Below are 53710 nucleotides of genomic sequence, written 5' to 3' on the forward strand. Positions count from 1 at the left end.
ATTTTGACATTAAAATACCCCCTAATCCATGTCCGGATTTAGGGGGTCACTACAATTTATGAGTGCTCTTTAAGCTTATCTTCTAGATGTGGTTGTACTAATACTGTTAACAATGCTTAGTACTTCTGAATTCGAATTAAAGTAGGATAGATTTGTTATATTTCCGTCTTTATCCAAGTACATCAACATTGGCACATAATTAGAATTTACTAGATTGAACATGGTTCTACCATTTGTATAAAAATATGGTTGCATTTGACTCAATCCCAGTCTAGATAGAGTGTTAATTACTTCCCCTGAGGAATTTGTAGTCATTGCTTCGATCATATTAAACTGTGATTTATCAATGTTCACCAAGTATCTCCAAGAACCTTGGCATCCACCACAGGAAGGGTAACCAAAGGCTATAACCGTAGGTCTTCGTCCATCGGTTATGGAACTGATGGTCTTTGAATAACCATTTAAATCGGTTAAAGAGTAATTATTGACATTGGTACCATATACATTTCTCAGTTTTCCACCTAAATCGTTGGAACTTATATGTCTAAATTCTTCATTAGCTTCCCTTTGAGAATAGGTTAGGGAATTATCCGGTGTAGGTGGATAATCTGGATCTGGTTTTGGTGGATTTGGATCCGGTCTTGGATCAGGATCCGGTGTTGGAGCTGGATTATCAGGACTTTTATTTCCAACGTTAAAGGATGAACTCACAGATGATTCATCATAATCAGACCCATTGTAGGAAACTACAACGTTGTACTTTCCTAAAGTCGCTTGCCTAGCGGTATAAATTGTAAAAGCACATTGGCCATTGCTGTCGGTCATTCTATCGTAGTAGAATTCTCTGCCATTAGGATTTGTTACAGTGTACCTAACAGTCGCCCTTGAGACAGGATTGTCCTTATAGTCCTTAAGGGTTACAGTAGCAAGGACTTTTCCTCCTTGTTCCACAGTGTCTTGGTCCAATTGTAAATCCATTTTCAGTGCCTTTTCATTTACTTGTTCATCAATATTGATTTCTTCACCAAATGTCTTTTTATAGAAATTCAATAGACCTTTAGCATCTAAGGCACCACTTATATTTACCAATCTACCATTTTCATCTAAAAGAACTGTATTAGGTGTTGTTAAGAAATCCAACCTTGATCCCCATATAGTATCTACAGCATCATAGTAGATATGGTCTTTGAATTTAGGGTCAATATTTTGATCTTTGATTACAGTATCCGTAAAATCGATAGTAGATTTAACATCTTCTTCGACAGAAGTTACCACTTCAATAAAGTTGTACTCTTCATGGGCCAAAAGGCTCATAGCCTTCCACATATCAACACATGGACCACAGCCTGGGTATCCAAATACTATTACAGTCTTTTTACCTGGTTCAACTAGGTCAGCTATTTGTCTAGTTTTAAGTTTATTGTCCTTTACCTCGTATTTAAGGATGTTTTTACCATAATTTTCAACTAAGGATTCATATTCGAAGTCCGTCTTCTTAAGGTGACTGAATTGTCCCTTTGAATTTCTTTCATTGAAGCTTAAAAACTTATTTCCATCAGAACTTCCCACAGTAAATAATGCTAAACCCTTAGCAGGCTTATAGTCCTTGTGGGAGGCTGTTGCTACAATTTTAAATTGTCCATTGGAATTGAAAGGAAGGTTAAACTTCCAATCCTTCTTTCCATAGTCATCCATAGTCAAGGTAGTATTTGCTATTTTATTTCCCTTAGAGTCAAAGACTTCTAGTGAACTACTACCCTTTCTTATTCCGTTATTTTCAAGGTCAGTTAAGTTGACTGATACTAAAACGCTATTAGCAGGTCTATAGGAACTCTTATCTGTAACAACTTCCAAGTCTAAAGTCTTATCGTATTCCGGCATGATAGAAGGTCTTGACTCCCTTAACCACTTAGTCATACCACCATTCATCCAGTAAATTTTTGTAAAGCCCATTTCCTTTAACATCTGAGCAGTTGCTCCAGATCTTACTTGGGTCCTACAGTAAATAAGATAGGTTTTATTAGGATCTAACTTAGTTAAGAATTCTTTGAAATCATCTTTATAGTAATCATATTGTGTTGCCCCTTCAATATGGGATTCCAAAAATTCTGCATTGGTTCTAACATCCAGTAAAACGAAATTAGAATTTTTCTTATTTTCTTCAATAATCCTTTGGCCTTCGTCGGTTTCTACCATCTTGTAGAAGTTTTCTCCATCAGGATTAGAAGGTTCAAAACTATCTTCGCCAACAGTTATAGACAAAGTCTTAACAACGTCTTCATAGCCATATTTAGTCGCAGTAACTTTAAGAGTATAAGTTCCTGCATTTAATTTATTATATGGAATAAAGGTCAATTCTCCAGAAGCAAAAGTGGTTAGACCTCTGTTTTCTACTTCTTTGTCATTGGAATCCATAAGGGAGAAAGTTACATAAGAACCTGTCATAGCATTGTTTTTACTATCTGTTAGTTTCGCCTTAAAGGTAGGCTTTTCTCCTACATTATAATTTTTCTTATCACAGCTAATTTCAAGATTTATTACATCCTTAGTCTCTGTAGATTCAAAATTTACGCTAAACTGTTTTTTCACCGCGCCATAGTAATAGTGTTGGCCAATTACAGTTATGGTATATTCTCCAGGTTTCATATCTTGATTTGGCTGAATATACATATTTGCTCTACCGTAATAATCCGTTGTCTTAGACAGATCTACACTGAAATTATCAGGACCCTTTACATCTATTTGTAGAGGCATTCCTGAAATATATCTACCGTCATTGGCGGTGGCATTGAAGTAGATATTTGCCTTTTCTCCGTATTTATAACTATCCTTGTCCAATTTATAAGTCAATTTAAAGTCTTCGGGCATAGCCGACTTTTTAACTTTAAACTCACCTGTGGCAATAGAATCTCTATAACCATTTCTTTTACTTATGATTTTAATCTTATATACGCCTTCTGCTCCAGTTTTACCAGGAGTGTAATTATAAGTTCCAGAAGCGTAGTATCCAGAATTAAAATTAGCTTTATGAGTGTACCCATCAGGGGTTTCTATTAGGATATCCACATCCGCATAGGTAATTCTATAGTTGCCATAAAGGGTTTGAATATTTAATTTGACATATTCCGTATTGAATATTTCTGTCTTATCCAAAGTTAACTTGGTTTCAAAGGTAGGCCTAGAGTCCTTAACCTCAAAGGATAAGGTGGTTTGGGTAGGCTCAAAAGTACCACCGGATGCCATTACTGAAACATTGTAGGTTCCAATTTCAGAAAGTTTAGAGTAGTCTAGTGTATAGGTGGCATTCCCATAGTAGTCAGTATATTTGTTGTCTATATACTTTCTTCCTGAAGGAGTTTCAACGGTTGTAGTAATAGTAGCGTATCGCAAGTTGTAATTTGAGCTGTTTTTTACATTTGATGTAATAGAGACACCTCTACCTAAAGTTACCACTTCTTCAGAAACCGTACTTGTCAAATACATTTTATTAGGAGAATTATCCCTTTTAGCCACATTGACATTTACATATCCCTTTACACCAGATCCATCCGTTGCACTTGCAGTAATAGTGGTGGTTCCAGCAGATTTTGCAATTACCTTACCATTATCTACATTTGCTACAGCTGGGTTAGAACTGGACCAATTAAGATTTCTATTGGTTGCATTATAAGGTGATACCGTAGCGGTAATAGTAAAGTTTTCTCCCTCATTAAGGCTTTTCTCCCTTGGGCTAAGGGATATTTCTCTAACTTTTATATCTGTTGGCGAAAAGGATTTAACAGTCACATTGACCGAAGTAAATTTATTTGAACCGTCAGTTGCACGTAAAGTGATGGTAGTTGAACCTTCTCTTAAAGCTTTGATATTTCCTGATCTATCAACAGATGCTACTGAAGGATTACTTGATGTAAAGTTTAGGTTCTTATTTTTTGCTTCTCTAGGAAGTACTTCATAGTCAAGTTTTTCAGTATCTCCAATATTAAGAGTTATATTTTGATTATTAACCCTTATTTCCCTAACTTTAACGTCTTCAACCGGTGGAACATAACCTGCAGCAGGCTTTGTAAATGCCTTAACGCATACATTTGAACCAGAGTTTCTCCTAGCTATGTCTTGCCAATTTGAACCGTCAAAGGAAATATAGGACTGTCCATAATTTGAATTGGCTCTAGATGAATAGCCGTAATGTCTTGACTCCACAGGTATAGGATAGTTATAGCCTGGAGTGGTCAACTTTATAATCGGGGAAAAATACGCTCCAGCAGGTATTGTCTGTGGATTGAACTTAACTGTGTAATATCCAGCATAGGCTAACGACCCTGAAGCTACCCTAACCCTGTTGTTAAAACCGCTATTTCCGCCGAAGTTGGTGTTAATATACACTTCATAGGAGGCGTTATTTGAAGGTACAAAGAATCCCACTTCATCTATTTTTTGGTTTGACTTAACAGGTCCAAATACATTGGCGAACCATCCTGTGTTTCCACTACCCATACTTTGAGTCATTCCTAGGGGATCGTGGTACCAAATGGTCTTTTGAGGTTCTTTGTTCTTAAGTACAAAGATGGCATTTCCCTTTGAACAGTGGTTGTCATAATAGGATACATAGTAGTAACCACCCGCATTACCCCAGTGTGGACCCCAGCTGTTCTTTACTATCCATGCGCCATCACCAGGAGGTGTGATTCCAAAGTTGTATCTACTATAGCTGTCGTCCCATCCAACGATTGTAACAGCGTGGTTTTGGTAGGCATTACTATTATTATAATGTGCCATATTTCTAAAATTGGTGTAATATTCATTTCCATTGATAGTGGTATAAGCTGCACCATAGTCCATGATTGCCCTCTTCAATCTATCCCTATCATTGGTATTTCTAACATCAGGAATATATAGAACCTCTTTCAATTCCATACTGGTAGGAAGATTTAGAGGAGATCTAAAGTCATAGGGACTATAAGGATCTAAAGCTTCGTCTACAGGGCCAGACCATCTAGCTAGATAAGCTGCAGCTACGGCGGAAGTACCACCTTGGTCTGGTGCCCAGTCAAAACCATGAGTATTTCTTAAATGCTTTTCAGAAAAATCGTGTAAAGTCGGCATAAGTACGGACTCTGCCGATCCATAAGTCGCAAAAGCCCAGCAAGAACCGTTAGGTCCCTGATTTTTAACTGGAGTTACCCTGTTATAATTCCTTAAGTCATACCTTGAAGGTAGGGCAGAAGGGGCCTTTTGCCTTGGAAATTTATCGATAGAATCAATCAATTGATAGTTGGTGTTCACTTTAAATGGATCTTGCATCAAACCAAAATTTTTATTGCTTCCAGAATTGGAAACTTTATTGAAATCAGGGTTTTTAGGAGCTTCTCCAATTTCTAAGTTCTCAACTATTTCATTTGGGTTAGGACTTACTTCCAATTTGTCCTCGTTTTCAACTTCTTCAGCGCCATTAGGTAGTGGGCTGATTTCAAGATTCGGTTCTTCATTTTTTGCTTCTGTTTCAACTAAATCCTCTGGATTTAGCTCCAAAGTGGTGGCATTAGAAGTAGACACCGGTGCCACTAGGATTTGAAACAACATCAAAAATGAAAGTAAAAACGACGTTAATTTCTTCATATTCCTCTCCTTTTTATTAAATTTTTTTGAAAGCGTTTTATGGAATATCGACCTCCTTAGTTCCTAGTCCTTAAAATAATAGCCCAATTATTAAAAAAACTAAGAAATACTTGCAATGTAGATATATCACAATTCAAATAAAAATACAATAGCATGCATATTAAATTTTAAGATTTAATTAAGAAAGTCAATAAGATTGTCATTACCTTTATGATTATTTCAATAGTTTAATAAGAATTACGATAATGTAATAAAGAAATGGGTTGAAATTATATTTATTAAAATTTCTTAATAGTTTTACAAGGGTAAATAAAAGCAGCAAATGTTGAAAAATACGCATTTAAAATTAATTTAACAAAAATTTAATCAAGATTTGTGTTTAATACTTAAAATAAGCTTAAACAAACCAAAAAACTATGATATTATTACTACCATCAGGATATTTTTTAAAGTTATTTTAAGTTTTATCTTCGCATGTATAATATCTGTCCTAAGCTGTATATACATGCAAAGGCCTTTTTGGATTTTAACTTTTAAATTTGCTGAGATTTTTTAATTGGATAACATTTCTAATTTTTTCCAAATCCATTGGGTTGAAGTTTGGAATTGTTTTCAAAATATAGTAGGAGGATAGTTTTGATATGAAGAAGAAATTAATAGCTTTGTTACTATCTTTTAGTATCATGGGCTCAAGTTTCGTTTCCTATGCTAATGAAGTTGAAACGACGGAAGCTACGGAAGAACCGAAGCTTGAAATCAGTCAATCTGAAGAGACAGAGCAAGCTGAAGAGTTAGAAATTTCTGAAATCTTAGAGGATGCGCCTGCTGAAACAGAAAAACTCGAACTAGCTCCAATAGATCCAGAATTTACCAACAAAGAGTCTGGAATTAAAGCATCTCCTTTGGAAATAAAGGATGCAGAAGTTAGAACTAGAGTTAGATCTGTGTATCCATCTAGATTTGATTTGAGAAAGGAAGGAAGAGTGACTCCTGTAAGAAGTCAGGGGAAAAATGGTTCCTGTTGGGCATTTGCCACATATGGTGCAATGGAGTCATATTTGAAGTTTTTCGGCGAGTTTGACTTTAGTGAAAAACATATGAGAAATACCCACGGATTCGACTGGGGCATTGATGATGGAGGCAATAGAGAGATTGCTGCTGCCTATCTATCAAGAGGTTCTGGACCTGTATCTGAAGGGGCTGACCCTTATGATCCTCGTTCTTCCGACTCTCCTGAAAATGTAGATAGGATGTTGGACATAGATCAAATAATATATTTGCCTAATATGGCCAATGCATTTCAAAATGATGATATTAAATGGGCAATTATGAAATATGGTGGAGTTTACACTACCATTAACAGTTCTGAATATTATGAAAATAAAAAATACAATTCCTATTATAATCCAGGAGCTGGAAAAGCAGATCACGCAGTTACTATAGTAGGGTGGGATGATGGATTTTCAAGAAATGCCTTCACTTCCAAGCCTGCAGGTGACGGGGCTTGGATTTGTAAAAATTCCTGGGGTAAAAATTTCTTGGATAATGGATACTACTATGTATCTTATTATGACGCCCACTGTGGTAAATCAAATGCGGTTTTCGTACCAAAGGGATTGGACAAGGAAGCAAATATATACCAATATGACCCATTAGGAGCAACTAGATCTGTTGGTTATGGTGGAGAGGGTTATATGGCAAATGTCTTCACTTCCACAAGGGACGAGTACTTAAAAGAAGTTGGACTATTCAATGTAAGTGCAAGGACAAAGTATACAATCTATGCGGTTCAAAATATTTCCAAGACTTCGGAACTTGGAGAAAACAAAGTAGAGATAGCTTCTGGAGTTTTGAAATATCCAGGATATTATAATATTAAAACCGATAAGATAAATATAAAAGAGGGCGAAACTTTTGGAATAGTTGTCTATATGGACTCCACATCCAATGGATATAGATTCCCGTTGCCGGTGGAGGCAAAGATCAACAGTTTCTCTTCTAAAGCTTTCGCTGAAGAGGGACAATCCTATGTTTCCGCAAATGGTGAAAGTTGGACAGATCTAACTAGACAATTGCCAGATGCAAACTTCTGTATTAAAGCGATTACAAGTACAGCGGCTAATCCATATCCAGATATTAAGCCTGCACCAGGTCCAACACCTGAGCCGGATCCAGATCCAATACCAGATCCTGAAGTACCAGATGATGGTACAGTGAAAATAGAACATATAGAATTGGCAGAGGGTAACCTAGGTTACATCGATGTTACAAAGAAAGGTCAACTGACCGCTTTGATAGGACCTAGTAGTGCTACAGAAGAAGTGGAATTTGTATCTTCAAAGCCAGAAATATGTGTTGTGGATAAGGAAAAGGGAATAGTTTATCCGAGAGATCCTGGAAATGTAAATATCATAGCCAGATCAAAGTCTCGAATGGTTTCAGCAGTGTTTAATTTACAAGTGGTACCTGCAGGACTCAAGGTTACTGGAAGGACAGAAGTTCCTATCATTGGAGCAAATGACTATGTACCACCAGAGCCAGATTCAAAGGATCCATCAACCCCTAAAGAGCCTGATACCAATGGGCCGTCTATTAGACCGGGAGAGGATGTTATTGCACCGGATGATGGTAAACCAAGGGGAATCTATTTTAATCTTAGATCCAAGAGAATCTTTGTGGATGAGAAGTTTAATTTAAACGAGAATATTAGTATCTATCCTAGCAATGCCGATAGAAATTTAAAATTCTACTCATCTGACAAAAATATTGCATCTATTGATGAAAATGGTGTTTTGACTGCTCACAAACTAGGTGACGTTGTCATTACGGCTAAGTCAGACAATGGACTTAGTTCAACTTTAGAGATTAAGGTCGTTACAAATCCTGAACTTGGAGACATTGTAATAGAATCTTTGACAAATACAGGAAGAAGTGGTGGAATATTCTCAATCAATATGAGGGTTAAAAATGGAAATTCACCATATAATGGTCCTGCTAATATAAAAGTTACAAGTGATGATAGAACTCAAATTAGAACTGTATATTTTCATGAAGGTTTTGCAACTGTAAAGTTTAATGGATGTCACTTTGGAGTTTGGAGAAAGGACTTTGAAGCTACACTTACAGTTAAGGATAAATCTCAAACTATTAAATTCGGATTCAATTAAGCCATTAAATAGTTTAACTATTTAAAATATAAATGGGGAGGAAAGTCATGAGTAAAAAAGTGCTATCAGCTATATTAGCACTAGTTATGGTAGTTACTTCGGTTGCTCCTGCTTATGCCTCAACCGGTCTTATAGAGGATACTTCTGAACCGGAAGAAAAATTGGAGTATAGTTCAAATGAATTTGAAATAGCTCCTCTTCCTGAAGATGAAGAAAAACCGGAAGAAGATAAGCTTGAGTTATCACCACTACCGAAGGATGAAAATTCAGAAGAAATTGTAGATGAAGAACCTAAGTTGGAAGTTGCTGAGATGAGAAGTGACTTACAACAAGCCGTAAGAGCTGTACGAGGTATAGAACCTGAAAACGAAAAGGAAAAAGAGGTTTTAACTAAGTACAACGAAGCTGTATATGAACTTGACACACAGATCAACCTATATGAGAGTTCATTAAACAAGCCGGAAGGGGCAGTTCAAGGTATAGAAGAGATCATTGACGTTCAAACTATACCTGCAAGAATCCAATTGATGATAAGAATCGGTAGGGCTATAAGATTTGGAACTACTGATCTATCCAACAAGGTAGTTGCAGCTCATACAAAGCTTACTGAATATATCCTAGTGGGAATATTGTATGTACTAAATCCATTTGCTTCAAATGATCAAATCATGGAATATATCAATTCATGGGAACCACTAGAACAAGAATTGTTATCATTCCCAGATTTACAACCTCATGATATCGCCACAATCTATAAAAAGGCTGGCGTGTCTAGGGAAGTTCGTGAAGCAAATAAGGTTAGAAGATCTGCTATGAGAGGGTATAAGAATTTCTCAGCAAAATACCTACAAAAGGTAATCGCAGATACCAATAGGATGATATTTAGAATAACAGTTACCTGTGGTGAATTGGATGAACAAGTAGAAGTTTTACATGAAGCTATGGAGAGAATCACCGGTCCAAAGATTAGAGTTGAGAGAATAGAGTTCATGGAAGGGACTACTGGATATATTCACGTTGACGAAAGAACCAGAATAAGACCAGTTGTATTCCCTGATGAAGTTAAGAACAAGGATGTTATCCTATATTCTTCTAACTCCTATGTTGCTAGGGTAAGCGGTGGAGAAATTGTTCCAATAAAACCTGGATCTGTAAAGATCATGGCTGTGTCCTTAGACAATGCTGTTAAAAAGTCTTTTGACCTTATTATCACAGAACCAGGAGCTGTTTTAACAGGTGTACCTAAGCTTATTTCAACAGGACATAATGCAGTGGATCCAAACTATTCCGATGGAGAAAATAGTACTATAAAACCACTTCCTGTAGCAAAGATGGAGAAGGTTATAACTTCTATAAACTTTAATGTTAGAGATATTAAAATCAATTTAGATGAAAGTTATAGTTTGAAAGAAGTTACTCTACCTCTTCCAACAGATGCTGTAAATAAGACTTTGGAATATGCTGTGGAAGATGAATCCATTGCAAAGGTATCATCCGAGGGTATAGTTACTCCGCTAAAGGCTGGTACTACAAAATTGGTTGCTCAATCAGAAACTGGTGCAATCAACGGAATAAACCTTACAATAGTGGATGAAAACCAAACTGATGAATATGAAATCAATTCTGTTGAACTTACAGATAAAGTAGCAGGAGTGTTTAGAGTAAAGATAAATGCTAGCAAAAATAATACACCTTATACCGGACCTGCAAAACTATCTATTTCAAGTGAAGACAGAAGTATTGACAAAGATTTTTATTTTGAAAGAGGAAGTGCTGAAGTTAAATTTACAGGCTTTGACTTTGGAGTTTGGAGAAAAGACTTTAAAGGAACTGTAAAAGTTGGTAATGTTGAAAAACAATTTGAACAAACTACTAATTAGGAGGAAATCTAAATGAAAAAGTTAATATCAGGTGCATTGGCATTAGCTATGGCATTTGGAGCAGTAGCACCTACAATTACATTGGCAAATGAAGTAAAAGAAGAAAACGAAGTTGCCGTAGAAGAAAAGTTGGAAGTTTCTGAAAAAAAAGTTGGAATAAATGGAATCATAGATGACGCTGAAGAAGAAACAGCTGTTCTTGAAATTGCTGAATATGATGAATTCAAGAGACAATTACAAGGTTATAGAGATGAAGTTGACCATTTAGAAACTCATAATGAAACTCAAGAAAAGATGAAGGCAGAATTCGATGAAAAGACTCTTGAAATCGAAGGTAATATCGACAAGATGTCCGTTGGAGCAGTTGGATTTGCAGATATCTATGACCTACAATCAATTCCTCAAAGACTTATGTTAGTAGGTAGACTTGGAGTGGCTATAAGATTTGCAACAACTGAATTGAGATATAAGGTAGATGCTGCTCATACTGAAATAGCTGAATATATCTTCCAAGGTCTTGTAATTGCAGCAAGTCCTTTCCATACTATTGAAGATATGAAGACTCATATGGCAGAATTTGAAGTGCTTAAACAAAAATTGTTAGGATACCCTGACATAGGTTTACATGATGCAGCAAATCTTTATGTTAGATCTGACCTAGACACTTTACTTCATAAAGCAAGATTTGCAAAATACAACGATTTAAAGGATAAGTCAACAGATGTTATAAAAGATTTGGACAGAGAAATTGCAAGAATTACAAATGAAAGATTGAAACCACAAAGAACTGTGGCTGAAATCTACCAATTGACTGATGAATTAAATCAAGCTATGATGATTGCTATCAACAGTCAAGACTTCAGAGCTAAGAACTATGAAATCGAAGAAGTTAAGAGACTTCGTGCAGAAGCTAGAAGAGCTAAGAGGCATGGTGACAGAAGAATGGAACTTGCAGAAGCTATAGATAGAACTAACGAAGAAATGTTAAAGACTAGACCTTCTCAACCAGTTTTAAGAGATCTAATCGCAAACTTCAACGCTCTATTATACAATCACAAATAATTGAATAATGAAGTTGTAAGAAATCGCTAAAGTTTATTTTGGCGATTTTTTAATAAAATAAAAACTTATAAGCCTTCTTTATAATATTGGTGATAAGGTGATAGAGGAAAATTGAGGATAAGCTTAAAATGAAAATCATTATTAAATAATCCGGCGAATATTTACATAAAATAAAACAATTTAATAATTACAAGGGTTTACCTATATATATTAGGGGTTTATAAAGAATAGATTTAACATAGCCTTCCAACTTTTAAACATACATTTTACATCTTTCCAAAGTGAAATTAATAGATAGCCGATAAGATGGAATTGTACAAAAAATGCGAGGAGGTATTATATGAAGATACTTAAAAAATCCATGGCTGCACTTTTAGCTATGGCTATGATACTTGGGAGTTTAATTCCAGGGCTAAACCTAAACACTCAAGTGTCAGCTGCTGGTAGAAAGAGGGTTGAAATCTCTAACCCTTATAGTACTGTAGATTGGGATAAATTTGATCAATATAAGGCAAATTTCCATTCCCATACTACTGAATCAGATGGTGTCAATGAACCTTATGAAATGATCGAAGAGCATTATGCACAAGGATATGATATTGTTGCTATCACAGATCATGATCATAAGTCAACAACCATTGATAGAACCGATACTAATAAAACATATGTTTCCGCTGAAAGAAAAGCTGAAATGGAAGCTGGTGCTGGTAGAAATGGAAGAAAAATAGTATTCATTCCATATTGTAACGAACATTCTGTCCACGATCATCTAAACTCTTTTTGGACGAACACACCAGTAAATAATACAGGAGCTATATTGGAAGGTTCAATCGATAAGGCTCAAGGTTTAGGTGGTATAACACATATCAACCATCCAGGTAGATATACTGGTGGAGATAATACTGCCAATAAAGGAGCAGATGGAGAAGCTGCTTCAAATGATCCTAAACATATCAACAAGTACTTAGATTTATTTAACAAATATGACTCTCTAGTTGGAATGGAAATCATCAACAAAAAGGATGGAGATTCTTATTCCGACAGAATTCTATGGGACAACTTACTTAAAGAGTCAATGCCAAAAAGACCTATTTGGGGTTTTTCAAATGATGACAATCATTCAATAGCAAAGACAGGATTTAGTTACAATATGATGCTGCTTCCAGAAAATAACGAAGAAAATATTCGTTATTCCATGGAAAATGGTACTTTTTATGCTGTAGCTAAGGTATGTCATAGGGAATTGGGAGATGATTTTGAAGCTAAGGGTGAAACTCCTAAAATTACAAACATCTCCGTTGACAAGTCAAAAAGTTCAATAACTATCGATGCTGAAAATTACAACACCATTCAATGGATTGCCGATGGTAAAGTAATTGGCGAAGGTAATAGTATTGACTTACTTGAAAATGTAGATAAGATTAATGGATATGTAAGAGCCAATATTATGGGTGATGGTGGAATTGCTTTCACACAACCTTTTGGTCTTAAAGTTGTAGAAGAAAATGGTCCAATCATAAACCCATATAGTGACGTGGACTGGAATACATTTAATCAATACAAGGCAAACTTCCACTCCCATACTAATGAGTCTGATGGTGGTAATTCACCAAAACAAATGATAGAACATCATTACGATTTAGGTTATGACGTTATTGCCATGACTGACCATAACCATCTTTTCACTGCTATTGATAGAACTGACAGAGAGAAAGAATATGTTACTTCTGAGAGAAGAGCTGAAATGGAAGCTGGTGTTGATAGAGAGGGAAGAGGAATTTACTTTATAGAAAATTCTGAAGAACAATCTAGACATGACCATGTGAACACCTTCTGGACTGAATATACAAACCCAGAAAAGGGAGCCAATATGGAAGAGTCCATTAAACAAGCTCATGAATTAGGTGGAATTTCTCATATTAATCACCCTGGAAGATACACTGGTGGAGTTTATGATCAAGATGATGGTTCCTATGGAAAAATGGTTTCAAGTACTCCTGCAACAATTTCAAAGTATATGAATCTATTTAACAAATATGATTCCCTTGTTGGAATGGAAATCATCAACAAGAAAGACGGAGACTCCTTCTCCGATAGAATCCTTTGGGATAATCTACTTTCAGTTTCCATGCCAAATAGACCTATTTGGGGATTCTCAAACGACGACAACCATTCCATGGATGCAACTGGCTTTAGTTACAATATGCTATTGATGCCAGAAAATACTCCTGAAGAAACTAGATATGCAATGGAAAGTGGTAACTTCTATGCTGTAGCTAAGGTTTCTAGAAGAGAACTTGGAAGAGATTTTAAAGCAGAGGGACCTACTCCAACAATTACAAATATTTCTGTAGATCAAGGAAACTTAAGCATTAGCATTGATGCTGAAAACACTGATAAAATCCAATGGATAGCAGATGGTGAAGTAATTGCAGAAGGAAAGACATTAAATATCAATGACCACAAGGGACAAATTTTCAACTATGTAAGAGCAAACCTAATTGGTAAGGGTGGAATTGCCTTTACTCAACCATTTGGTACTAATATCGACTCAATAAAACCTGTTGAATTTGTTGAACTATTCCTTGATTCAGACGATTATGAATTAGATTCTTCTTTAGATGAAAAGGCAACTTTAGACGTTTTCGGAAGAGATACTAAGTTTGAAGAAGTATCTATAGATTTAAAAGATGTTAAATTCCATGTTGAAGATGAAACAGTTGTAAAGGTAGATGAAAAAGGTGAAGTTACAATTGTTACTAAACCTGAAGATAAATCTTCTACTAAGATATATGCAACTGCAACCATAGATGGAAAAGAATATAAGTCAAATACAATTGAAATAACTTTAAAAACTCCTTACGAACTTCCGAACGGAGCAGATATATACGCAATCAACAATGGAAATGATGACGTTGAAGAAAATTTAGATACTGGTAGTATGTATATGGATTCTTCTGACCTAGAAATTGCATATGATGGCGATGTAAGACAGGAAATAGGTCTAAGATTCAACGACATCAAAATTCCTGCTGGAAAGAAATTAAAGGAAGCTTTTGTACAATTTGCAACAGATGAGACTAAATCTTCTAAAAATGTTGATCCATTCAATGTTAAAATATCCGGGGAATTGACAGCTAATTCTAAGGAATTCATCGAAGAAGACAAGAATGTTTCTTCTAGAACCCATACTAAAGCAGAAGTAGTTTGGAAGGACATTCCTAAGTGGACAATGGAAGGAGAAGCTGGTAAAGCTCAAAGAACTCCAGACCTAAGTTCAATAATTAAAGAAATAATTGGACAAAAGGATTTTAAATCTGGTAATAGTCTATCCATCTTCCTTTCTGGAGAAGGGGTTAGATGCGCCGATGCATTTGAAGATAAAAATTCTATTCCTGCAAAATTAGTACTTGTATTTGAAGAGGAAGAGACAACAAAGCCTTCAAAGCCTAACTATCCAGGAGTTCCAAAGGATCCTACAAATCCAACAGATTCTACTAAACCTACTGCACCATCAGATGTGAAAGTTGAAACTGATAGAATCAAGGGACAAGATAGATATGAAACTGCTATTGAAATAAGTAAAAAGACTTTCAAAAAAGCGGACAATGTTATATTGGCATCTGGTGGAGATTATCCTGATGCGTTGACTGCTTCTGTATTAGCGGGAATGAAAAATGCTCCTGTACTTTTAGTTAACGAAAGCTCTCTAAAATCCGTTGTTAAGGAATTAGAAAGATTAGAAGCTAAAAACATCACTGTAGTTGGTGGTAAGGATTCAGTTGCAAAGGATATTGAAAACACATTAACTGGTTCCTACAAAGTAGATAGGGTATTTGGACAGGATAGATATGAAACAGCTAAGAAGGTTTATGACCTAGTACTATCCCTTGGTGGAAATAAGGAACAAGTAATAGTTGCCGATGGTAGAAACTATCCTGACGCCCTTGCAGCTGGTAGCTTTGGTGCGAAGAGTAAAACACCTATTATTCTAGCTAAAGGTGATATCATTCCATCAATGTCCAACCTTCCTAAAAAGGCAATAATCGTTGGTGGAAAGACTTCTGTAGGAAAAGCTGTTGAAAATCTATTTGATAAGACTGAGAGAATTGCTGGTAAGGACAGATATGAAACTTCTGTACTATTAGCTAAGAGGTTCTTCCCAGAATCAAAAACTATAATCCTTGCAAGCGGACAAGTATATGCTGACGCATTAACTGCTTCAGTCCTTGGGAGTACAAATGATTATCCAATAATTCTTACTAGAAGAGATTATTTAGAAAAATCCGTAAAGGATTATATCGCTGAAGAAAAAATAGAAAAGATATTGATTGTTGGTGGGAAATCCACAATATCAACTTTTCTTGGAAAGTAAATAAATAGCTTTTTAGATTAAAGTAACCCCAAAATCCATAAGATTTGGATTGAGGGGTTTCTTTTTGTTTCTAGTTATTTAAATAATTTTTACTTTATCCTTAGCAGCAACAGCTTCCGCCGCTGCAACTACCTTCATCATCTTGGGAAATGCTAGGAGAAGTTCCGCAGCCTTCAAATGGACCGTAGTGTACATCTCGATTTCCATAGATTGTAAAATATTTTGAAAATCTTGTGTTTTCAACCATAGCACAGGTATTGCCACAGACGGACATAGGCAATCCCTTTTCAAAGGTATGGTGGTCATCTAATTTTAAAGAGAACTCAGAGCCAATTATTCCACCGTTGTAAATTGCAAATTGACCATATTGCTCGCATATATCTTCAATTAAATCCGGTAATTTAAAAGCTCTAACAGTTCTTGATGAAAATTTGATATTTCCTATTAACCTTTCAATTTCAAAGTTATTAATTGGAGCTGGAGTAGAAGACATATATCTAAAATCCTTCCAACCCACTTTGTTTAAAAGTCTTCGAAAGTCCTCTATATACATTGCGCCACCAAGGCATTCGCCCCTCAATATTTTGTTATTTGAAATATCCTCAGGAACTCTTCTATCTGCAAATATATCAGAAAAGTATAGCTCTCCACCATTTTTCAAAACTCTCCATATCTCTTTAAAGACATCTTCTTTATTTGGAGAGAGGTTTATTACACAATTGGAAACAACCACGTCAACGGACCCATCTTCAATACCAAGACTTTTTAAATCCTCAATAAAACCCTTTTTGAATTCTACATTGGATTTAGAGAAACCAAACTTTTCTGCCATGGAATCTCGGTGTTTCTCAGCTATTGCCAATTGGTCCTCGTTCATATCCACTCCAATAACCTTTCCCTTTTCTCCTACTAACTTAGATAGGGTATAGACGTCAAGACCAGTACCACAACCTAAATCCAGTACTGTGCAGCCGGTTAATTCGAGGGGAATAGGAGATCCACAACCATAGAAGTGCGTTATGATTTCAGGGTCGATTTGGTTTCTAATCTCCTGAATATGAGGAGGAAAGTTCTCTAATGCACAGGAACAAATAGATGTTTTCATCTTTCCTTCTTCATTTACAGTGATATTACTATAGTAATCCTTAACTTCTTTTCTTACGTCTGACATATGTCCTTCCTTTCTGAAATTCTTAAATGTGGTGTAATTTACAGTTATAAAAATATATTAACTTCAGGGATAGAAATTTACTACCCTTTGCTTATTATGATACCCTATAAAACTAACAATATACAAATGGTTTGTTTAAACTAGTACATGCAATTTTTGCTTTATCCTTTATGTCTCGGGTATAAATATTAAAACGTTGAAAGGGAGGAAGCCATGATACTAAAATTTTTTAGAAATACAATATTGATTTTTGTTATATCCTTTGTGTTTTTTTATATATTGGCAAAAATGTATGGAGATCTGAATTTGTTTTTCTTATTCTATGGGTTTATATATGCGCCCCTTGGAGGGGTTATTCTTACTTTCATAGAATCGAAGTTTAAATTATCAAAGCCTATATTATTTCTAATATCTATTGTAGTAACGGTACTGGCTTTTCTTATAACGATGCTATGGGTATTTAGCTTATAAAGTAATGATTATGGAGTGAAAAAATGGAACAAATTGAGAGAATTAAAGAGATGGAAAGAATAATGAATAGACATGAAGAGGTTTTAAAGAAATTTAATGAGACCCTTAAGGACTTTAAAGAAAGTCAAAGTGACTATAATAGATTAGTGGACTATTATTCTTCAAGTGACTATTTAAAGGACTATGACTGGTCAAATGAGCCGGATTTTCCAAAGGATATAAAATGTGGTGTCCTATCTGAAGATGGAATATACAATATTATTGGTGATAATTACAGTACTGCAATAGAAATGATGGAAACGGCTCTTGAAATAATTAAGAGGCATTGATATGAGAAGAAAAGTTTCATGTTTCTAGTAACTAAGTTATGATATTTTGAAAGTAGGCGTGGTAAATTGAGTTATGACTTAAACTATTTATATAATCTAATTTTGCTTTTTTTCCTATACTCATTTTTAGGTTGGTGTATGGAAGTTACACTTATGTTTATAAATTACCATAGATTTATTAATCGAGGATTCTTAATTGGACCCTACTGTCCAATCTATGGTTCGGGAGTGGTTTTAGTTACAGTATTAAATGATCTACTGGCTCCGGTGGAGTCCTCCTATGGTACGAGTTTTTTAATAGCTTTTATCTTTTGTGGGATTTTAGAATATTTAACGTCCTATTTCTTTGAAAAGAGATTTCATGCCCGTTGGTGGGACTACACCCATAAACCGATGAATTTAAATGGAAGGGTTTGGATAGGTAATTTAATATTGTTCGGCTTAGGAGGAATGATAATAACTAGAATTTTCAACCCCTATTTCTTTAAGTTGATATCCAAGCATTCTACTTCTTTTGTAAAAATTTTGATTTTCATACTCTTAATCATAATTGGAGTCGATTATATAATATCTCATTTTATTATGAGGATTTTAAAGCTTAGCGTCGAAGACAGTAGAGCTGACAATAGCGAGGAGATAGCAAAGGAAGTAAGGCAACTTCTAGAAAATAAATCTCTGCTTCATAAACGTATTTTAGATGCCTATCCAAATGTAGAATTTAGAACGGCTAGAGTTAAAGCCAGGTTGGAAAAAATTAAAAAGAATACCGAGTACTTAAGGGAACAGGCAGAGGAAAAATTAGATGAAATAAATGAGAAGGTAAAAAAGAAGAGAGAGATTGCTTCTAAAAATTTAATAACAACTAGAAGACTTCAAAGAAATATAATTGAAAATCAAGAAGAATTAATAAAATATCTTTTGGAAGGGGAAATTTCAGAAGAGAGAAAAGAAGAACTTGTTAATAAAATTGCTGAGGATAAGTCCATATTAGACAAGAGGGATATTTTTTAGGTATTTTCTTAACTAATTAACTTATTAGTGTTACCATTAAGGAGAATTATCTTAGAAAATGGTGTTAATTATGTTTGTTAATAAGAAAATACAGATGTCAGAATCCATTATACTCAATTTAATACTAGCTCTATCGGGAGGTGCAATGGATGCCTACTCCTATCTTGCCAGAGGGAAGGTGTTTGCCAATGCCCAGACGGGAAATATTCTATTATTGGGGATAAATTTAGCATCAGCAAACTTTAATAGGGCACTGAAGTTTTTTCTACCGATTACTGCATTCGTTTTAGGAATATTTACTGCTAATATAATCAGGTATATATGTAGAGAAAGGGCTTTTCACTGGAGACAGATTGCAGTTTTCATGGAAATTCTTCTATTGGCCATTGTCCCCTTTATATCTAAGGAGAATAATGCAATTTCCAATGGCCTAATATCCTTAGCTTGTGGAATTCAGGTGCAAAGCTTTCAATCGATTTATGGTAATTCCATAGCAACCACAATGTGTATAGGAAACTTGAGAAAGTGCATGGACAATTTAAGTAAATTTATTTATTCCAGAAAGCATCTCTATTTAAAACAGTCCGCCGTCTATTTTTTAGTGATACTCTTTTTTATGATAGGAGCCATTGTTGAAGGTTATTTGATTAAGGTCTTAAAGCTTAAAGCAATAGTCTTTTCCATTATATTATTAGTGATATCCTTTATTCTAATGCATAGACCGATCATTAATTTAAAAGAAAGTAGGAGGTAGTCTGGATTTAAAATCGAAAATTTAATCTTTTAATGATATGTTAATCCTCATTTAATTGAAGTTCCTCTCGTATTTGACGATATTTAATTATTGGGGAGTCACCAGGAATTAGATTTTCACCAATTTTAAGGCCAGACTTTTTAGGTACTTGAGTTACTACAACTCGCTTATCCTGCCTTTCCACTATTTTGTTGGCAATTTTTCCAAAGAAGGCAATCAAACTATCGATTGGCTTTATCTTTGTAATCCTATTATAAAATCTGATGTAAAGCAATGTGTTTTCCTCGTCTACTGGAACAAAGTATATTAGAATTTTTATCTTATCGGTAACGTTGTTTAGCCATATATTGGGGAAAATAAAATTGAGATTGGTCTTTTTTATACTAGCATCCTTATTACTTAGAGGTTTTTGTCCCTTATCAACTTCATTGTCTGCTGAGGTCTTCATGATATAGTCGTGAAATTCTACTTTTGGTCCATTGACTAATGTCTTATTTCCTCTACCTATGGTGTTGTGATGGACAAAGGGTAGGTGGACGACATCAAGTTGATTTTCAATTGCCCTAGAGTAATGAGTGTTCCAGTGATCCTTTAATTCACTATAGACAAAGTCCTTTTCAATATAGTCTTCAAAAAAGGGAATGTGCTTTGTAACTTTTTTGCTGTCACCGTACCAAAGAAAGACTATTCCATATTTTTCTTGTACAATATGCTTTTCGATATTAAATCTACTTAGATTACTTTGATTTGAAACACCTAAAGCAGGAATCAGCTTACAATCTCCCTTTGAGTCAAATTCAATTCCATGAAAAGGACATTTTATACAATTTCCCTTAATTACTCCTTTACTAAGGGCTGCGCCTCTGTGGGAGCATCTATCAGTTAAACAGGTAATATTTCCACTTTGGTTCCTAAATAAGACCAAGTTTGAGTTTAATCTTTTCACCCCGATTGGACTATTTTTCTTTACATCCTTAGATGGAAGGATGGCATACCATTTATTTTTTATCATATTTTCACCTCTATGTTGAATTATACACTATTTTCTAGCAATACATAAGAAATTTATATAAATACCAATAGTCGGGTATAAATCAAAATAAGATAGAAAGGAGAGAATTTTGTGAAGGATTTGTTTATTAGTCCAAAGGAAATGGGAAAAGTTGATAGGGACGCCATTGAAGTTGTAGGAATTCCTTCGATTGTCTTGATGGAAAATGCAAAAAGTGCTATAGTGCAGTGGATTATTGAAAATTTACAGGAGGATAATTTTTATGTTTTTGCAGGTCCTGGAAACAATGGAGGAGACGCTTTAGCTGTAGGAAGAGAGCTTTTAATCCAAGGGAAAAATGTTAGAATATTTCTATTAGGAAAACCTGATAAAGGATCTAGTGATTACAAGATAAATTTAGAGATACTTAAAAATTTAAAGGCGGATTTAACTTTAATTGATGAACAGTATGATTTCAATAACCTTTCTTACGAATTAGCCAATAAGGGAGTTATTATCGATGGAATATTTGGAACGGGACTTGAAAGGGAAGTAAAAGGAAACTTTGCAAAGACAATTGGAATTATCAATAGCTCTAATAATTTTGTTTTATCAATCGACATACCTTCAGGACTTAGTGGAGATACAGGAAAAGAGATGGGAATTTGTATAAATGCAGCCATGACTTTAACATTACAATTACCTAAAAAATGTTTTATGGATTATAGTGGAAGATATAAAGTTGTAAAAATAGGAATTTCAGAAATTTCAATTGAGAGAGCATTAAACCAATAGGATAATAATGTTTTAAAATTTTAGAGGGCAGGATTTGACACTCAAGTTTATTGGGTGTCTTTTTTATTGTATTAATTTCAAATGTATCATTAGACAAAAAGTCAAATCTGCATAATGAACATTGTTCATGTTGGTGTTATCATAGCTAATGTATTAAAAAATGAACATTGTTCAAAAATTGGAAAGGAGGAAAAAGTGGGAATTATAGAAGAAAAAAAGAAGAAGAAAGAAATTGATATCATGGACTCTGCAATGACGATATTTAAAGAAAAGGGGATTGAAAAGACATCCATAAGAGATATTATGACTAAATCAGGATATGGACTTGGAACTTTTTATCTTTACTTTAAGGACAAAGATGATTTAAAGGAAAAGGTAGTTTTAGAAAAGGCTATGGAACTGATAATACAGGCTGAAATGAAATGCTTTCAAAAGAATGCTATCGATAGATACATCGCCTTTGTGAACTATATAATGGATTATTTTGTAAGTCATTCCTTTGAATTAGAGCTGATTTCTGAAAATTTAAATTGGGCACTCTTTACAAAAATTGAGAGTGATAAAAGGCTTCAAGAGGCGGATTCAACGCTGCAATTTATCTTAAATAAATATGAAAAATTATTTCCCGTTAGATACAGCCAAGAGCAACAGTTATATATCCTATCTCTAACCTTAGAGATTATGATGTCCACTTGTAAATTGGCGGTTAGGGAAGATTCCATATTGACACTTGAAGAGATGAAACCAGTTTTATTTGGAGTAATAAAAAAGATATTTAGTAATAATGGGAGATAGAATATGAAAAGAGTAACAAAATTTATTTCGCATCACCCCAGGTTGGTCTTGTTTGTGATGACATTGTTGTTGATTCCATCATGGATAGGATATAAGAATACAAATATAAACTACGATATTCTTTCATACTTACCTGGGGATTTAAAATCTACCCAAGGTCAAGAAATATTAGATAATACCTTTAAGAATGCGGCTTCAGGCATGCTAATGGTAAAGGGCACGGATTATGATGCAGAAAAATTAAGAAAAGATATTTTAAAAATTGATGGAGTTGAAGATGTGATTTCAAAGTCTTCAATAACAGGGGATATGGTTCCCAAGGAATTTTTACCAGATGAAATAAAGGATGTTTTTTATTCAGAGGATAGCACTTTGTTGATGGTAAAGTTCAGTGAATCTTCCTCATCCTTTAAAACGATGGCAGCCATAGATGAAATTAGGGCCTTGGAATCAAAGGAAAAATTCCTAAGTGGTCTTAGTGCACTTGTAAAGGATACTAAGGACATAATAGATAAGGAGACGCCTATTTATGTAGGATTGGCAGTAGTTCTTGCTTTAATTGTTCTTAGTCTAACCAACGAATCCACAGTTATACCTTTTGTGTTTCTTTTGACTATAGGATATGCAATTTTATATAACTTTGGAACTAACTTGTTTTTAGGTGAGATATCCTACTTGACCAAGGCCATTGCCGCTGTACTTCAATTGGCGGTTACTATGGACTATTCGATATTTTTGTACCATAGATATGTGGAAGAAAAAAGACTCAATTCAAATAAAAATGATGCTATGGATATAGCTATTCAAAAGACCATTTCTGCTCTTTTTGCTTCATCATTGACTACCTTTGCAGGGTTTATAGTACTTGTATTGATGAAACTAGGGCTTGGGAAAGACATAGGATTGGTTATGAGTAAGGGAGTCTTGCTAGGACTTTTATCTACTATAATCGTCCTTCCACCCATGTTATTAATAGCTGAAAAACTTGTTAATAAATACAATCATAGGGTGTTATTACCTTCTTTTAACAAGACGGCTGATTTTACAATAGCCCACAGAAAGGGACTTTTCATACTATTTTTAGTACTATTCATTCCGGCTATTTACGGTTCTGTAAACACCAAGCTATATTACAATTTAGACCGTTCTCTACCACAAGAGCTAGACTCAATCGTAGCGCTAAATAAGATGAAGAAAGACTTTGATATGGCATCAACTCATTTTATTGTGGTAAAAGACGACCTATCCAATCAGGATTTAAATTCTCTTATTAAGGGGATTGAAGACATTGAAGGAATTAACAATGTGTTAAGTGCAAACTCTCTATCTGGAGTAACTGTTCCAACTACTTTTTTACCCGATAAGTTAAGGAATAACTTTTCTAAGGATGGCTATGAGATGATAATGGTTAATTCAAAATATCAAACTGCTTCTGATGAAGTGAATAGACAGATAGATAAAATGAGAGATGTTATTGAAAAGTATGATAAGGAGGGTTATTTAACAGGAGAAGCGGTTTTAACCTACGATTTAACTGAAATTTCCGACAGGGACTTTAAAATGGTGAATATTGCTTCTATTGCAATAGTCTTTATCATAATTGCCATTGTATTTAAGTCCATAGGAATACCGATTATTTTAATAGCTGCCATTGAACTGGCAATCCAAATCAATATGGGAATTCCATTTTATTTAAATCAAACAATTCCCTTTGTAACTTCAATCATCATTGGGGTTATACAATTGGGTTCCACCATTGACTACTCTATTTTAATGACCAATAGATTTTTGCATGAATATGAATTAAATCATGATGTAAATGTGGCTTTAAGGACTTCTGTAAAGGAAACATCTAAGTCGATTGCAACATCTGCTCTTTCATTCATGGCAGCAACTATTGGTGTTGGGATCTATTCAAAGATGGAAATAGTTTCTACTATATGTATGTTTCTAGCCAGGGGAGCAATAATAAGTATGGTCTCCATCATATTGTTCTTGCCGGCAATAATTAGTATCACCTTTCCCTTTATTAAGAAGACTACAAAGGGAATAGATTAGGAGGAATATAAGATGAGAAAGAGTATAAGAAGAATCTTATCCATGGCTATCCTTTCATCCATGGTTATGACAAATATTTCATATGGGGCAGAATCAATTATCAATAAGAGGGAAACCCTATATATTACTAAGGAAAATGACAAAATAATCGATCAGACGGTGTCTGTTTGGTTAAATTCTGATGAAAAAATAAATGGTGAAGACAGATCAAATTTAAAGGATATTAGGAATTTAAAAACCGATGAAAAGATAGAAACGGTGGATGGGTATATTGACTGGGAAAATCAAGAAAAGGATGTATATTATCAAGGAAAGTCAGAGGAAGCTCTTCCTGTAGATGTAAAGGTTAAGTATATCCTAGAGGGAAAAGAAGTAAATAGTAAGGATTTGAAGGGGAAATCTGGACATCTTGAGATAGTGATTAGTGCAGATAACAATAAACACGAACTTAAAAATATCAATGGAGAACAAAGAGAGATATATTCTCCCTATGTTGTTTTAACTGCCATGACCTTCGATGAGGAAATCGCATCAAATATAGTTTCTAAAGATAGTAAAATTGTAAAAGATGGGAAGAATGAAGTTGTAAGTTCAATTTTAATCCCAGGGATGAAGGAAAATTTTAAAGATAGTCTAGATCAGAAAACTTTGGATAAATTCAAAGACGAAGTCAAAATCCAGATGGATATTAAAGACTTTGAGCCAGTTGAAGTATATACCGTCATCACAAATGAAATATTTCAAGAAGATAAGGGGTTAGAATCACTCGATGAAATGGAAAGGGGAATCCAAGAATTACAGGACAATTCACAAAAACTGGTTGATGCATCCTTTAAACTGAATGATGCACAAAGTCAATTGGATAATGGGATTGGACAATTGAACCAGGGGGTTTCTAAGTTATATGACGGTTCACGAAAATTAAGTACTGGAGCTATTAAGTTACAAACTGCCTTTGGACAAATTCCAAGTAAGATAAAGCCTATAAAAGGCTATATCGAGAAAATGAATGATGGGGGAGCGGTGCTATCAAAGGGTATAGAAGATTACACTAATGGTGTAAATCAAATTAGTAAGAATACGGATCTATTAGATTCAGGTGCAGGGAAGATTTCCAAGGGAACTTCTGACCTGGATCAAGGGATTGGACAATTAAAGACGGCAACTGAAACTATGAAAAAAGGAACTGAACAATTAAACGAAGTTAATACACAAAAGGATCAATTAAAGAACTCTTTGACTAAATTGGGAAATGGTATGGATGCAATTGGTGGAAATATCAATGCCATAACTGAAAAAACAGAAAATTTAGCCGGTGGCGCTTCTCAGTTGTATGAAAACACCAAAAATTTTAATCAAAAATTACATGAATTAAAAGACGCAGCCCAAAATCAAAGTAACCAGGGTATTTCTCTGGAAGAGAATGTTGCAAATTTAGAGCAAAAAGCAAATAGTATCCAAAGTACAATAGACTCTCTATCTGAATTGAATACAGAAGGTGAGCTTAATTCACAAATTGCTGCTTTAAATGAAATAAAAAACGGCCTTTATGGTGAAGCTGATAGATTAAGGGGCAAAGAACTTCCAATAAATAATAGCGATACGTTAATAAATGGATTAGAAGTTATAACCGATAGTAGCGACCAGTTGCTTCTAGCCACATCTGAACTGTCTAAAGGTTCCCAAGCTTTGTATGACGGGCTAAATTCCTCAAAAGAAAAACTTTTAGGAGCCTCTGAAGAGTTGTCCGGTGGTATTGATAAGATAAATTCCTCTTTGGAGGATGATAAATTAACAGATCTTACAAATTCCTTAGAAGAGCTTGATGAGGCTACTGGAAAAATTAAAGAAGGCTCAAGTCAATTAAGAAAAGCCACAGTTAAAAACAAGGAGGGAGTCGATAGGCTTAATACTGCATTGAAACAATTGGACTCAAATTCGCAAAACCTTAAGGAGGGTTCAAATCAATTGGCAAATGGACTTAGAGAATTTAAGAGTAAATCCATAATGTTAGATTCCTTGAAAGATATAAACGAAAGGGCGATTAATCCTATGATCTCTGGTTTAAACTCCTTAAACAATGGAATTGGAGAATTACAATCCTCTACTACAAAATTAAAAGATGGAAGTGAAAAGATTACTAAAGGTTCTAAGGAATTTAGCAATAGGCTTCAGGAATACAAAGAAAAGGGCATCGATGAGTTGGGAAATAAGACCAAGGATGTTACAAAGATAAAAGAGATACTCGATATAATGCAGGATATGGCAAAAAGTAATAGGTCATTGACAGGCACTGAAGATAATTTTAAAACAAGTTCCAGAATAATAGAAAAAATAAAGTAAGGAATAGAAATCAAGAGATTGGTTTAGAAGATTAATGATTTAAAGAGCTGTCAAAAGTGGCAGCTCTTTAATATCCTAGTAATAGTTAAAAAATTATTGGCTTAATAGGTTCAGCACATAATCTAGAGAATCCTCTTTTTCAGAAACGGGTATTTCTGGATAGGTACCATTTAAATTATTTAAGTATCCATCTTCATTTATTCCAACACCATAGGGAAGGGATAAAAGTAGATGGGACTTAGGAAGCTTAACAACCGAATCCACTGGCGCTATTCCATTTCCCTCAGTAAAAGTTCCTACTGTTTTTCCAAAGTTTGTCCTATTGGAAAATTGACATAGGAAATCTCCAGCTTCACCGGTGTCTTCGCTTTGTAGAATATAAATTTCACCCTTGAACTTAGCTGTATTGGTACCATTGTCCCTGACTGTGTAACTTTGATAGTAGGGAAATTGTTCTGCTTGTTGCGACTTCATCATTTGAGAGGAAATCTCTTTTGTATCTGAATAATCGGAATTTACGGTAAATCCTGATAATACATTTATATCTTCAAGTACCTTGGGGAAGTCCTTAGTTCTTTGTAGAATTTTAAATTCCGCAACATTTGTATTTTTGGAAAGGGGTTTAATCAAATTATCCATTACATAAGTAAGGGATTTGCCGGAATTTTTTCTAAGGTCAATGACCAAGTAGGGGTAGGAATTGGATTTTTTAAGAAATTCCAATATTTTCTTACCATCCTCTACTTTATATCTTTGATTGAAATCATCAATTCTAATAACTGCAACCTTATCTCCTATTGTATCGAGGACAAGGTTTGTATTGGTTTTGTTTTCTGTTTCATTTTTAAATTCAGAATATACTTTTTTGGTTTCTTCATCCTTTAATAGAGAATATATGACGGAGTCCTCCCTACTGGAAAAGATATTGTAGAGATCTCTATATTGGTCATAAGTAAGTATAGTAAGTTCAGTATCTTTAAATTCTTTTAGGTAGTTTTGTAAAATAGTCTTGTACTCTGGTAAATTCATATCGGTATTTAGTTTTTTTGCATAAGTTTCTGAGAGTTTTTTCATATCAATTGTGTTAGACTCTTCTAAGTATGGCAGATTTGCATAATTTTTTTCAATAATTGATGAAAGATACTTAAACTCTTCTGAAGCCTCTGCTCCGGAAATAGAAAAACTATTGGTTTTATTAGTTGTCTTTTCCTTTTTCGATTGTAAATTTGGTTGGTATAATGCAAAGGCAACAATAAAAATAGTAATATAGATTACTACTATAAAATTTTTCCTGCTCATAAGTCCTCCTTTCTTCTACTTTATCATAAATAATCCTAAAAACAGGATAATTATTGATAAAAACTGGATAATTAAACTATTGTAAAGGTAATATCACAACAGATTAACCTATTTGTACCCAATTGTTGAAAAATAATTCATAATCCTAGAATAATGAAGCATAAGTTTGTAATCATTACAATAAAATTGACCTTTATTGACTTTAGGGTTACAATAGAGTCGAAGGATAAAGTCAAATGCTTACATTTCAGTGTTTGATAAGTAAATAATTATAGGGGGTAATTATGAATCTAAAGGGAACTAAAACTGCAAACAACCTGATGATTTCTTTTGCAGGAGAGTCACAAGCAAGTATGAGATATAAATACTATGCTAAGGAAGCTAAGAAAGAAGGATATGTTCAAATATCCAATATCTTTGAAGAAACTGCAAGAAATGAAGACCAACATGCTAAAAGATTCTTTAAATTTTTAAATGCAGGTGGATTAAAGGACGAGGCAGTAAAAGTTGAATGGGAATATCCAGTGCTTTTAGGTACAACAGCTGAAAATCTATTGGCTGCTGCTGAAGGAGAAAAAGAAGAGAATACTGTTATGTATCCTGGATTTGCAGATGTAGCTGAAGAAGAGGGCTTTGAAGAAATTGCATATGTTTGGAGAGAGATAGCAGAAGTTGAAGAAGCTCACGAAACAAGATATAGAAAACTATTAAAGAATATTGAAGAAGATAAGGTATTTAAGAAGGACGAAGAAGTATATTGGAAATGTAATAACTGTGGTTATATACATAAGGGAACATCAGCACCAATAGCTTGTCCTGCATGTGACCATCCTCAAGGTCATTTTGAAGTATTTAAAGAAACATATTAAAAAATCAGCTTAAAAGGCTTTTTTAACAATCAGGCACTCAAATTTGAGTGCTTGATTTTTATAAAAATATACAGACAAATTTGATATTATACTTGATTATCTGTTTAATAATAGGGTATTTAATTAATTATAGGCATAGACCTAATCGATATATGAGAAAACTTAGAATCTGATTAAAAAAATCCATAAATTAAAGTTAAAACTATTCTTCTTTAATGGTAGAATATACTTATGGTGAGAATATGAAATTTACAGATGTATTTAAAAACAGGAATTTTTTAATCGGCCTTGGAGTCTTATTTTTAATTATTATTGGAATTGTAATCTTCAATTTAAACAGCTATGAGAAGAATTTTTCTAATCTTCCAATTGAAGGAGACTATTCTAATATTGTAATCAATTCTAAAGGAACATATCTACTAAAGGACAGATATCTCGTAAGATATTCTGGTGATGGTAAGGAGACCTTAAGAATAAATTTACCCTCCCAGGGAGGAAATATCCTTGGAGATGAAAGAACCATTGTGTATTATTCCAATAACAATATCTATTTCTTGGATAAGTCAGGGAAAATAAAGTATAGTGAGGAATTGAAATTTCCTATTGAAACCTGTATTTTGTCTGGGGACAAAGTCCTTGCCATGGGGAAATCCAATTATTCAATATTGGATATTAAGGGAAGGGTTCTTAAAAGCAATGGTGTAAAGGGAAGGATTCTAGTTGGGGACTTAGCTAATGATAGAGCAATTATAACTTCTATTATTAAAAAGAAAGAAGATGACAACCAGGTTAATTCCTTTATTGACATTGTAGATATAGAAACTTTAGGAGAAAAGAAACTGACTTTTCCTAGGGAGATTATATTTTATAATAAGGTTTTAAGGGATGATAAAATACTTACTATTTCCAATAGAGAAGCCAGGGTTATGGAAGATGAAAACATAGTAGGTAAGAAAAAAATAAAGGACTTTAAATCTGCCGGAATTAGAAAGGATAATGTCTATATTTTGGAAGATGACAAGTTTGGGGTTTATGACTCGACTTTGAAAAACCTAAAAAAGATGGAGCTTAAAGGGGATTTTTCCTCTTTAGCAGTTTCAAATGACAGAGTTCTTTTATATAATTCTAAGGGCTTTGCTCAATATAAAGGTGGAGAAATTCGAGATTATATACAAACTGAAGAAATATATAACTCCATTGTACGTCCGGAGGATATTTTCTTCATACATTCAAATTCTATTAGTAATGGAGTAAATAATTAGGAGGAAAAAATGGAAAAAATTAATGCAAAAGGACTTCTTTGTCCAAAACCTGTAATAATTACAAAACAAAAGTTAGATGAAATGGAAGAGGGAACAGTTGAAGTTGCTGTAGATAACAGAGTTTGTGTAGAAAATCTTTCAAAGTTTGCTCAAGGCCAAGGATTTGACTTTGACTATGAAGAATTTGCTGAAGACGACTACCTAGTTACGATCAATAAATCAAAGGATTCTAAAGCAACAGAAGTTGCCTCTGATGAAGATTTCACTTTAGCCATCACTTCTGACACCATGGGTGGAGGAGAAGAGGAACTTGGAAAGATTTTAATTAAATCCTTTATCTATACTGTTTCTCAAACTAAACCTCTACCAAAGACTCTTGTATTCTATAATAAGGGTGTGTTTTTAACTTGTGAAGGTTCAGAAGTTTTAGACGATTTAAAAGCTATGGCCCAAGAAGGTGTGGAAATTGTATCCTGTGGAACCTGCCTAGATTTCTACAACTTAAAAGAGAAGCTTCAAATTGGTGAAATTTCAAATATGTATACAATCTATGAAAAAATCCAAGGACCGAAGAAAAATATTATTATAAGATAATGGAATACTTGATGTTAACCTTTGAATCTGTCAACCATACAATGATGACAGAGAAAAAATTAAAAGATGAGGGGTTTGATATTAAAACCATACCCACTCCAAGGGAGATTTCTAAAAGTTGTGGTCTTACTATTAGAATGGACATGGAAGATTTGGAAAAGGTAAAGGAATTTAAAGGAAGTCTTCCCATAGACTATATTTGGAGATACACTATGAATCCCGACGGAAATATTGCGGAGAAAATCGAGTGATGAGGGAATTTAAAGAGTATTATCAGTATGTAAAAAGTTTTTTCTATATTGAAGGCACTGACAAGTTAAATCTTCTAGGAAAATTTGCAATGAGTATCCTTATCATAGTACTTGCACTATTCATTGCAAAAGTGGTTACTAGAATAGTATTTCAAAAGTTCTTAACTGCTGAACCTAAACGTTTTAAAAATGTGATTGGAGAAACAACCCAGGGAAGGACAATAGCTTCAGTAGTAGAAAATACCCTTAGATATCTAATCTATTTTTTTGCTCTTCTCCAAATACTGGATTTATTCAATTTGGGAAGAAGTTTGACTGTTGGCGTTGCTGGGATAGGTGGAGTAGCTATAGGATTTGGTTCCCAGTTTATCGTACGAGACTTTATATCTGGAGTCTTTGCCCTTATGGAAGATCAATATGGCATTGGAGACAATGTTACGATAAATAATCAAATTTCTGGAATTGTAGAACAGTTTGGAATGAGAACCACGAAAATTAGAGGTTTTGACGGATCCTTGACCAATATAGCCAATGGGGAGATAAATACGGTTAAAAACATGTCTAGGTCCAATCAAAGGGCATTTGTGGCCATGACTGTACCTCAAGGGTTGGTTTTACAAGAAGCTTTGGACATAGTGGAAACCATTGGTGACGAGTTGGAAGATAATGAAGACGTAACTGTCAAACCTAGCCTTTTTGGTGTAACGGATGTTGGTAACTTTGCCAATGTAAAAGTTACAGTAGTAGGTTGGGCAAAAGCTGGAAAACAGTACTGGTTGGAGTTGGAGATAAGAAAGAGATTTGTAGAACTCTGCCAGGAAAGAATTAATACCAAGGACAAGGGTGATAAAAATGAAGTACAAAGTTGATGACATTATCACTTTGAAGAAAGGTCATCCCTGTGGAGAAAATATCTGGAAGATTACTAGAACCGGTATGGATATCAAACTTGAATGTCAAGGCTGTAAAAAATCAATTTGGATGGAAAGACCGGAGTTTGAAAGAAAACTGAGAAGGATTAAGGATTCAGATGGCAAGTTTGTCTCCATAATTCACTATGAGCCAGAAGAATAAAAAAAAGAAGTTTAAAGAAATATTTTTAATTGATTTTGTAAACAGGCACTCAAATTTTGAGTGCTTGCTTTGAATGTCAATGGATTTAAGGATAAGGTCACTATATGTAATCGGCTAGAAAGATTTAACTTTAAGACTTTATTGTAATTTTATGATATTCTAATAGTAGAAGTTCAATATAATTGAATTTCAAAAGGAGGGACATATTTTGAAAAAGATTTTAACAAAAACGATTTTATCTCTTATTTTAGCTTTTTCTCTGCTATTGCCGACAATGGTAAAGGCAGAAGAAAAAGTAGAGGAAGAAACTACTCCTGTAACCAATACTGAAAGTACAGAAACTGTTACAGAAAAGCCTAAGGAAGAGACAGAAAAACCTAAGGAAGAGACAGAGAAGCCAGTCACTGGGAAATATCCAGTAATCAAGGTGGAAAAAATCATACTTAATGAAAAAACAATTACATCAAAGGATGAAATAGACAAAATAATGGAAGACCTACAACTTAAATGGACTGTAGGCGATAAGGTTTCATCCAAAGTATCAAAATCTGAATTTGAGATTTACAATGTGGATATTGAAAAGGTAAAGAAACAAAAGATAAATTTTGTAATCGAAAATAAGTACTTTGACTATGTGTGGGGATCTTTAAACAATGGCCCTGTGGAAGGAAAAGTTGATGGTAAGGAGTTTTCATCAACTATTGATTCAAAAGAGAACACCATGGTTCTAAAAATTCATAGGGACACATTAAACCTTACTGTAAATGTAAAGGGACCAGAGGTTCCTATATCAAAGTTAAGTGCTAAATTAAATGGTGAGAAAATAGAGTTTGGTAAAATTTATCCTATTTTTGTTGGAACTGAAAATGAATTGGATTTTGATGGTATAGACGAATTATTTAGAATCTATAAAGATGGTAAACCAGTTAAACTGCCATTAAAGTTTACCATGGCGGACACATATATTTGGGACTTCGAATTAAAGCCAATGCGATCAGTTACAAGGCTATCTGGTAGTAATAGATTCTTAACTGCTTTAGATAGTGCAAAAGAGGTTTTTGAAAGTCCAGAAACCGTAATTATAGCCAACGGAAGAGATGGTTCTGCAGATGCCCTATCAGCTGGACCACTGGCAAAGGCTTTAAATGCTCCTATGCTTTTAGTTGAAAAAAATTCTATACACGAGGATGTTTTAAACTATATTAGAAATGATAATTTGAAGAAAGTTGTCTTTGTAGGTGGAAATGGTTCAATTTCACAAGACTTAAGGGAGAAGATAACTAAGGATCTAGATGTTAGGACTGAAAGACTTTATGGAAAAAACAGGTATGAAACTTCATTGGAAGTTGTAAAAGAACTTATCTCTAGTCAAGGATTTGAGAAAAAGGTAATACTTGTAGACGGTAAGAACAACGCAGATGCTCTTTCAGCTACACCATATTCTGTGATGAAAAAATATCCAATCCTTCTAGTGTCTGATTCTATGGATACAGATAAAGTAAAGGATTATTTAGATGGTCTAGGAATTAGTAAATCTATGGTGATTGGAGGAAAGGGTTCTGTAAAGGATTCAATCATAGAGAAACTGGATTTAACCAATGATCTAAGAGTGTTTGGAGCTAACCGTTTTATTACATCTCAAAATGTTGCAAAGGAAATTCTTAAAAAAGAAAACTATGTTGATGGACTGATCTTAGCAAATGGTACCAATGAATACTCAATTGATGCTCTTACGGCTTCAACCATATTGAATAAGGTAAATGGACCAATTCTCCTAGTTAAAGGAAAAGAATATTCAGATGATTTGAAGAAATTTGTGGATGATATGAAACTTGACCCATTCGTTGCATATCTAGTAGGTGGAGATAAGGCTATTGACATGGAGATAGAAAATAATATTGGGTATTAATTTCTAATTGTAAATCCAAGGTGAAGACTCCTTCGCCTTGGATTTTTTGAATTTGAGAAGCTTCTAAATATCAAAAAGAAAGAGAGAATATATATTGGGATTGAGTATGGCGTTTACTGCAGAAAGTTTTTGACAAAATACCGTAAATTATTTAAGATTAATTATGGACAAGGAGGAAATTATGTCAAATTGTAATAGTAATTGTTCAGGTTGTTCTAAGTCCTGTGGACAAAGAACCGCACCTGAAAACTTTAAAATAGATCCTAATGAAACCACAAAAATTGGAAAGATTATTGGAGTGGTATCTGGAAAGGGTGGAGTAGGAAAGTCCCTTGTAACTTCTATGCTTGCCTCTGATATGGCTAAAAAGGGTTATAAGGTAGGAATCATGGACGCAGATATTACAGGTCCAAGTATCCCTAAGTACTTTGGAATTAAAGAAAATGCTACATCCGATGGACAAGGTAATATTTATCCTGTGACTTCTGAAAATGGGATAAAGATAATATCGATTAATCTTCTTTTAGAAAATGAAACTGATCCTGTTGTATGGAGAGGGCCAGTGGTGGCAGGTGTTATTAAACAATTTTACCAAGATGTTCTATGGGAAGAGCTAGACTATTTATTTATAGATTTACCACCTGGAACTGGCGATGTACCACTAACGATTTTTCAATCATTGCCAATAGATGGAATAGTTGTAGTTACTACACCAAATGAATTAGTTGAAATAATTGTTAAAAAGGCAATTAAGATGGCTAAGTTAATGGGAGTAGAGGTTTTAGGATTGGTTGAAAATATGAGCTATTTAAAATGTCCTAGCTGCGATGAAACCATATCCATCTTTGGAGAAAGTAAGATTGAAAAGATTTCAAAAGAATTAAATATAAATACCTTTGCAAAAGTTCCTGTGGATCCGGCAATTTCCCACGCAACTGAAAGTGGTAAAATTTACAGTGTAGATAAAAATTATCTATATGAAATCGTAGAAAGATTAGAAGTTCTATAGGAAGATATGTAATGTCTTCTTACTGGACTTTTTATATTGAAGTCCGTGAATAATAATTAGCCCTCCTTTGTTAAAAAAGAAGGGCTAATTAATACTTTTTTGTAAAATTTAAGAATTATTTGTTAAAATTTTGCAAATTTAATAAAAAAGAGTTGCAATCGTTTGTCATCTATAGTAGAATATAATTGAAAAACAAAAAAGATAATATCTACTTATCTTATGCCACCTAGTTTAGTTTATTTGAGTTGTTACATATTTTAAGCGACAGTTGTCGCTTAAAATTGTAGGAGAATTATTAACAAATTTTAAAAAAATGTTAATTAATTTAAAGTGTTAATAAGGAAGGGTTAATATGGATTTTAAACAATTAGAAATATTTGTAGCGCTTGTTCAAAACGAGAGCTTCTCAATTGCTGCTAAGGAGTTGGGAATTTCTCAACCTACAGTGAGCTTGCAAATTAAACAATTAGAGGAAGAATTAGACACTGCTCTATTTATAAGGTCTACAAGGGAACTTAAGGTAACAGAGGCAGGTATTTTACTTTATAAGGAAGCTAAAACTCTATTAACTAAAAGAGATAGAGTTATGGAGAAATTTGGAGAAAAAAATCAAAATAGAATAGTGGTAGGAGTTTCAAAAATTCCTGCATCTTATATTTTACCTAAAATTTTATTGGATTATAGAAAGATGCATCCAAATATTTCCGTTGTAATCAAGGAGACCAACAGTGTTCAAACAATAAAGAAGGTTTCTGATTATTTAGTGGATTTAGGAATTGTAGGTATGGAAAAAGCTGATGAAAATTGCGACTTTGCACCAATTTTCGAAGATGAGTTCGTATTTATTTGCCCTAACACCGAATATTATAGAAAACTAAAAGATTCAAATCCTACTGTGGCAGATTTAGTAAAGGAACCTTTTATTTCTAGAGAGCAAGGCTCCGGCATTAGAAATAAAATGGATGCAATCGCCAAAGAAGTTGGAGTTAACCATGAAGACTTAGACGTCGTTTTAACGGTTAATGATGATATGCTTGTAAAGAAATTGGTTAAAATTGGAGTTGGAACTTCATTCTTCTCAAAAGTTGCGGTTGAAGATATGATAGAAGACGGATCTATGCTAGCAATTCCTATAACAGAAAGCAAAGAGAGGTATAGGAATCTATATGCTTGTTGGAATAAAAAAGTAACACTTCCAAAACATGTTAGCGACTTTTTGGATTTGATTTTAAAAAGTGGAGATAGATAATTAAAAGTTTGCTACTATAACTTTTAAAGATAAGCACCCATCAATTTTGAAGTGCTTCCCTTAAATTCCCCTTTGGATTTAGGAGGCGCTGCAACTTAGTGGGTGCTTTTAATATGGATAAATTAGCATCCTCTAAGTTAAAGTTAAAAGTTAACAAATTCTGTACTGGATTACTGTGGAAAAACAACAAGGAATATGTTATCATATAATTAATAGGGATTTAGAAAGTTTAATTCTCTATAGGTAGATAATAATACATATGAAAAGGTTATTATCAAAATATTAATTGGAGGGATTATTATGGGAAGCAATTTAAACAGTCCTTTGGAGATTACAGAGGTACAGAAGAATGTTGCAATAACCAAGGCAAATAATCCTGTTGTTAAAACTTTTATGATGGGAATAATGGCAGGTATCTTTATTGCTATTGGTGGGGCTGCATCCACAATGGTAAACATAGTTGGAAAAGGATTGTCTCCACTGGTGACCAAACTTTTGGGAAGTGGAATTTTTACTATAGGAATTGTATCGGTGGTGTTGGCTGGAGCGGAACTATTTACAGGTAATATTCTGATGTCAATAGGGGCTTTTTCTAAGGACATATCGGTAAAAGAACTTCTTCAAAACTGGATAAAGGTTTGGATTTTTAACCTGCTAGGCTCTATATTATTCGCAGCTATAATAACGTTTACACGTATATTTGAAGAAAGTGGTCCTGAGGTTTTTGGCAAAATGGCAAATGCTAAGGCTTCAATGGATCTATCTACAGCATTTTTTAGAGGTGTAGGTTGTAACCTTTTAGTTTGTCTTTCAGTTTGGACTTCAACAGCGGGTAAGGATGGTATTTCGAAGTTTTTCCTTGCGGCGTTTCCTGTAGCTGTATTTGTATTTTTTGGATTTGAACACTGTGTAGCAAATATGTATTATTTTCCACAAGCGCTATTTTTAGGAGCGAAAGTTCCTATTGGATCTATTATTATTAGACTATTAGTGGTTACTTTAGGAAATATAGTTGGAGGACTGCTTATATCAATTCCATATTATTTTACCTATGGGAGGAAACAATAAAGATAACTAAAAAACAATTTTCTCTTTAACTTTTGAGTTTATTATGGTTGTAGAAGTTATAGTTTTTCCTCAGAAGTTAATAGATGTATTTTGTAAATATAGTACAAGAGGTTGTTATAAAATTCGAATAAAAAAGACGAGCAATCATCAAAACTTCTTTTAAAGTTATGATGCCTGCTCGTCTTTAAATTAATTAGTTATTAGATTTAGCCTTCAACTTGTACATCTACTTCTGAAGTCCAAAGACCATGAATGTTACAGTAAGATGTTGAAATCAATTTTCCGCAAGTATTCAATTTTACACTTGTAGAAATCTTAGGTTCTGTGAAAGCATCTCCTTCACCATGGGCTGCAAATCTGTATTCTCCAAGTTCAACTGCTTGTTTAGAATCCTTTGCTAAGTAATATAATTTTATCCATACTATATGGTGTTCCATAGTGTTAGGATGTGCAATTTCTTTACCTACTGCAACATCTACTTGAAACTCTTCGTCTTTTTTTACTTTTTCTGGTGCAGTGATTACAGGAACGTGTTTTTCATTTTTCCAATCTGCTGTTTGAAATAATTCTGTTATTTTACTCATTATTGTCCTCCTCATATTCTAAATTACTACCATTGATATATATACCACTCTTTTATTTATTTAAACAAATTCAAAGAGCAATTAAAAAAAGTGTTCAATGGTGCATAGTTCCTAGGATATTAGTTTATGTGAAGTTTTAATAGGGCATGTTCTTTAATTTTGTATGGAAAAGGATTTTATTCTATAATGGGTATGAAGTTGATTTTGGTTGCAGGACCTATTAGAGGTGAGCTATTAAAACCTACAATTTCCTTTTACATATGTATTGTAAGGTGTCGTGAAGTTTTTTTATTCTTCAATTTCATCTAAAGTGAATAAAACACCGACTTTGACTGTAAATTATTCATTCTATAGGTTATAATTTAGTATAGGAGTGTGAAAATTAATTCATGAATGGCAAAGTATATAAGTTAATCGTCACTACGGTCTTTGGTCTGGAAGCGGTGGTAAAGAGGGAGCTAAAAGACTTAGGGTACGAAAACTTAAAGGTAGATGATGGTAAAATTGAACTAGAAGGCAATTCTGAAGATATAGCTATTTTAAATATGAAGCTTCGATGTGCTGAGAGAGTTCTGATAAAAGTTGGCGAGTTTAAAGCCTTGTCCTTTGAGGAGCTATTTGATAAAACTTATGATTTGCCATGGGAAGAATTTATCACAGAAGATGGAGAATTTCCCGTTGAAGGTAAATCGGTAAAATCTAAATTGTTTTCTATTTCCGATTGTCAATCCATTTGCAAAAAGGCAATTGTGGACAAGTTGAAGTCTGTTTATAAAAGGGACTGGTTTAATGAAGATGGTCCTCTATTTAAAACGGAGGTAAGTCTATTAAAGGACATTGCTACTTTGACCATAGATACTTCCGGTGCTGGACTTCATAAAAGGGGATACAGAAATAGGGCGGGGGATGCGCCATTAAAGGAAACCCTTGCTGCTGCAATGATTTTACTGTCCTATTGGAATCCATCAAGAACACTATATGACCCTTTTTGCGGTTCTGGAACCATCCTTATAGAAGCTGCAATGATAGGTAAAAATATTGCTCCAGGAATCGATAGAGAGTTTGTGTCCCAAACTTGGCCTTATGTGGGGGAAGAAATTTTCAAAGAGGTCAGGATGAGATGTCTAAGTGAAATAGATCATGATATAAAATTGGACTTGCTAGGTTCTGACATCGATAAGAGGTCAATACTTAGGGCTAGAGACAATGCTGAAAATATTGGTGTTAAAGAGGATATCCAATTTTTCATGAAGGATATGAGAGATGTGGACCTTAAGGATAACTATGGTGTGGTTATCACAAATCCTCCCTATGGAGAAAGGCTAGGGGAAAAGAAAGAAGTTGAAAAACTGTATAAGGACTTTGGAAAGAAGTTTAGAAAGTTTGAAACTTGGTCAATATATTTAATAACCAGCTACGAAAGGTTTGAAAGCCTCATTGGCAAGAAGGCCAATAGAAAAAGAAAGCTTTACAATGGTAGGATAAAAGTAGACTACTATCAATATTATGGTCCTAGACCTCCCAAAAGTTAGGTGAATTTATGTTAAGAAGATTAGAATCGATTTTTTCTGCTGAAAAATTAAAAGTATTTAACTATCTTTCCGATTGGGTAAGAATTATAGATACTGAGGGTAATGTTCTCTTTCAAAATGCTGAAATGACTGAAAAAGTTGGAGACCAGGTGGGGGAGAATTCACTTTTAAATCCCGAAGAAAATAGAATAATTCCTGGAACTTCAATTGAGGAATTTTATGAAAAGGATCAGTTGACAAAGTCCTTATCCATTGGTTCTGAAGAATTTTTAGTCAAAAGTTCAATAATTTACGAAGAAGAGGATGCTCTTGCTATACTTGAGACCTTTAGAAATATTACAATTGAGTCTATTGCTATAAAGAGGTATGAAGATATTGCAAGAAAGACACAAAGAGAATTAAATGATGCAAGGGTAATTCAAAACTCCCTTCTTCCTGAAAAGGGGAACCATAGAGGACTTGAAGTCAAGTATAAGTATATTCCCTCGGCCTACCTCTCAGGGGACATGTTTGATGTTATCCCCATAGATGAGACTAAAACGGCTATCTATATAGCGGATGTTGTAGCCCATGGTATTTCCGCTTCTATATTGACAATGTTCGTTCGTCAATCCGTTAGGTATCATTTGGCAAGAAGTAGGATTACTGGATATACTCCGGACATCGTTTTAAGGTCGTTAATCCGTAGGTTTGCGGAGTTGAACCTAGAAGATAGTAAGTACTTCACAATTTTTTATGGTGTTTTTGACAAGGAGTCTGGAACTTTTCAATATGCCAATGCAGGTCACAACGCCATTCCTCTAAAGATAAATAGGGATGGTGAGGTGGAAAAGCTTATGGGCACAGGTTTACCAATTTCACTGATAACCTCAAAGGGGAATTATTCGGAGAGTAAAATCGATTTGGAAATTGGTGAAAAGATATTATTTTATACTGATGGTATAACTGAAACCAAGGACTATTTTGGGGAGTTCTATGGAACTGAGAGGTTGGTAAAATTGGTTTCAAATAATTATCCTAATATATTGGACAGAATAGTAAATGAAGTCTCTACCTATAGATGGGGTAGACAGGAAGATGACATCGCATTATTATTTGTTGAAAGAAAAGAGGATATCAATGGGAATTAAATTTGACTTTAAAGAAGGCTATGATTTAGAGGTTTTAGAAGAAAGTTTTAAAATCGGGGAAGAAAGTTTAAAGAAGGTTTTGGATAAAACTGGAGAAGGTTCGGATTTTTTAGGATGGGTTAACCTTCCTGAAGACTTTTCAAGGGATGAAATTGCAAAGATTAAAGAAGCTGCAAAAAAGATTAGAGAAAGGGCGAAGTATCTTGTAGTAATTGGCATTGGTGGAAGTTACCTGGGTACAAAGGCCATTGAAAACTCTTTAAAGGATTACTTTGAAGATGAGGATGAATTTAAATTGATATATGCAGGACACCATCTAAGTTCTGGTTATCTTTCTAGACTTGTGAAGTTTTTAAAGGACAAGGATTATTGTATAAATGTAATTTCAAAATCCGGTACCACTACTGAACCAGCTATTGCTTTTAGAATCCTTAAAAAAGAATTGGAAGAAAAATATGGAAAAGAAGCTAATGAGAGAATATTTGTAACAACTGACAGAAAAAAGGGCGCATTAAAGAAATTAGCTGATAAAGAGGGTTATGAAACCTTTGTAGTACTAGATGATATTGGGGGAAGATTTTCAGTTCTAACTCCAGTAGGGCTTTTGCCACTTGCCGCTAAGGGGATAGACATTGACAATTTATTAAAAGGGGCAAAAGTAGCAATGGATAAATTTACCCAATTAAAGGCTAAATCAAATCCTGCTATACAGTACGCTTTAATTAGAAATGCTTTATATAAGGATGGAAAAGATATTGAAATTCTTGTAAATTACGAACCCTCCCTTTCCTATATAGCGGATTGGTGGAAACAACTTTTTGGAGAGTCTGAAGGGAAGGATGGAAAGGGGATATATCCTGCATCTGTAAACTTTACTACGGATTTACATTCCATGGGCCAATTGATTCAAGAGGGAAAGCGAAATATCTTTGAAACCGTTCTTGAAGTAGAGGATCCAAAATATGATTTAGCAATTCCAGAGGATAAAGAAAATCTTGATGGTCTTAACTATTTAAAGGATAGGACTGTGGACTTTGTAAATAAACAGGCCCTTGCTGGAACTATGAAAGCTCATATTAAGGGATATGTTCCTAATCTAAAGATAACTATGGAAAAAGTAGATGAAGAGAATCTAGGACAGTTGATTTACTTTTTTGAGATTGCCGTTAGCATTTCAGGATATCTTTTGGAGGTCAACCCTTTTAATCAACCAGGGGTTGAGGAATATAAGAGTCAAATGTTTAAGTTACTTGGTAAACCTGGTGTTAAATAGGAGGTGTAGTAGTGGTAGTAAGAGAGTACTTAGAAGGTTTTCTTGAAGAGATTTTATATAGAAAGAAGAAAACCTTGTCGAATTTTTCATTGTGGTATCTAGGATATGGTATAGCCATTACAATTATTTCCATAATTGGATTAAAGATAATAGGGATTCACCATTATGGGTTAAAGGGAATTCTGGTTGGAATTTTTAGTTTAATTCCCTTTTTAGGAACGGGGATAGTCTTTATCCCATGGGTTATTGCAAGGCTTGTTACCAGTGAAAGTTTACTTTCAAGTCAATTGGCAATTCTGTATATTATTTTATGCATAATAAAAGAAATTGTATTTCCTTTTCTTATAGGTAAGAAGTTTAATATTAGGCCCATAATCATAGCTTTAATATTTCTTATATGCTATACCATTGGAAAGGAACCAGGAGCCGTAGTGGCATGTTTCTTAATATTTATTATGACCAGCTTCTTTGATGCCATGGACATTCAAACTTTTTATAGAAAGAATAAGGCTAGAAAAAGAAGGTATTATCAAAATTAAAAATCTAAAAATAAAGTCAAATTTAATAGGCTATAGGAAATTTCAGAAAAAAACATTTGACATATTAGGCAATGTAATTTCTTATACTATATAGATTGAATACAAGGGTTATAAACTGTTGGGTTATGAATTATCATAGGACTCAACAGTTTTTAATGTAATTAAATCCTTCGACAACAATATAAAAGGGATCGATGTACTGAATCTGATTTTTAAGGAGATTTTATCAAAATTGTGTTACACTTAACTGTAGTAATAAATTAGGAGGTCTTATGATAGATTTACACAATCACAGTGTTTTTTCCATGGATAGCAACACCCCAATGGAGGACAATATTAAAGTAGCCATAGATAAGAATCTTAAGTACTTGTCCATTACCGACCATATGGAGATAATGAAACCTAAGGACAAGTATTGGGAGAGTTTAGACGCTCCTGGGTATTTTGTAGAATTTAATAGATTAAAGGAAAAATACAAAGATGATATACACCTCCTTGCAGGGGTGGAAGTTGGGATACAGGAGTCAACTGCAAAGGTAGTGGAAGATTTTGTAAATGAATTTGACTATGACTTTGTAATAGGTTCTGTACATTGCCTTTTTGAAAAAGACCTCTATGGTGGTGGATATTATCAAAGATTAAAACCTAAGGAATTATATAAGACTTATTATGAAGAGATGTATAAGAGTGTAAAAGCAATGAAAAATTTCGATGTCCTAGGTCATATAGACTATATCGATCGTTACTTGGACAATTACTTTGATGTTCCCGACCAAGATGAGAATAAAGAGATCATTTTAGCGATTTTAAAAGAATTGATAGATACTAATAGAGGCATTGAAATCAACACAGGCGGTTTTAGAAAGGGACTACCATATCTTCATCCCCATAGAAAGATACTATCCTGGTATAGAGAATTGGGCGGTGAAATTATAACCATTGGTTCGGATGCCCATAAGAGCTATGATATTGGATATAAAAACAAAAAAGCTTTGGATTATGTAAAATCCTTTGGCTTTACCGGGGTATATGTATTTGAAAATAGAAGACCGAGAAAGTTGGAATTTTAATGAAGAATATTTTAATGATTTCTACAGGTGGTACAATAGCATCTGTTAATAAGGGCAAGGGACTTGTTCCAGGCCTAAATTCAAGGGACTTAGTGGAGTACTTAAAACTGGATAGGGATAGGATTAACTTAGAAACCTTGGATTTAATGAGCATAGATAGTACGGATATACAAGTAGAGGACTGGCTTAAAATAAGCTGCGCTCTGGAATTAAACTACGATAAATATGATGGCTTTGTCATTACCCATGGGACAGATACCTTGGCATATACTGCTTGTGCCATTTCTTACTTAATTCAAAATTCAAAAAAGCCCATAGTTTTAACTGGGGCTCAAAAATCCATTTTTAGTGACATAACCGATGCAAAGTTGAATCTAACCGATAGCATTACCTATGCAAGTGACGATAAATCTAATGATGTCAGTATAGTATTTAACGGAAAAGTAATTGCAGGAACTAGAGGGCGAAAAGAAAAGACAAAGAGCTATGATGCATTTACCAGCTTAAATTACCCCCTATTAGCGACGGTTCATGATGACAGGATAATTAGATATATCCATAAGGAGGCATTGGAGGAAAATCCTACCTTTTATCATAAACTTGACGATTCTGTATTTTTATTAAAACTAATTCCCACTATAGAACCGGAATTGTTATTTTATATCTTCGAAAAATATAAAACTGTAATAGTAGAGTCCTACGGTGTAGGGGGTATTCCGTCATATCTAGTGGATACTTTTAAAGCGGTAAATAAAAGCGAAAAGCAGAGAAATATTGTGATTACAACCCAAGTTCCCATGGAGGGCTCGGATATTTCCGTTTATGAAGTGGGAAGAAGATTAGATGAATTAAATATTATGGAATCCTTTGATATGACTTTGGAAGCCACCGTTGTAAAACTTATGTGGGCTATGGCGCAAAGTGAAGGTGACTTTAATAAATTGAAGGATTTATTCTACACGCAGATTAACTTTGATACATTATATGAATTGTAAGGAGATGACTAAATGAAAGATACTGTTTTATCTTTGATAAAATCCGTGGTATTGGCTTTAGTCCTGGCTATAATTATAAGGACTTTTGTCTTTTCTGTCACAGAAGTTTCAGGACGATCCATGTATCCTAACTTTGACACGGGAGATAGACTGATTGTAAATAGAATCGGAGTTTTGCTAAGAGATGTCAAAAAGGGTGAGGTAATAGAATTTCTTTCCCCAGATATCAAACCAAATGGAAAAAGAGACCACTTTATTAAAAGGGTTATTGGAACAGCTGGAGACACCGTAAGTCTACACGAAGGGAAAGTCTATTTAAATGGCGAAGAGCTTAAAGAGGATTATATTGACGATGCTGTACAAACTCTACCTCAGACAGGACAATCTCAATGGGAAGTGAAAGAAGGAGAGATTTTTGTACTAGGTGACAATAGGCCCAACTCCGATGATGGAAGAAGATTTGGCACGGTACCAACGGATACAGTAAAGGGGATAGCTGTATTTAGATTTTTACCCTTCAGCAAGTTTGGGAAAATTAAATAGAGCAAGTTGACTCCAAGTTAAATGTATTTAATCTTAGGAGTCGTTTTTTTACCTAATATTCAAAAAATATAGTGTTAGGCCAGTTGTATTTAAAATATCATCTCAATCTCAATAAAACATTAAGATTTTATAGGGAAGTTTTACTTTTTTAACTTAAATTGTTAAAATAATTGGAGGAGGAGAGATGAACAAAAGAAGAAATACAAGAAGTAGAAATAGAAAGCGACAAGTTTTTCGAAATAGACTTTTTTTATCTATTTTCCTTGTGCTTTTGATTCTACTTATAAAAAATGCTTTTTCTCTGGGAAATAGAATGGAGATGGCTTCAGAAAATCTCGATTTAATAGGTACTGCAAAGGATTATTCTCCAAATGAGAATTCAGAGAAGAGCTCAAAACAAGAAGATATTAAATATGAAGAAGCAACTTCCATGGAAGGATATATAAAAAATATAGAAAAAGCTGCCAAAGTTGATAAGAATGCTCAAATAATCTTGGACAATCGAAGTGAATTGCCAGAAAGTATGATTAAAATGGCAGGGAGAAATCCGGATACTATCGACTTTATAGCTAAATATATAGACAATAGGATCAAATATGATTACAGATACCCTAAGAAAATCTATGAAGATTTAAGATATCCTTACTATATCCAGTGGGATCAAAGTTGGGGATATCAAGAATATGGTTCTGGTATCATAGGAGATACAGGATGCGCACCGACATCTTTAGCTATGATGCTTTCAGGAATGACCAATAGAAGAATAACTCCAAGTGATATTGCAAAACTTTCCCACGACAATGGTTATGTCGGGGATTATGGTACCAACTGGGATCTTTATCCATTTATTGCAGAGGAATACAACTTGGAATTAAAGAGTATTGGAACCAGCGAAGAAGAGATTATACAGGCACTGGATGACGGATATTCTATTATCATATCCGTTGGCCCGGGAACTTTTACTACAGTATCCCATGTTATGCTTATAATTGGTCATGATGACTATAATAGATTTAAAATCTATGATCCCAATAACTTAGAAAATTCAGAAAAAGCTTGGAAGTATGATGAATTTAGTAAAGATGTAAAAAAATTGTGGGCCTTTAAAAATGATGAGACTTAAGAATTATAAAAAAGAATTTGACTACTCCTATGTACTAGGTCCCTTTCCCACCTTGGAGTTGGTGGAAACAAGGCCTGAAATTTTAAAATCCGTATATATTTCGCCGGATTTCAATAGGCTTGAAGAGACTAAAAAACTTTTAAATGGACTGGGAATTCCCTATGAAATTGATCAAAAGAATCTAAATAGGATTTCCACAAAGAAAAAAGAGTATATGGCAGGAGTCTTTAATAAATACAAAGGCAAAATTTCTCCAGGGAAGAATCATATATTACTTGACAATGTCTCAGATATGGGTAACCTAGGTACGATTATTAGAACCATGGTTGGTTTTGGATACAAGGACCTTGCATTGGTGGGAAATTGTTGTGATATATTTAATCCAAAGGTTATACGGGGATCCATGGGGGCCTTTTTCAAGATTAACTTTGAAGAGTTTTCAACTTTAGATGACTATAAAGCTATCCATGACAATAAAATCTATGGATTTATGTTAAAGGAAGACTCGAAGAATATTAAAGCTACAAAATTTGAAGATGATTTCACTTTGGCCTTTGGAAATGAGGGCAGGGGCCTTGGAGAAGAATATGACAACGCAACTATATCCAAGGTAATAATACCTCAGTCTGAAGATGTGGATTCATTAAACTTGACAATTGCTGCAGCTGTAGCGATGTATGAAGCGTTAAAATATTAGAGCACTCAAAATATTTTTGAGCGCTCTTTTTTGCATTCTATTACAAAAACTTATATGGGATTAGATCATCTCAAGGAATGCGGCAATTCTTGTATTAAGTTGGCCGATGTCAGATTGTCCATAGTCGGTTTCTACAGACATAAAAGGTAAATTTTTCTCCTTGTTTACAAAGTTTTTAATACTTAGGGATTCAACTTGGAAAGGCTGACAGGCTTGAAGATGCATATCTATAACACCATCGACCTTAAATTGATCTATAAGTCTGGATAACAAATCCTTTCTGTTAGGATTTGGAGACATGCAGGCACAACCAATTTGTAGATACTTATCGGCAATTGCGTGAATTGGGTTTCCCGTATTCTCTTCGACGTTTTTATCAATGGCCTTAGCACCGCCACAGTTTTCATATGAAACTACAATTCCGCCATTTTCTTCAACGGCTTGAATAACTTTTTCAGTGGCTGCACCTATAGGACATCCAGTAATTAAAATTCTCTTTTTGCCAGTGATTTTTTTACTTTCAGATAGAACCTGTTCCTTTAACTCGCCTATTCTTTGAGGGATGGATCTCTTGTCAAAATCAAAGGTTATACCATTTAATACATGCCATAGGTCCAGCCCTGTGCATGGCAATTCATCAGCGGCCATAATCTCATAAAAGTCCTTTACAGCAGAACGTTCAGCGTTTTTGACCTTTATGGCCTCTTCCAAATCTTCGTCGGTTATCTCTACATTAAATTTATCTTCTAATAATTCCTTAGCTATTACAATTTGATTTTCCCATAATCTAAGGCCTTCTTCAGAATATTTATTAGGCAATTCCATTACATGGGTTGGTCTAAAATTCCCTAAATATTCATACATCTTTTTCTTTCCATCGCAAGTGGTTTCTCCAATGATTAAATCAGAGAAAAAGAAAAATGGACATTTGTCAGTCATGGCAAAACCATAGCTGGATTTAATTAAAGGACATAGATTTGTTGGCAAGTCCCTTTCAGCATCTCCAATTGTTTCGTCAGAAGTTGAGCATAGGGATACGCTGGTCGCTCCAGCGGCAATAGCCAACTCTTGTGGGAAGAAGGTACAAAAAGTACCTATAAGAGGAATTCCCTTTTCCTTTTGTTCCTTTACTTTTATAAAAGCCTTTTGTCTACCTTCAGCAAAATCGTTGAAGATTTCAGGCAATTCTTTTCTAACTTTAACAGTCAATACAAACACTCCTTTTGTTTCACTCAAGATAATTATATAACAAAAATTGAAAATTACAATAAAAAGTGAAGTAAGACAATCATCTATAACGGTACAATGTGGTAAAATTAAGACAGGAGGTTGAGATGTTTAAAGGATTTATATTTGATTTAGATGGAACTTTAATTGACAGTTTAGAGACGATTGGAAATTTGTTTAATAGTCATCTTTCAAAGAGGGGTTATGAAATATGTGACTACGATCTATATAATGACTTCGTGGGAGATGGGGCACAGGTAATGGCAACAAGGGCCTTTAACTATATCAATGAAAGGGATAAACTAAACCTAACTGAAGAAGAATTGACCAAGAGAGTTGAAGAGATTTTACCGGATTATCTATATGAATACAATAATAGAGATGACGACTTCACAAAGCCCTATGACAAAATAGTAGAAACACTGAATAAGCTAAAAAAAGAGGGTAGAATATTAGCGGTTTGTACAAATAAGCCTATGAAAGCAGCGCAGATCGTCTTAGACAATATTTTTGGAAAAGATTTTTTTGACTTTATTCTAGGGGATAAACCTGGAATTAGGCTAAAGCCACATCAGGATATGATTGACGAATTTAAGAGGATCTCTGGCCTTGACTCAAAGGAGATAGTATATTTTGGAGACACCTCTACAGATATGATTACAGCAGTAAATGGAGGATTATATCCAGTTGGTGTAACTTGGGGTTTTAGAAGTAAAGAGGAGCTTTTGGAAAATGGAGCGAAGGCTATAATCGATAAGCCGGAAGAAATTTTGAAGTTTTTAAATTCCTAAAAGCTATTGACAATCATTATCAATACTGTTAGAATTAATGTAGATATTAATTCAAAACACCCCTTTTGAAAGATATCTTATTGGATTCCAATCCATCTTTAAGTGGATACCCTTTATCCACTTAATATGAATATTTCGAGCACTTAGATTATGAGTGCTCGATTTTATATTTACATACTCTTAGTTGTTGCGTTTTTAAAAAGGTATAATTATCGTTTTGGTAAGTTTTACATGCTTGTGACCTCAATCCCATTATCTTCAAGTAATCTAGTTGTAAAACCATCACCAGAGATTAAGTTTCCTGAAAAAGTTCCATCATAAATCTTTCCTTTTCCACAGGAAGGACTCTTTGACTTTAAAATGGCTTTCTTAATATTAAATAACTTACACAGTTTTAAAGCTTCCTTGGCCCCTCTTATAAAGTTTTCAGTCTTGTCATCCCCATCTACATTTAAAACCCTATTTTTATAGATTTCACAGGGTTTTCTGGGAGTAGGAAGTCCTCCCGCCTGTTCTGGACAAAATGGAATAATATCATATTCTTCTGCAAGTTCTTCAAATCGATTATCCTTTTGTAATCTTCCATCATATCTGGTAATCAATCCTATAAGACATGAACTTACCAATATTTTTTCTTTCATAATCTTAAACTCCTTACTAGTTCTGGTAGGGGAAGTCCTACAATGTTGTAATAATCTCCGTAAATTGAAGAGACTAAAAACTTGTCCACTTCCTGGATATTATAAGATCCTGCTTTATCAAGGGGAGATTTGCTATCTATATACCTTTTTATAAAATCTATGGAAAAATTGCTTTCCTTTACAAACTCGACTTGGGATACCACATAGTATAGCTTGTAATTATTTTTATTTTCCATAAGGCATACTCCAGTACAAATATAGTGGATAGTTCCTAAAAGGCCTCTTAGGGTTTCGTAGGCATGCCTTAAGTCATCTGGTTTTCCAAGAATTTTATCATGAGTCACAACGACTGTATCTGCAGATATTATCAGTCCAGAATTTGTTTTGCTGTGTACAGCCACTGACTTTTCATAAGCTATTTTGGCACATGAGGAGAAAGAATCCTTTAGAAAATCTCCTGAAGAATGGTTTTTAAAAAAATCTTCAATTACACTATCTTCATCTATTTTAGGTTTTACTATTTCAAAATCGTTGATGAATTCTTTTAATAGTTTTATTCGCCTAGGGGAAGAGGAGCCGAGAATTATTTTTGAAAAGTTTAGGTTATCTTCATCCCTGAGAATAAAAGTACCTAAATTATTAATGTCAAAGTTATTTTTAGTCATCGTATTTCTCCTGAAAATCCTTAGATATCCTAATAATATTTTCAAACAGGTCATGGGAGTATTGATGGTACTCGACCTTGGTGTAATTTTCGAGATTTTCAAAAATTTCCTTTTCTCTTTTCCTATCTATAGTCTCTAAATTCAGTTGGATTTTTTCTTTTTTTATCTTTTTAACAATATCCAATCGCCTTATAAAAAGTTCATTGATCTTTTTATCGATTGAATCCACTTCCTTTCTAAGGTCTTGTAAATTCTTCATATTAACCTCCATATATTAAATATAAAAACACATTAAAGAGTGATTTTAAGGTTTTCTATTGCTCTAGTAGAAGCTTGATTAAAGTATAACATAGGTTTAATCAAGAATTCACTGTGATTTAAGAAGTATTTCTTAGGGTATGATATCATATAGTTATAAAATAGTAGGAGGTATTCATGTTAGTATCAGCAAAAGAAATGTTAGATAAGGCATATAGTGAAAAATATGCAGTAGGACAATTCAATATCAACAATTTAGAGTGGACCAGGGCAATACTAGAAACGGCCCAAGAAGAGAATTCACCTGTTATATTAGGTGTTTCTGAAGGTGCTGGAAGATATATGTCCGGTTTTAAAACAGTTGTAAAAATGGTTGAAGGAATGATAGAGGACTTAAATATTACAGTTCCAGTTGCCATTCACTTAGACCACGGTACTTATGAAGGAGCGAAAAGTGCAATAGAGGCAGGATTTACTTCTGTAATGTTTGACGGATCCTCATATCCAATAGCTGAAAATATTGAAAAGACAAAAGAGATTGTGGAAATTGCCCATAGTAAGGGAATCTCTGTTGAAGCAGAAGTTGGTTCCATCGGAGGAGAAGAAGATGGAGTAGTAGGAATGGGAGAAATCGCAGATCCTAAAGAATGTAAAATGATTGCTGATCTAGGTATTGATTTTCTAGCTGCAGGAATTGGTAATATTCACGGTGTTTATCCAGAAAACTGGAAGGGATTGGACTTTGACGCTTTAGAAAATATAAAGAATGAAGTAGGAGAAATTCCTCTAGTACTTCATGGTGGAACAGGGATACCGGCAGATATGATAAGAAAGGGAATTGAACTTGGAGTTTCTAAGATCAATGTAAATACTGAATGTCAGCAGGAGTTTGCCAAGGAGACTAGAAAATACATTGAAGAAGGCAAGGATAAGATTGGAAAGGGATTTGACCCAAGAAAACTTCTTAAACCAGGAACAGAAGGCATCAAAAAAATAGTAAAAGAAAAGATGGAACTTTTTGGATCAACAAATAGAGCATAATATAGTTTTCCAAAAGGGTTAAAAATCACATTTATTCAAATAATTTAAATTGGGCACCTAAAGGGTGCTCTTTTTTTGTGCTTTAATAAATAGTGAGAATTAAGATGCCAAATATCTATGTTTATTAAAATCAAAATAAAGCCTCGAATAAATTAACAAAAAGATAAATAAATGGTACAATCATAATTAGATGTGGCACCGCCACATCAAATATTTAGGAGGTAATCATGAAATACGACGAAAAATATAAAGAAAAAGATGAAAGAATGGGTTATTTTGTAAATAATTCTCCATTGGCATCATCAGTTTTAAATTCAATTGGTACCAATATGAAGGATAAGGCTTTGACAATTAAAGAAAAGGAATTTATCATGTTGGGAATAGGGATTGCCATTAGATGTCCAGACTGTATTCTTACCCATGCTAAGAACTGCAAGGATGTAGGAGCTACAGAAGAAGAGATTATAGAAGTAGCTGAATCAGCTGTTGCCATGGGAGGGGGACCTTCTATAGCCTTTGGTTCATTAGCTGTAGATATTTTCAAAGATTTATAATATAGAAAGGCGAGCTTTCATACTTGAAGGCTCGCCATATTTATTGATTTTAATTAACTAGGACTATTTTCCAGCTCTATACCCTCATTTAACAGTCTAAGCTCCTTTACCATAAAGACTCCTGTCAACACGAAAGAAATAACATCGGATATAGGGTAGGACAACCAAACTCCGTTAAGTCCTAAAAATTTAGGTGCGATTATTAACACTGGAAGTAGGACTATCAACTGTCTTGAAAGGGATAGGATTATTCCTCTAGTTGCTTTGCCCGTTGCTTGGAAGTAATTTGCGGATATGATTTGAAAACCTAGTACGGGGTTTGCCAAAGAACTAAGTCTAAGGCAGGCAACTGCTCCAGGCATTACTTTGTCGATGTCCTTTGCATTCATAATAAAAAGTTTTATCAAGGCTTCTGGAAAGAACATAATAATCAAGTAGGTGAAAGTGAGGTAGGCGGTAGCTGCGATGGTAGCAAGCTTAAATGCCTCTTTAACCCTATGATATTTTTTAGCGCCGAAGTTATATCCTATTATTGGTTGACTGCCCTGGTTTAAGCCAAAAACAGGCATAAAAGCAAGTGTGGATATACTTTGCATTATTCCCATGGCTGCAATGGCTTCGTCGTTACCAAAGGTCTTGATTTGTAGGTTGAATATGGTTATAACCAAACTTGCAGCAAGTTGCATTCCAAAGGGAGCAAGGCCTAAAACTATTATCTCCTTTACCAATTCTGGTTCTAATTTTAAATTTTCACTCTTTAAATTAATAGTTGTTCGCTTTCCTAAAAAGAAGACCAATACCCAAATCATAGACAAAAATTGACCTATAATTGTTGCTAGTGCTGCACCTTTTACTCCCATGCCCATTAGGATTACAAATATATAGTCCAGTATAATATTTGTAATTGCACCTATTAACATGGTGCCCATGGCAGTTGAAGGACTTCCCTCTCCCCTAATAAAAAAGTTTAGTCCAAATCCTATCAGTTGGAAGGGAATGCCTAATGCCAATATCTTTAAATAGTCTATGGCATAGGGCAATAGCACTTTACTTGATCCAAGTTTAATAAGTAGCTCCTCAGTATAGAGTAGTAAACCTCCTGTTATTACTATTGAGAAGATAATAAATAGGGTGAAGGACTGACCTAATATCTTTTCAGACTCCTTTATCCTACCCTGTCCCATTCTTATGGAAGAAAGGGAATTGCCACCCATACCTATTAACATCGAAAAGGCCATTATAATAAGACTGATTGGGAAGGTAAGGTGAACCCCACCAATCGCAAGGGAACTAACCTGTCCTAAAAATATTTTATCTATTACATTGTACAATGCGTTAACAAGCATACCAATTATTGCAGGAACTGAAAACTTGATTAGTAGTTTTTTAATGTCCTCTGTTGCCATCAATTTATTTTTATTTATTCTTTCCATACATTCACCTCGCTATAAAATTAATTCTAATCTGTCTAGAGAACTATTAGAGAAAAACTGTAATAAGTCCTCGTTTGTGTAAACCACAAAAAGATATTCTATCAGAAAATTGATTACATTACAAAGATAGGGGTAAATTATGATAAATAGAATTAATAAGTCCAGTGGTAAAAAGTCAAGTGAAATTTAAAAATAGTTGAAATTTCTAAATG

Annotated in this window: 44 protein-coding genes; 34 read left to right on the forward strand and 10 right to left on the reverse strand. The window is 34.1% G+C overall.

The genetic code is table 11. The annotated features are described in order from the left end of the window. Positions 1–75: 75 nt before the first annotated feature. Complete coding sequence (locus Q1K37_RS05855; protein ID WP_300410416.1) at positions 76–5616, reverse strand: lectin like domain-containing protein; 5541 nt, start codon at positions 5614–5616, stop codon at positions 76–78. A gap of 641 nt (positions 5617–6257) precedes the next feature. On the opposite strand from Q1K37_RS05855, the gene Q1K37_RS05860 reads away from it, so the two are divergent. The 4 genes from Q1K37_RS05860 (at position 6258) to Q1K37_RS05875 (ending at position 16100) form a co-directional block, all read left to right on the forward strand. Then, positions 6258–8783, forward strand: coding sequence for a lectin like domain-containing protein (locus Q1K37_RS05860; RefSeq protein ID WP_300410418.1), 2526 nt, complete (start codon positions 6258–6260; stop codon positions 8781–8783). Positions 8784–8830: 47 nt separating this feature from the next. Beyond that, positions 8831–10663 carry a CAMP factor family pore-forming toxin gene (locus Q1K37_RS05865; protein ID WP_300410420.1) on the forward strand — a complete coding sequence of 611 codons (1833 nt, stop codon included), beginning with the start codon at positions 8831–8833 and terminating at the stop codon, positions 10661–10663. Between the two features lie 12 nt (positions 10664–10675). Continuing rightward, positions 10676–11725 (forward strand): CAMP factor family pore-forming toxin, encoded by a 1050-nt coding sequence (locus Q1K37_RS05870; protein ID WP_300410422.1) that lies wholly within the window; start codon positions 10676–10678, stop codon positions 11723–11725. Positions 11726–12065: 340 nt separating this feature from the next. Further along, positions 12066–16100: a cell wall-binding repeat-containing protein gene (locus Q1K37_RS05875; RefSeq protein WP_300410423.1), complete on the forward strand. Its 4035-nt coding sequence runs from the start codon at positions 12066–12068 to the stop codon at positions 16098–16100. Between the two features lie 100 nt (positions 16101–16200). On the opposite strand, the gene Q1K37_RS05880 is transcribed toward Q1K37_RS05875, so the two are convergent. Further along, on the reverse strand, positions 16201–17271 hold the full coding sequence (locus Q1K37_RS05880) for a methyltransferase domain-containing protein (protein WP_300410425.1): 1071 nt from the start codon (positions 17269–17271) through the stop codon (positions 16201–16203). Positions 17272–17484: 213 nt separating this feature from the next. On the opposite strand from Q1K37_RS05880, the gene Q1K37_RS05885 reads away from it, so the two are divergent. The 4 genes from Q1K37_RS05885 (at position 17485) to Q1K37_RS05900 (ending at position 19836) form a co-directional block, all read left to right on the forward strand. Further along, positions 17485–17742: a hypothetical protein gene (locus tag Q1K37_RS05885; protein ID WP_300410427.1), complete on the forward strand. Its 258-nt coding sequence runs from the start codon at positions 17485–17487 to the stop codon at positions 17740–17742. 23 nt (positions 17743–17765) lie between these two features. Continuing rightward, the gene (locus Q1K37_RS05890; RefSeq protein WP_300410429.1) at positions 17766–18071 is read left to right on the forward strand and encodes a DUF4298 domain-containing protein; all 306 of its coding nucleotides are present in this window, start codon (positions 17766–17768) and stop codon (positions 18069–18071) included. Positions 18072–18173: 102 nt separating this feature from the next. Continuing rightward, positions 18174–19082 (forward strand): hypothetical protein, encoded by a 909-nt coding sequence (locus tag Q1K37_RS05895; protein WP_300410489.1) that lies wholly within the window; start codon positions 18174–18176, stop codon positions 19080–19082. A 70-nt stretch (positions 19083–19152) separates the two neighbouring features. Continuing rightward, complete coding sequence (locus Q1K37_RS05900) at positions 19153–19836, forward strand: YoaK family protein (protein WP_300410431.1); 684 nt, start codon at positions 19153–19155, stop codon at positions 19834–19836. 40 nt (positions 19837–19876) lie between these two features. Here the strand turns inward: Q1K37_RS05900 and Q1K37_RS05905 are convergent, their stop codons facing one another. After that, positions 19877–20848, reverse strand: coding sequence for an aromatic ring-hydroxylating dioxygenase subunit alpha (locus tag Q1K37_RS05905; RefSeq protein WP_300410432.1), 972 nt, complete (start codon positions 20846–20848; stop codon positions 19877–19879). A gap of 111 nt (positions 20849–20959) precedes the next feature. Here Q1K37_RS05905 and Q1K37_RS05910 point away from each other — a divergent pair, with 111 nt between their 5' ends. The 4 genes from Q1K37_RS05910 (at position 20960) to Q1K37_RS05925 (ending at position 26818) form a co-directional block, all read left to right on the forward strand. After that, positions 20960–21622 (forward strand): NAD(P)H-hydrate epimerase, encoded by a 663-nt coding sequence (locus Q1K37_RS05910; RefSeq protein ID WP_300410434.1) that lies wholly within the window; start codon positions 20960–20962, stop codon positions 21620–21622. 195 nt (positions 21623–21817) lie between these two features. Beyond that, positions 21818–22417, forward strand: a complete 600-nt coding sequence (locus Q1K37_RS05915; protein ID WP_300410436.1) for a TetR/AcrR family transcriptional regulator — start codon at positions 21818–21820, stop codon at positions 22415–22417. A gap of 3 nt (positions 22418–22420) precedes the next feature. Further along, on the forward strand, positions 22421–24475 hold the full coding sequence (locus Q1K37_RS05920; RefSeq protein ID WP_300410437.1) for an MMPL family transporter: 2055 nt from the start codon (positions 22421–22423) through the stop codon (positions 24473–24475). Positions 24476–24487: 12 nt separating this feature from the next. Next, positions 24488–26818: a hypothetical protein gene (locus Q1K37_RS05925; RefSeq protein ID WP_300410439.1), complete on the forward strand. Its 2331-nt coding sequence runs from the start codon at positions 24488–24490 to the stop codon at positions 26816–26818. 93 nt (positions 26819–26911) lie between these two features. Here Q1K37_RS05925 and Q1K37_RS05930 read toward each other — a convergent pair whose 3' ends face one another. After that, on the reverse strand, positions 26912–28117 hold the full coding sequence (locus tag Q1K37_RS05930; protein WP_300410441.1) for a S41 family peptidase: 1206 nt from the start codon (positions 28115–28117) through the stop codon (positions 26912–26914). Between the two features lie 281 nt (positions 28118–28398). On the opposite strand from Q1K37_RS05930, the gene rbr reads away from it, so the two are divergent. The 10 genes from rbr to Q1K37_RS05980 all read left to right on the forward strand — a co-directional run bounded on the left by rbr (position 28399) and on the right by Q1K37_RS05980 (position 37402). Beyond that, on the forward strand, positions 28399–28986 hold the full coding sequence (gene rbr, locus Q1K37_RS05935) for a rubrerythrin (RefSeq protein WP_300410490.1): 588 nt from the start codon (positions 28399–28401) through the stop codon (positions 28984–28986). A 242-nt stretch (positions 28987–29228) separates the two neighbouring features. Next, positions 29229–30248, forward strand: a complete 1020-nt coding sequence (locus tag Q1K37_RS05940; protein WP_300410443.1) for a hypothetical protein — start codon at positions 29229–29231, stop codon at positions 30246–30248. 9 nt (positions 30249–30257) lie between these two features. After that, positions 30258–30842: a sulfurtransferase-like selenium metabolism protein YedF gene (gene yedF / locus Q1K37_RS05945; protein WP_300410445.1), complete on the forward strand. Its 585-nt coding sequence runs from the start codon at positions 30258–30260 to the stop codon at positions 30840–30842. A gap of 11 nt (positions 30843–30853) precedes the next feature. Continuing rightward, positions 30854–31093: a DUF3343 domain-containing protein gene (locus tag Q1K37_RS05950; protein WP_300410447.1), complete on the forward strand. Its 240-nt coding sequence runs from the start codon at positions 30854–30856 to the stop codon at positions 31091–31093. Continuing rightward, a complete protein-coding gene (locus tag Q1K37_RS05955) occupies positions 31093–31962 on the forward strand; it encodes a mechanosensitive ion channel family protein (protein WP_300410491.1) in 870 nt (289 codons plus the stop codon). The genes Q1K37_RS05950 and Q1K37_RS05955 overlap by 1 nt, the downstream gene beginning before the upstream one ends. After that, positions 31946–32167, forward strand: a complete 222-nt coding sequence (locus Q1K37_RS05960) for a DUF951 domain-containing protein (protein ID WP_300410449.1) — start codon at positions 31946–31948, stop codon at positions 32165–32167. Before Q1K37_RS05955 ends, Q1K37_RS05960 begins: the two co-directional genes overlap by 17 nt. 208 nt (positions 32168–32375) lie before the next feature. Further along, positions 32376–34076 carry a cell wall-binding repeat-containing protein gene (locus tag Q1K37_RS05965; protein ID WP_300410451.1) on the forward strand — a complete coding sequence of 567 codons (1701 nt, stop codon included), beginning with the start codon at positions 32376–32378 and terminating at the stop codon, positions 34074–34076. 181 nt (positions 34077–34257) lie between these two features. Next, entirely contained in the window at positions 34258–35085 is an 828-nt protein-coding gene (locus tag Q1K37_RS05970; protein ID WP_300410452.1) for an Mrp/NBP35 family ATP-binding protein, read from the forward strand. 352 nt (positions 35086–35437) lie between these two features. Continuing rightward, complete coding sequence (locus Q1K37_RS05975) at positions 35438–36334, forward strand: selenium metabolism-associated LysR family transcriptional regulator (RefSeq protein WP_300410453.1); 897 nt, start codon at positions 35438–35440, stop codon at positions 36332–36334. A gap of 300 nt (positions 36335–36634) precedes the next feature. Further along, positions 36635–37402, forward strand: coding sequence for a formate/nitrite transporter family protein (locus Q1K37_RS05980; protein WP_300410455.1), 768 nt, complete (start codon positions 36635–36637; stop codon positions 37400–37402). Between the two features lie 206 nt (positions 37403–37608). Here Q1K37_RS05980 and Q1K37_RS05985 read toward each other — a convergent pair whose 3' ends face one another. Further along, positions 37609–37986, reverse strand: coding sequence for a class II SORL domain-containing protein (locus Q1K37_RS05985; protein ID WP_300410457.1), 378 nt, complete (start codon positions 37984–37986; stop codon positions 37609–37611). A gap of 389 nt (positions 37987–38375) precedes the next feature. On the opposite strand from Q1K37_RS05985, the gene Q1K37_RS05990 reads away from it, so the two are divergent. The 9 genes from Q1K37_RS05990 (at position 38376) to Q1K37_RS06030 (ending at position 46888) form a co-directional block, all read left to right on the forward strand. After that, complete coding sequence (locus tag Q1K37_RS05990; protein WP_300410459.1) at positions 38376–39518, forward strand: class I SAM-dependent RNA methyltransferase; 1143 nt, start codon at positions 38376–38378, stop codon at positions 39516–39518. Positions 39519–39526: 8 nt separating this feature from the next. Next, positions 39527–40648 carry a PP2C family protein-serine/threonine phosphatase gene (locus Q1K37_RS05995; RefSeq protein WP_300410461.1) on the forward strand — a complete coding sequence of 374 codons (1122 nt, stop codon included), beginning with the start codon at positions 39527–39529 and terminating at the stop codon, positions 40646–40648. Continuing rightward, positions 40638–41921, forward strand: coding sequence for a glucose-6-phosphate isomerase (locus Q1K37_RS06000; protein ID WP_300410463.1), 1284 nt, complete (start codon positions 40638–40640; stop codon positions 41919–41921). The genes Q1K37_RS05995 and Q1K37_RS06000 overlap by 11 nt, the downstream gene beginning before the upstream one ends. An 11-nt stretch (positions 41922–41932) precedes the next feature. Then, the gene (locus Q1K37_RS06005; protein WP_300410465.1) at positions 41933–42460 is read left to right on the forward strand and encodes an AI-2E family transporter; all 528 of its coding nucleotides are present in this window, start codon (positions 41933–41935) and stop codon (positions 42458–42460) included. Positions 42461–42732: 272 nt separating this feature from the next. Continuing rightward, positions 42733–43530 (forward strand): histidinol-phosphatase HisJ family protein, encoded by a 798-nt coding sequence (locus tag Q1K37_RS06010; protein ID WP_300410467.1) that lies wholly within the window; start codon positions 42733–42735, stop codon positions 43528–43530. Then, positions 43530–44525, forward strand: coding sequence for an asparaginase (locus Q1K37_RS06015; RefSeq protein ID WP_300410469.1), 996 nt, complete (start codon positions 43530–43532; stop codon positions 44523–44525). Before Q1K37_RS06010 ends, Q1K37_RS06015 begins: the two co-directional genes overlap by 1 nt. Before the next feature lie 12 nt (positions 44526–44537). After that, the gene (gene lepB, locus Q1K37_RS06020; RefSeq protein ID WP_300410470.1) at positions 44538–45068 is read left to right on the forward strand and encodes a signal peptidase I; all 531 of its coding nucleotides are present in this window, start codon (positions 44538–44540) and stop codon (positions 45066–45068) included. A gap of 184 nt (positions 45069–45252) precedes the next feature. After that, positions 45253–46191: a C39 family peptidase gene (locus Q1K37_RS06025; protein WP_300410471.1), complete on the forward strand. Its 939-nt coding sequence runs from the start codon at positions 45253–45255 to the stop codon at positions 46189–46191. Further along, positions 46178–46888 carry a TrmH family RNA methyltransferase gene (locus tag Q1K37_RS06030; RefSeq protein ID WP_300410473.1) on the forward strand — a complete coding sequence of 237 codons (711 nt, stop codon included), beginning with the start codon at positions 46178–46180 and terminating at the stop codon, positions 46886–46888. Before Q1K37_RS06025 ends, Q1K37_RS06030 begins: the two co-directional genes overlap by 14 nt. A 60-nt stretch (positions 46889–46948) precedes the next feature. On the opposite strand, the gene Q1K37_RS06035 is transcribed toward Q1K37_RS06030, so the two are convergent. Beyond that, positions 46949–48097, reverse strand: coding sequence for a double-cubane-cluster-containing anaerobic reductase (locus Q1K37_RS06035; protein ID WP_300410475.1), 1149 nt, complete (start codon positions 48095–48097; stop codon positions 46949–46951). Positions 48098–48222: 125 nt separating this feature from the next. Between Q1K37_RS06035 and Q1K37_RS06040 the strand changes: the two genes are divergently transcribed. Then, complete coding sequence (locus Q1K37_RS06040; protein WP_300410476.1) at positions 48223–48906, forward strand: HAD family hydrolase; 684 nt, start codon at positions 48223–48225, stop codon at positions 48904–48906. A gap of 227 nt (positions 48907–49133) precedes the next feature. Here Q1K37_RS06040 and Q1K37_RS06045 read toward each other — a convergent pair whose 3' ends face one another. Genes Q1K37_RS06045 through Q1K37_RS06055 form a run of 3 tightly spaced genes read right to left on the reverse strand, consistent with a single transcriptional unit; the run spans position 49134 to position 50471 of the window. Next, positions 49134–49547: a DUF523 domain-containing protein gene (locus tag Q1K37_RS06045; protein ID WP_300410477.1), complete on the reverse strand. Its 414-nt coding sequence runs from the start codon at positions 49545–49547 to the stop codon at positions 49134–49136. Continuing rightward, positions 49544–50212 carry a Maf family protein gene (locus Q1K37_RS06050; protein ID WP_300410479.1) on the reverse strand — a complete coding sequence of 223 codons (669 nt, stop codon included), beginning with the start codon at positions 50210–50212 and terminating at the stop codon, positions 49544–49546. Before Q1K37_RS06050 ends, Q1K37_RS06045 begins: the two co-directional genes overlap by 4 nt. Then, a complete protein-coding gene (locus Q1K37_RS06055) occupies positions 50205–50471 on the reverse strand; it encodes a chorismate mutase (RefSeq protein ID WP_300410481.1) in 267 nt (88 codons plus the stop codon). Before Q1K37_RS06055 ends, Q1K37_RS06050 begins: the two co-directional genes overlap by 8 nt. Positions 50472–50647: 176 nt before the next feature. On the opposite strand from Q1K37_RS06055, the gene fba reads away from it, so the two are divergent. Further along, positions 50648–51511, forward strand: a complete 864-nt coding sequence (gene fba / locus Q1K37_RS06060; protein WP_300410483.1) for a class II fructose-1,6-bisphosphate aldolase — start codon at positions 50648–50650, stop codon at positions 51509–51511. A gap of 227 nt (positions 51512–51738) precedes the next feature. Beyond that, entirely contained in the window at positions 51739–52065 is a 327-nt protein-coding gene (locus tag Q1K37_RS06065; protein WP_300410485.1) for a carboxymuconolactone decarboxylase family protein, read from the forward strand. Between the two features lie 53 nt (positions 52066–52118). On the opposite strand, the gene Q1K37_RS06070 is transcribed toward Q1K37_RS06065, so the two are convergent. After that, a complete protein-coding gene (locus Q1K37_RS06070; protein WP_300410487.1) occupies positions 52119–53498 on the reverse strand; it encodes an MATE family efflux transporter in 1380 nt (459 codons plus the stop codon). Between the last annotated feature and the right edge of the window lie 212 nt (positions 53499–53710).

This window comes from Lagierella sp. (genome assembly GCF_029983815.1).
In the GTDB taxonomy this organism is placed as follows: Bacteria; Bacillota; Clostridia; order Tissierellales; family Peptoniphilaceae; genus Mediannikoviicoccus.

Excerpts from the sequence above, each read along its gene's own strand:
- Q1K37_RS05855 (WP_300410416.1), bottom strand. The coding sequence starts at position 5,616 with ATGAAGAAATTAACGTCGTTTTTACTTTCATTTTTGATGTTGTTTCAA.
- Q1K37_RS05860 (WP_300410418.1), top strand. The coding sequence starts at position 6,258 with ATGAAGAAGAAATTAATAGCTTTGTTACTATCTTTTAGTATCATGGGC.
- Q1K37_RS05865 (WP_300410420.1), top strand. The coding sequence starts at position 8,831 with ATGAGTAAAAAAGTGCTATCAGCTATATTAGCACTAGTTATGGTAGTT.
- Q1K37_RS05870 (WP_300410422.1), top strand. The coding sequence starts at position 10,676 with ATGAAAAAGTTAATATCAGGTGCATTGGCATTAGCTATGGCATTTGGA.
- Q1K37_RS05875 (WP_300410423.1), top strand. The coding sequence starts at position 12,066 with ATGAAGATACTTAAAAAATCCATGGCTGCACTTTTAGCTATGGCTATG.
- Q1K37_RS05880 (WP_300410425.1), bottom strand. The coding sequence starts at position 17,271 with ATGTCAGACGTAAGAAAAGAAGTTAAGGATTACTATAGTAATATCACT.
- Q1K37_RS05885 (WP_300410427.1), top strand. The coding sequence starts at position 17,485 with ATGATACTAAAATTTTTTAGAAATACAATATTGATTTTTGTTATATCC.
- Q1K37_RS05890 (WP_300410429.1), top strand. The coding sequence starts at position 17,766 with ATGGAACAAATTGAGAGAATTAAAGAGATGGAAAGAATAATGAATAGA.
- Q1K37_RS05900 (WP_300410431.1), top strand. The coding sequence starts at position 19,153 with ATGTTTGTTAATAAGAAAATACAGATGTCAGAATCCATTATACTCAAT.
- Q1K37_RS05905 (WP_300410432.1), bottom strand. The coding sequence starts at position 20,848 with ATGATAAAAAATAAATGGTATGCCATCCTTCCATCTAAGGATGTAAAG.
- Q1K37_RS05920 (WP_300410437.1), top strand. The coding sequence starts at position 22,421 with ATGAAAAGAGTAACAAAATTTATTTCGCATCACCCCAGGTTGGTCTTG.
- Q1K37_RS05925 (WP_300410439.1), top strand. The coding sequence starts at position 24,488 with ATGAGAAAGAGTATAAGAAGAATCTTATCCATGGCTATCCTTTCATCC.
- Q1K37_RS05930 (WP_300410441.1), bottom strand. The coding sequence starts at position 28,117 with ATGAGCAGGAAAAATTTTATAGTAGTAATCTATATTACTATTTTTATT.
- Q1K37_RS05940 (WP_300410443.1), top strand. The coding sequence starts at position 29,229 with ATGAAATTTACAGATGTATTTAAAAACAGGAATTTTTTAATCGGCCTT.
- yedF (WP_300410445.1), top strand. The coding sequence starts at position 30,258 with ATGGAAAAAATTAATGCAAAAGGACTTCTTTGTCCAAAACCTGTAATA.
- Q1K37_RS05950 (WP_300410447.1), top strand. The coding sequence starts at position 30,854 with ATGTTAACCTTTGAATCTGTCAACCATACAATGATGACAGAGAAAAAA.
- Q1K37_RS05955 (WP_300410491.1), top strand. The coding sequence starts at position 31,093 with ATGAGGGAATTTAAAGAGTATTATCAGTATGTAAAAAGTTTTTTCTAT.
- Q1K37_RS05960 (WP_300410449.1), top strand. The coding sequence starts at position 31,946 with ATGAAGTACAAAGTTGATGACATTATCACTTTGAAGAAAGGTCATCCC.
- Q1K37_RS05970 (WP_300410452.1), top strand. The coding sequence starts at position 34,258 with ATGTCAAATTGTAATAGTAATTGTTCAGGTTGTTCTAAGTCCTGTGGA.
- Q1K37_RS05975 (WP_300410453.1), top strand. The coding sequence starts at position 35,438 with ATGGATTTTAAACAATTAGAAATATTTGTAGCGCTTGTTCAAAACGAG.
- Q1K37_RS05980 (WP_300410455.1), top strand. The coding sequence starts at position 36,635 with ATGGGAAGCAATTTAAACAGTCCTTTGGAGATTACAGAGGTACAGAAG.
- Q1K37_RS05985 (WP_300410457.1), bottom strand. The coding sequence starts at position 37,986 with ATGAGTAAAATAACAGAATTATTTCAAACAGCAGATTGGAAAAATGAA.
- Q1K37_RS05990 (WP_300410459.1), top strand. The coding sequence starts at position 38,376 with ATGAATGGCAAAGTATATAAGTTAATCGTCACTACGGTCTTTGGTCTG.
- Q1K37_RS05995 (WP_300410461.1), top strand. The coding sequence starts at position 39,527 with ATGTTAAGAAGATTAGAATCGATTTTTTCTGCTGAAAAATTAAAAGTA.
- Q1K37_RS06000 (WP_300410463.1), top strand. The coding sequence starts at position 40,638 with ATGGGAATTAAATTTGACTTTAAAGAAGGCTATGATTTAGAGGTTTTA.
- Q1K37_RS06010 (WP_300410467.1), top strand. The coding sequence starts at position 42,733 with ATGATAGATTTACACAATCACAGTGTTTTTTCCATGGATAGCAACACC.
- Q1K37_RS06015 (WP_300410469.1), top strand. The coding sequence starts at position 43,530 with ATGAAGAATATTTTAATGATTTCTACAGGTGGTACAATAGCATCTGTT.
- lepB (WP_300410470.1), top strand. The coding sequence starts at position 44,538 with ATGAAAGATACTGTTTTATCTTTGATAAAATCCGTGGTATTGGCTTTA.
- Q1K37_RS06025 (WP_300410471.1), top strand. The coding sequence starts at position 45,253 with ATGAACAAAAGAAGAAATACAAGAAGTAGAAATAGAAAGCGACAAGTT.
- Q1K37_RS06030 (WP_300410473.1), top strand. The coding sequence starts at position 46,178 with ATGATGAGACTTAAGAATTATAAAAAAGAATTTGACTACTCCTATGTA.
- Q1K37_RS06040 (WP_300410476.1), top strand. The coding sequence starts at position 48,223 with ATGTTTAAAGGATTTATATTTGATTTAGATGGAACTTTAATTGACAGT.
- Q1K37_RS06045 (WP_300410477.1), bottom strand. The coding sequence starts at position 49,547 with ATGAAAGAAAAAATATTGGTAAGTTCATGTCTTATAGGATTGATTACC.
- Q1K37_RS06050 (WP_300410479.1), bottom strand. The coding sequence starts at position 50,212 with ATGACTAAAAATAACTTTGACATTAATAATTTAGGTACTTTTATTCTC.
- Q1K37_RS06055 (WP_300410481.1), bottom strand. The coding sequence starts at position 50,471 with ATGAAGAATTTACAAGACCTTAGAAAGGAAGTGGATTCAATCGATAAA.
- fba (WP_300410483.1), top strand. The coding sequence starts at position 50,648 with ATGTTAGTATCAGCAAAAGAAATGTTAGATAAGGCATATAGTGAAAAA.
- Q1K37_RS06065 (WP_300410485.1), top strand. The coding sequence starts at position 51,739 with ATGAAATACGACGAAAAATATAAAGAAAAAGATGAAAGAATGGGTTAT.
- Q1K37_RS06070 (WP_300410487.1), bottom strand. The coding sequence starts at position 53,498 with ATGGAAAGAATAAATAAAAATAAATTGATGGCAACAGAGGACATTAAA.